Source organism: Microbacterium sp. MM2322 (assembly GCF_964186585.1).
Lineage (GTDB): Bacteria > Actinomycetota > Actinomycetes > Actinomycetales > Microbacteriaceae > Microbacterium.
Genome location: NZ_OZ075067.1, coordinates 2661818 through 2718112 on the forward strand (window position 1 = coordinate 2661818; position 56295 = coordinate 2718112).

Annotated in this window: 54 protein-coding genes, 1 pseudogene and 1 riboswitch (2 of these 56 only partly in view); of the genes and pseudogenes, 19 read left to right on the top strand and 36 right to left on the bottom strand. The window is 70.4% G+C overall.

The window, feature by feature from the left end; genetic code table 11:
* The 3 genes in view from ABQ271_RS12950 to ddaH are tightly spaced (at most 48 nt apart) and all read right to left on the bottom strand, a layout consistent with a single transcriptional unit that may run on beyond the window.
* Nucleotides 1-1588, bottom strand: partial view of a circularly permuted type 2 ATP-grasp protein gene (locus ABQ271_RS12950; protein WP_349309146.1) — the 5' portion only. Its footprint begins 98 nt before the window's first position; only the first 1588 of its 1686 coding nucleotides appear in the window; its start codon is at nt 1586-1588; its stop codon lies off the left edge, out of view.
* Nucleotides 1589-1636: 48 nt separating this feature from the next.
* A complete protein-coding gene (gene rocD / locus ABQ271_RS12955) occupies nt 1637-2857 on the bottom strand; it encodes an ornithine--oxo-acid transaminase (RefSeq protein WP_349309147.1) in 1221 nt (406 codons plus the stop codon).
* Nucleotides 2854-3720: a dimethylargininase gene (gene ddaH / locus ABQ271_RS12960; RefSeq protein WP_349309148.1), complete on the bottom strand. Its 867-nt coding sequence runs from the start codon at nt 3718-3720 to the stop codon at nt 2854-2856. The genes rocD and ddaH overlap by 4 nt, the downstream gene beginning before the upstream one ends.
* 165 nt (nt 3721-3885) lie before the next feature.
* Here ddaH and ABQ271_RS12965 point away from each other — a divergent pair, with 165 nt between their 5' ends.
* Nucleotides 3886-4635 carry a hypothetical protein gene (locus tag ABQ271_RS12965; protein ID WP_349309149.1) on the top strand — a complete coding sequence of 250 codons (750 nt, stop codon included), beginning with the start codon at nt 3886-3888 and terminating at the stop codon, nt 4633-4635.
* 193 nt (nt 4636-4828) lie between these two features.
* Here ABQ271_RS12965 and ABQ271_RS12970 read toward each other — a convergent pair whose 3' ends face one another.
* Nucleotides 4829-8548, bottom strand: coding sequence for a bifunctional proline dehydrogenase/L-glutamate gamma-semialdehyde dehydrogenase (locus tag ABQ271_RS12970; protein ID WP_349309150.1), 3720 nt, complete (start codon nt 8546-8548; stop codon nt 4829-4831).
* 43 nt (nt 8549-8591) lie between these two features.
* Entirely contained in the window at nt 8592-9152 is a 561-nt protein-coding gene (locus ABQ271_RS12975; RefSeq protein WP_349309151.1) for an acyl-CoA thioesterase, read from the bottom strand.
* A 132-nt stretch (nt 9153-9284) separates the two neighbouring features.
* On the opposite strand from ABQ271_RS12975, the gene ABQ271_RS12980 reads away from it, so the two are divergent.
* A complete protein-coding gene (locus ABQ271_RS12980) occupies nt 9285-9794 on the top strand; it encodes a GNAT family N-acetyltransferase (RefSeq protein ID WP_349309152.1) in 510 nt (169 codons plus the stop codon).
* 241 nt (nt 9795-10035) lie between these two features.
* Here ABQ271_RS12980 and ABQ271_RS12985 read toward each other — a convergent pair whose 3' ends face one another.
* The 4 genes from ABQ271_RS12985 to ABQ271_RS13000 all read right to left on the bottom strand — a co-directional run bounded on the left by ABQ271_RS12985 (nt 10036) and on the right by ABQ271_RS13000 (nt 14078).
* The gene (locus ABQ271_RS12985; RefSeq protein WP_349309153.1) at nt 10036-11592 is read right to left on the bottom strand and encodes a cytochrome b/b6 domain-containing protein; all 1557 of its coding nucleotides are present in this window, start codon (nt 11590-11592) and stop codon (nt 10036-10038) included.
* A 228-nt stretch (nt 11593-11820) separates the two neighbouring features.
* Nucleotides 11821-12810, bottom strand: coding sequence for an electron transfer flavoprotein subunit alpha/FixB family protein (locus ABQ271_RS12990; protein WP_349309154.1), 990 nt, complete (start codon nt 12808-12810; stop codon nt 11821-11823).
* A 17-nt stretch (nt 12811-12827) separates the two neighbouring features.
* Entirely contained in the window at nt 12828-13604 is a 777-nt protein-coding gene (locus ABQ271_RS12995; protein ID WP_349309155.1) for an electron transfer flavoprotein subunit beta/FixA family protein, read from the bottom strand.
* Between the two features lie 21 nt (nt 13605-13625).
* The gene (locus tag ABQ271_RS13000; protein ID WP_349309156.1) at nt 13626-14078 is read right to left on the bottom strand and encodes a hypothetical protein; all 453 of its coding nucleotides are present in this window, start codon (nt 14076-14078) and stop codon (nt 13626-13628) included.
* A gap of 154 nt (nt 14079-14232) precedes the next feature.
* Here ABQ271_RS13000 and ABQ271_RS13005 point away from each other — a divergent pair.
* Nucleotides 14233-15566: pseudogene (locus ABQ271_RS13005) on the top strand (DUF222 domain-containing protein).
* A gap of 203 nt (nt 15567-15769) precedes the next feature.
* Here ABQ271_RS13005 and ABQ271_RS13010 read toward each other — a convergent pair.
* The 3 genes from ABQ271_RS13010 to ABQ271_RS13020 are packed head-to-tail and all read right to left on the bottom strand — an operon-like array spanning nt 15770 to nt 17275.
* Nucleotides 15770-16105 (bottom strand): SH3 domain-containing protein, encoded by a 336-nt coding sequence (locus ABQ271_RS13010; RefSeq protein WP_349309157.1) that lies wholly within the window; start codon nt 16103-16105, stop codon nt 15770-15772.
* Complete coding sequence (locus ABQ271_RS13015) at nt 16098-16502, bottom strand: Rid family hydrolase (RefSeq protein WP_349309158.1); 405 nt, start codon at nt 16500-16502, stop codon at nt 16098-16100. Before ABQ271_RS13015 ends, ABQ271_RS13010 begins: the two co-directional genes overlap by 8 nt.
* Complete coding sequence (locus ABQ271_RS13020; RefSeq protein WP_349309159.1) at nt 16499-17275, bottom strand: enoyl-CoA hydratase-related protein; 777 nt, start codon at nt 17273-17275, stop codon at nt 16499-16501. Before ABQ271_RS13020 ends, ABQ271_RS13015 begins: the two co-directional genes overlap by 4 nt.
* 144 nt (nt 17276-17419) lie before the next feature.
* On the opposite strand from ABQ271_RS13020, the gene ABQ271_RS13025 reads away from it, so the two are divergent.
* Nucleotides 17420-21109, top strand: a complete 3690-nt coding sequence (locus tag ABQ271_RS13025) for a choice-of-anchor I family protein (protein WP_349309160.1) — start codon at nt 17420-17422, stop codon at nt 21107-21109.
* 67 nt (nt 21110-21176) lie between these two features.
* Here ABQ271_RS13025 and ABQ271_RS13030 read toward each other — a convergent pair whose 3' ends face one another.
* The 6 genes from ABQ271_RS13030 to ABQ271_RS13055 all read right to left on the bottom strand — a co-directional run bounded on the left by ABQ271_RS13030 (nt 21177) and on the right by ABQ271_RS13055 (nt 27336).
* On the bottom strand, nt 21177-22361 hold the full coding sequence (locus tag ABQ271_RS13030) for a thiolase family protein (RefSeq protein ID WP_349309161.1): 1185 nt from the start codon (nt 22359-22361) through the stop codon (nt 21177-21179).
* A complete protein-coding gene (locus ABQ271_RS13035; RefSeq protein WP_349309162.1) occupies nt 22358-23548 on the bottom strand; it encodes a bifunctional 2-methylcitrate synthase/citrate synthase in 1191 nt (396 codons plus the stop codon). Before ABQ271_RS13035 ends, ABQ271_RS13030 begins: the two co-directional genes overlap by 4 nt.
* Before the next feature lie 22 nt (nt 23549-23570).
* Nucleotides 23571-24470 carry a methylisocitrate lyase gene (prpB, locus tag ABQ271_RS13040; protein WP_349309163.1) on the bottom strand — a complete coding sequence of 300 codons (900 nt, stop codon included), beginning with the start codon at nt 24468-24470 and terminating at the stop codon, nt 23571-23573.
* A complete protein-coding gene (locus ABQ271_RS13045; protein WP_349309164.1) occupies nt 24470-25996 on the bottom strand; it encodes an MmgE/PrpD family protein in 1527 nt (508 codons plus the stop codon). The genes prpB and ABQ271_RS13045 overlap by 1 nt, the downstream gene beginning before the upstream one ends.
* Nucleotides 25993-26661 carry a GntR family transcriptional regulator gene (locus ABQ271_RS13050; protein WP_349309165.1) on the bottom strand — a complete coding sequence of 223 codons (669 nt, stop codon included), beginning with the start codon at nt 26659-26661 and terminating at the stop codon, nt 25993-25995. The genes ABQ271_RS13045 and ABQ271_RS13050 overlap by 4 nt, the downstream gene beginning before the upstream one ends.
* An 87-nt stretch (nt 26662-26748) precedes the next feature.
* Entirely contained in the window at nt 26749-27336 is a 588-nt protein-coding gene (locus ABQ271_RS13055; RefSeq protein WP_349309166.1) for a TetR/AcrR family transcriptional regulator, read from the bottom strand.
* 68 nt (nt 27337-27404) lie between these two features.
* Here ABQ271_RS13055 and ABQ271_RS13060 point away from each other — a divergent pair, with 68 nt between their 5' ends.
* The 3 genes from ABQ271_RS13060 (at nt 27405) to ABQ271_RS13070 (ending at nt 29795) form a co-directional block, all read left to right on the top strand.
* Nucleotides 27405-28382: a zinc-binding dehydrogenase gene (locus ABQ271_RS13060; RefSeq protein WP_349309167.1), complete on the top strand. Its 978-nt coding sequence runs from the start codon at nt 27405-27407 to the stop codon at nt 28380-28382.
* 75 nt (nt 28383-28457) lie between these two features.
* Nucleotides 28458-29252 carry a hypothetical protein gene (locus ABQ271_RS13065; RefSeq protein WP_349309168.1) on the top strand — a complete coding sequence of 265 codons (795 nt, stop codon included), beginning with the start codon at nt 28458-28460 and terminating at the stop codon, nt 29250-29252.
* Between the two features lie 9 nt (nt 29253-29261).
* Nucleotides 29262-29795: a ribonuclease H gene (locus tag ABQ271_RS13070; protein WP_349309169.1), complete on the top strand. Its 534-nt coding sequence runs from the start codon at nt 29262-29264 to the stop codon at nt 29793-29795.
* 1 nt (nt 29796) lies between these two features.
* On the opposite strand, the gene ABQ271_RS13075 is transcribed toward ABQ271_RS13070, so the two are convergent.
* Nucleotides 29797-30273, bottom strand: a complete 477-nt coding sequence (locus ABQ271_RS13075; RefSeq protein ID WP_349309170.1) for an NUDIX domain-containing protein — start codon at nt 30271-30273, stop codon at nt 29797-29799.
* A 16-nt stretch (nt 30274-30289) separates the two neighbouring features.
* Nucleotides 30290-31303 carry an aldo/keto reductase family protein gene (locus tag ABQ271_RS13080; protein ID WP_036309737.1) on the bottom strand — a complete coding sequence of 338 codons (1014 nt, stop codon included), beginning with the start codon at nt 31301-31303 and terminating at the stop codon, nt 30290-30292.
* A 157-nt stretch (nt 31304-31460) separates the two neighbouring features.
* Between ABQ271_RS13080 and ABQ271_RS13085 the strand changes: the two genes are divergently transcribed.
* Genes ABQ271_RS13085 through ABQ271_RS13095 form a run of 3 tightly spaced genes read left to right on the top strand, consistent with a single transcriptional unit; the run spans nt 31461 to nt 34311 of the window.
* On the top strand, nt 31461-32504 hold the full coding sequence (locus ABQ271_RS13085; protein WP_349309171.1) for an ABC transporter substrate-binding protein: 1044 nt from the start codon (nt 31461-31463) through the stop codon (nt 32502-32504).
* Nucleotides 32477-33553, top strand: a complete 1077-nt coding sequence (locus tag ABQ271_RS13090) for an iron chelate uptake ABC transporter family permease subunit (RefSeq protein ID WP_349310906.1) — start codon at nt 32477-32479, stop codon at nt 33551-33553. The genes ABQ271_RS13085 and ABQ271_RS13090 overlap by 28 nt, the downstream gene beginning before the upstream one ends.
* Nucleotides 33550-34311 carry an ABC transporter ATP-binding protein gene (locus ABQ271_RS13095; protein ID WP_349309172.1) on the top strand — a complete coding sequence of 254 codons (762 nt, stop codon included), beginning with the start codon at nt 33550-33552 and terminating at the stop codon, nt 34309-34311. The genes ABQ271_RS13090 and ABQ271_RS13095 overlap by 4 nt, the downstream gene beginning before the upstream one ends.
* Before the next feature lie 26 nt (nt 34312-34337).
* Here the strand turns inward: ABQ271_RS13095 and rlmN are convergent, their stop codons facing one another.
* A complete protein-coding gene (gene rlmN / locus ABQ271_RS13100) occupies nt 34338-35561 on the bottom strand; it encodes a 23S rRNA (adenine(2503)-C(2))-methyltransferase RlmN (RefSeq protein ID WP_095996060.1) in 1224 nt (407 codons plus the stop codon).
* 91 nt (nt 35562-35652) lie between these two features.
* On the opposite strand from rlmN, the gene ABQ271_RS13105 reads away from it, so the two are divergent.
* From ABQ271_RS13105 to ABQ271_RS13115, 3 genes are all read left to right on the top strand, one after another.
* Nucleotides 35653-36546, top strand: a complete 894-nt coding sequence (locus ABQ271_RS13105; RefSeq protein WP_349309173.1) for a PRD domain-containing protein — start codon at nt 35653-35655, stop codon at nt 36544-36546.
* 216 nt (nt 36547-36762) lie between these two features.
* Nucleotides 36763-38622 carry a beta-glucoside-specific PTS transporter subunit IIABC gene (locus ABQ271_RS13110; RefSeq protein WP_349309174.1) on the top strand — a complete coding sequence of 620 codons (1860 nt, stop codon included), beginning with the start codon at nt 36763-36765 and terminating at the stop codon, nt 38620-38622.
* A gap of 85 nt (nt 38623-38707) precedes the next feature.
* A complete protein-coding gene (locus tag ABQ271_RS13115; protein WP_349309175.1) occupies nt 38708-40126 on the top strand; it encodes a glycoside hydrolase family 1 protein in 1419 nt (472 codons plus the stop codon).
* A 17-nt stretch (nt 40127-40143) separates the two neighbouring features.
* Here ABQ271_RS13115 and mmuM read toward each other — a convergent pair whose 3' ends face one another.
* Nucleotides 40144-41019, bottom strand: coding sequence for a homocysteine S-methyltransferase (gene mmuM, locus ABQ271_RS13120; protein ID WP_349309176.1), 876 nt, complete (start codon nt 41017-41019; stop codon nt 40144-40146).
* 55 nt (nt 41020-41074) lie between these two features.
* On the opposite strand from mmuM, the gene ABQ271_RS13125 reads away from it, so the two are divergent.
* Together ABQ271_RS13125 and ABQ271_RS13130 are read left to right on the top strand one after the other, a co-directional pair.
* The gene (locus tag ABQ271_RS13125; RefSeq protein WP_349309177.1) at nt 41075-41542 is read left to right on the top strand and encodes a GNAT family N-acetyltransferase; all 468 of its coding nucleotides are present in this window, start codon (nt 41075-41077) and stop codon (nt 41540-41542) included.
* A 35-nt stretch (nt 41543-41577) separates the two neighbouring features.
* Nucleotides 41578-42426, top strand: coding sequence for a Cof-type HAD-IIB family hydrolase (locus tag ABQ271_RS13130; RefSeq protein ID WP_349309178.1), 849 nt, complete (start codon nt 41578-41580; stop codon nt 42424-42426).
* 120 nt (nt 42427-42546) lie between these two features.
* Here the strand turns inward: ABQ271_RS13130 and ABQ271_RS13135 are convergent, their stop codons facing one another.
* Genes ABQ271_RS13135 through ABQ271_RS13145 form a run of 3 tightly spaced genes read right to left on the bottom strand, consistent with a single transcriptional unit; the run spans nt 42547 to nt 44936 of the window.
* Entirely contained in the window at nt 42547-43377 is an 831-nt protein-coding gene (locus tag ABQ271_RS13135) for an NAD(P)-dependent oxidoreductase (RefSeq protein WP_349309179.1), read from the bottom strand.
* Between the two features lie 15 nt (nt 43378-43392).
* Complete coding sequence (locus ABQ271_RS13140) at nt 43393-44163, bottom strand: enoyl-CoA hydratase/isomerase family protein (RefSeq protein ID WP_349309180.1); 771 nt, start codon at nt 44161-44163, stop codon at nt 43393-43395.
* A gap of 11 nt (nt 44164-44174) precedes the next feature.
* Nucleotides 44175-44936: an SDR family NAD(P)-dependent oxidoreductase gene (locus ABQ271_RS13145; RefSeq protein ID WP_349309181.1), complete on the bottom strand. Its 762-nt coding sequence runs from the start codon at nt 44934-44936 to the stop codon at nt 44175-44177.
* 131 nt (nt 44937-45067) lie between these two features.
* Between ABQ271_RS13145 and ABQ271_RS13150 the strand changes: the two genes are divergently transcribed.
* Nucleotides 45068-45793 (top strand): aminoglycoside 3'-phosphotransferase, encoded by a 726-nt coding sequence (locus ABQ271_RS13150; RefSeq protein WP_349309182.1) that lies wholly within the window; start codon nt 45068-45070, stop codon nt 45791-45793.
* A 4-nt stretch (nt 45794-45797) separates the two neighbouring features.
* Here the strand turns inward: ABQ271_RS13150 and ABQ271_RS13155 are convergent, their stop codons facing one another.
* A complete protein-coding gene (locus ABQ271_RS13155) occupies nt 45798-46145 on the bottom strand; it encodes a hypothetical protein (RefSeq protein WP_349309183.1) in 348 nt (115 codons plus the stop codon).
* Between the two features lie 52 nt (nt 46146-46197).
* On the opposite strand from ABQ271_RS13155, the gene ABQ271_RS13160 reads away from it, so the two are divergent.
* Nucleotides 46198-46602 carry an MmcQ/YjbR family DNA-binding protein gene (locus tag ABQ271_RS13160; RefSeq protein ID WP_349309184.1) on the top strand — a complete coding sequence of 135 codons (405 nt, stop codon included), beginning with the start codon at nt 46198-46200 and terminating at the stop codon, nt 46600-46602.
* A 9-nt stretch (nt 46603-46611) separates the two neighbouring features.
* Nucleotides 46612-47115, top strand: coding sequence for a GNAT family N-acetyltransferase (locus ABQ271_RS13165; RefSeq protein WP_349309185.1), 504 nt, complete (start codon nt 46612-46614; stop codon nt 47113-47115).
* Between the two features lie 148 nt (nt 47116-47263).
* Here ABQ271_RS13165 and ABQ271_RS13170 read toward each other — a convergent pair whose 3' ends face one another.
* The 3 genes from ABQ271_RS13170 to ABQ271_RS13180 all read right to left on the bottom strand — a co-directional run bounded on the left by ABQ271_RS13170 (nt 47264) and on the right by ABQ271_RS13180 (nt 50153).
* Nucleotides 47264-48058 (bottom strand): energy-coupling factor transporter transmembrane component T, encoded by a 795-nt coding sequence (locus ABQ271_RS13170; protein WP_349309186.1) that lies wholly within the window; start codon nt 48056-48058, stop codon nt 47264-47266.
* Nucleotides 48055-49440, bottom strand: coding sequence for an ABC transporter ATP-binding protein (locus ABQ271_RS13175; protein WP_349309187.1), 1386 nt, complete (start codon nt 49438-49440; stop codon nt 48055-48057). The genes ABQ271_RS13170 and ABQ271_RS13175 overlap by 4 nt, the downstream gene beginning before the upstream one ends.
* 74 nt (nt 49441-49514) lie before the next feature.
* Nucleotides 49515-50153: an ECF transporter S component gene (locus ABQ271_RS13180; protein ID WP_349309188.1), complete on the bottom strand. Its 639-nt coding sequence runs from the start codon at nt 50151-50153 to the stop codon at nt 49515-49517.
* Nucleotides 50146-50255, bottom strand: a riboswitch (TPP riboswitch). It overlaps the preceding gene by 8 nt.
* A 38-nt stretch (nt 50256-50293) precedes the next feature.
* Here ABQ271_RS13180 and ABQ271_RS13185 point away from each other — a divergent pair.
* On the top strand, nt 50294-51694 hold the full coding sequence (locus ABQ271_RS13185) for a D-alanyl-D-alanine carboxypeptidase (RefSeq protein ID WP_349309189.1): 1401 nt from the start codon (nt 50294-50296) through the stop codon (nt 51692-51694).
* A 3-nt stretch (nt 51695-51697) separates the two neighbouring features.
* On the opposite strand, the gene ABQ271_RS13190 is transcribed toward ABQ271_RS13185, so the two are convergent.
* The 7 genes from ABQ271_RS13190 to ABQ271_RS13220 all read right to left on the bottom strand — a co-directional run.
* Nucleotides 51698-52630: a DnaJ domain-containing protein gene (locus ABQ271_RS13190; RefSeq protein ID WP_349309190.1), complete on the bottom strand. Its 933-nt coding sequence runs from the start codon at nt 52628-52630 to the stop codon at nt 51698-51700.
* A gap of 1 nt (nt 52631) precedes the next feature.
* Nucleotides 52632-53693 (bottom strand): enoyl-CoA hydratase/isomerase family protein, encoded by a 1062-nt coding sequence (locus ABQ271_RS13195; RefSeq protein WP_349309191.1) that lies wholly within the window; start codon nt 53691-53693, stop codon nt 52632-52634.
* A gap of 44 nt (nt 53694-53737) precedes the next feature.
* Entirely contained in the window at nt 53738-54214 is a 477-nt protein-coding gene (locus tag ABQ271_RS13200; RefSeq protein WP_349309192.1) for a hypothetical protein, read from the bottom strand.
* 70 nt (nt 54215-54284) lie between these two features.
* Complete coding sequence (locus ABQ271_RS13205; RefSeq protein ID WP_349309193.1) at nt 54285-55112, bottom strand: uroporphyrinogen-III synthase; 828 nt, start codon at nt 55110-55112, stop codon at nt 54285-54287.
* A gap of 174 nt (nt 55113-55286) precedes the next feature.
* The gene (locus ABQ271_RS13210; protein ID WP_349309194.1) at nt 55287-55553 is read right to left on the bottom strand and encodes a hypothetical protein; all 267 of its coding nucleotides are present in this window, start codon (nt 55551-55553) and stop codon (nt 55287-55289) included.
* A complete protein-coding gene (locus tag ABQ271_RS13215) occupies nt 55543-55953 on the bottom strand; it encodes a phage holin family protein (protein ID WP_349309195.1) in 411 nt (136 codons plus the stop codon). The genes ABQ271_RS13210 and ABQ271_RS13215 overlap by 11 nt, the downstream gene beginning before the upstream one ends.
* Nucleotides 55950-56295 carry the 3' portion of a hypothetical protein gene (locus ABQ271_RS13220; RefSeq protein WP_349309196.1) on the bottom strand. Its footprint extends 80 nt past the window's final position, so 346 of the gene's 426 nt are visible here — the last part of the coding sequence; its start codon lies beyond the right edge, outside the window — the gene reads right to left on this strand; the stop codon is at nt 55950-55952. Before ABQ271_RS13220 ends, ABQ271_RS13215 begins: the two co-directional genes overlap by 4 nt.

Genomic DNA, 56295 nt, shown 5'->3' on the forward strand with positions numbered 1-56295 from the left:
GCTCGTCCTGCGCGTCGTAGATGATCGGGATCGCCGAGGTGGCCGTGGCCTGCTCGGCGACGATTCCGGCAAGCGACGGGGACTGTCCGTATTCGCCGCGGTTCGGAGCGTCGCCGCCGACGATCCACGTGTCCTTCGATCCGCCGCCCTGGCTCGAGTTGACGACGAGCTGGCCTTCGGGAAGCGCGACCCGCGTCAGTCCGCCGGGGAGCACCCACACCTCGTCGCCGTTGTTGACGGCGAAGGGACGGAGATCGGCGTGGCGGGGCCGCATCCCGTCGTCGACGAGGGTCGGGATCGTGGAGAGCATGACGACGGGCTGCGCGATCCAGCCGCGCGGGTCCGCTTTCAGCTTCGTGCGGAGAGCGTCGAGTTCGGCGGGACTGGCGTCGGGCCCGACGACGAGACCCTTACCGCCCGACCCGTCGACCGGTTTCACGACGAGCTCGTCGAGTCGGTCGAGCACCTCCTCGAGCGCACCCGGGTCTTCGAGACGCCAGGTGTCGACGTTCTTGAGGATCGGCTCTTCGGCGAGGTAGTACCTGATCAGCTCGGGAACGTAGGTGTACAGCAGCTTGTCGTCGGCGACACCGTTGCCGACCGCGTTCGCGATCGTGACGTTCCCGAGCCGTGCGGCGAGCATGAGCCCGGGGGCGCCGAGCATGGAATCGGCCCGGAACTGCAGCGGGTCGAGGAAGTCGTCGTCGACGCGACGGTAGATGACGTCGACGCGGCGCGGTCCGCGCGTCGTGCGCATGAAGACGCGCCCGCCCTGACACACGAGGTCACGCCCCTCGACGAGCTCGACACCCATGAGCCGGGCGAGCAGCGTGTGCTCGAAGTAGGCGGAGTTGTAGACACCCGGCGTGAGGACGACGACGTTCGGATCGTCGATTCCCGGGGGCGCGGAGTTGCGGAGCGCCTGCAGCAGCTTGTGGGGGTAATCGCCGACCGGCTGCACGCGCATCGAGACGAAAAGCTCGGGCAGCGTCTGCGCCATGACGCGGCGGTTGGAGATCACGTAACTCACGCCCGACGGCACCCGCACGTTGTCCTCGAGGACGCGCATCTCGCCGTGCTCGTCGCGGATGAGGTCGATGCCGGACACCTGGATGCGAACTCCGTTGGCCGGGCGGATGCCGGCGGCCTGGCGGGAGAAGTACTGCGACGACGCGATCAGCTTCGCCGGCAGGACCCCGTCGCGGACGACGTGCTGGTGGCCGTAGGCGTCGTCGAGGAACGCTTCCAGTGCACGCACGCGCTGCTGGACGCCCTTCTCGATGCGCGACCACTCGTCGTAGGCGATGACGCGGGGGACGGCATCCAGGGGGAAAGGTCTCTCCTCGCCCGCGAAGTCGAACGTGACGCCCTGCGCGAGATAGGAGCTGGCGAGCGATTCGGTGCGCCCGCGCAGCTCTTCCTGGGTCATCTGCGCGAGAGCCTGGTACAGCTCCCGGTACGACGATCGCGACTGCGCCGCTTCGCCGGGATGCGCCGCTCCGGCGAACATCTCGTCGAACGCCGGGACGCCGGAGGGGGTCTTGCGCGGCGCCAGAGTGGAGCCGTATCCGTCGAAGAGATCACCCATGGGATGAGCCTAATCCGGGTGGTGTTGCCGGAGTGTTTCGCCCCGCGGTCAGTCCGCGAGGGCCAACCGCAGCTGCTCGATCGCCCAGTCGATCTCGGTGGCACGGATGATGAGCGGCGGGGCCATGCGGATGGTCTGGCCGTGGGTGTCCTTGACGAGCACACCCCGCGCGAGCAGGCGTTCCGCGACCTCGCGACCGGTCCCCACGGCCGGGTCGATGTCGACGCCCGCCCACAGTCCCGCGACGCGGATCGCGGTCACGCCGGAGCCGACGAGCGCGTCCAGCCGGGACCGCAGGTGATCGCCGAGCGCCAGGGCGCGACGCTGCAGATCGCCGGTCGCGAGCAGGTCGACGACGGCGAGTCCGACGGCTGCCGCGAGCGGGTTGCCGCCGAAGGTCGAGCCGTGTTCGCCCGGGTGGATGACGCCGAGGACGTCGCGGTCGCCGACGACGGCCGAGACGGGCAGGATGCCGCCCCCGAGCGCCTTGCCGAGGAGATACAGGTCCGGCACGACGCCCTCCCGTTCGCACGCGAACGTCGTGCCGACACGACCGAGGCCCGACTGGATCTCGTCGGCGATGAAGAGCACGTTCGCCGCTGTGCAGGCCTCGCGGACCGCGCGCAGGTAGCCGTCGGGCGGGATGACGACGCCCGCCTCACCCTGGATGGGCTCGATCAGCACCGCCGCGGTGTCGTCGTCGATCGCCGCTGCGAGAGCCGCGGCATCCCCGTAGGGAACGATCTCGAACCCGGGCGCGAAGGGACCGAAGCCGTCGCGCGCCTGCGGGTCGTCGCTGAAGCCGACGATCGTCGTCGTGCGCCCGTGGAAGTTCGCCGAGGCGACGAGGATCTTCGCCCGCCCCTCCGCGACACCCTTGACCCGGTACGCCCATGCGCGCGCCACTTTGATGCCGGTCTCGACGGCCTCGGCGCCCGTGTTCATGGGCAGCACCATGTCTTTGCCTGCGAGCCCTGCGAGTGCTTCGGCGAAGGCACCGAGGCGATCGTTGTGGAACGCACGGCTCGTCAGGGTGATGCGGCCCAGCTGCTCCGTCGCGGCCGAGACGAGTGCCGGATGCCGGTGCCCGAAGTTGAGCGCCGAATAGGCCGACAGCAGGTCGAGGTAGCGCTTGCCTTCGACGTCGGTCACCCACGACCCCTCGCCCTCCGCGACGACCACGGCGAGCGGGTGGTAATTGTGGGCGACGTGGGCCTCTTCGGCCGAGATGGCAGCCTCGGAGGAGTCGGGGAATCGGGAATCGGTCATCGCGCACCTCCGCGCAGTTCGAGCGTGCAGCATTTGATGCCCCCGCCGCCGAGCAGGAGCTCCGACAGGTCGACGGGGACGGGGACGTACCCGCGCGCCTCGAGCTGGGCGGCGAAGTCGGTCGCCCGGGGCGAGACGAAGACGTGGCGCCCGTCACTGGCGGCGTTCAGCCCGAAGACGGCACCGTCGGCATCCGTCACCTGGATCGCGTCGGGATAGCGCTCGGCGAGCACGCGGCGCGACTCCTCGTCGAACGCGGACGGCAGGTAGGCGATGTTCGCGCGCTCGACGCCGCCGACGCCCTCGACGGGGTCGAGGACGGTGATCGCGGTGTCGAGGTGGTAGAACCGCGGGTCGACGAGGCGGAGCGAGACGACCTCGCGGCCGAAGACGGCGGCGAGTTCGCGATGGCTGTCGCCGACGGAGCGGAAGCCGGTGCCGGCGAGGATCGTGTCGCCCACGAGGAGGAAGTCGCCCTCGCCCTCCTGGACCTCCACAGGCTCGACGACCTCGAATCCGTGCCCATCGAACCAGTCCATGAACGGTCGCTCCTCGCCGCGGCGCTCGTCGACGCGGAACCGCACGCCGAGCGCGCGACCATCGACGATGAAGCCGCCGTTGGCGGTGTAGACCATGTCGGGAAGGCCCGGGACGGGGTCGATCAGCTCGACCTCGTGGCCGAGCTCCACGTAGGCGTCGTGGAGCGCTTGCCACTGCCGGACAGCCTTCGCCGTGTCGGTGGGCCGCGACGGCTCCATCCACGGGTTGATGCTGTACGACACCGTGAAGTGCTCGGGACGGCACATCAGGTAGCGACGGCGCTGGGCGACGCGGGTGGTGAGGTTCTCGTGCGGCGTCGGCATTTTCGCTCCTCGTTTCCGGGGCGGCGGACGCTGTCCACAGGCCCGACGGAACTTCCAGAAGTCGTCGAATCGGGCACGCCGGCCTCCATCATGCCAGGTGGATCCGACGCTCGACCGGTGGATGTGTTCCGCGGAAGCTGGCGCACGAATGACAGGATGCTGAGCATGGCCAGACGCACGGGTGAACAAACCAGAGCGCTTCTGCTGCGCGCGGGGATGCAGTTGCTTCTCGAACGCGGAGTGAGCGCGGGCGTCCAGCACATCCGCCTTCAGGACGTGCTCCGCCGCACGGGGCTGACCACGGGAGCCGCGTACCGACTCTGGAACGATCAGGCCGACTACCACCGCGATCTCGCCGTCGCGATGGTGCGGATGCGGGTGGCCGGGCCCGCCGACACGATCCGGGCGCGCGTCGATGAGTTGATCGAGGCGGGCGCGTCGGGCGAGGACATCATCCGTGGTGCCGCCCTCGCGCACGTGCAGGCCGCGGAGCTCACCGCCGAGGATCCCACCGACCTGCTCGACGCCCAGTCGTTCCGGGTCGCGCTGGCGCTGCGGACCACCGCCGACACGTGGCCCGAACTGACCGAGGCCAGTCTCGAACGGCACAAGGAGTCGATCACCGCGTTCACGGAGCTGTATCAGCACGTCATCGACGCCTACGGCATGCGGATGCGGGAGGGCCTGACGATCGATGACTTCGCCGAGGCGATGGCAGCCTTGGCGGAGGGCTTCGCGATCCAGGCGATGGAGCGGATCCCCCACGCCACCTACCGCCTGTCAGGAGCCGACGGCACGCCGTCAGGCGACTGGACGCTCCTCGGCCTCACGGTGCGCGCGCTCGTGGACTCGTTCATGGTGCCGCGCGAGGACGCCGATCCCGACGCCTCGGTGCGCCTGCCGCGCTACGCCTGAGAAATAAGGATGCCCCGGAGCCGAGACCAGAGGATCTCGGTTCCGGGGCGACACTCCCCCCGAAGTGTTCCGTGCGCGCTTCCCCCAGAAGCGCTCGTCTATTCAAGCAATGGACGCATGGGTTCGCCAGAAAGATAAGTTGTTTTCTTCGGCGGCTCGATAAATCCAGGTGGATCGGCCTTCCAGCGCTCGGTCAGATCACGGTTTCGCTCCAGCGGTCGGGGTTCCCGAATCGGTGCGCGGTGATGGTGATCGACTGCTCACGCAGGAACGGCAGGAGTTCGATGCGGCCCGCCTGCGTCACCTCGTCGGCGTAGACAGCGAGGTCCGGGTCGCCGTCGATGGCCTCGGCGAGCGCCGCACGCACATCGCGAGCCTGGGCGGGTGGGCCCACCAACCGCACCCGATCCGCGCGAACGGGAGCGTCCTCCGCCCCCGTGCCCGACATCCGCTGGATCCACTGCTCGTCGGACTCGACGAACACCGCGACCTCGAGCGCCCCGAGCGCGTGACGCACCGTGCTGGGCAATCCCGACGGCGAACTCACCGTGAAGGTGGACCGGGCGCGCACGGCCGCGATGATGGCGCGGACCAGCGTGTGGGGCGCAGCATCCGTCGTCGCGCGGATCTCGACGCTCGCGGGACGGTAGCGGAACAGGTTGCGCTCGACGCCGAGGTGCGAGACATCGACCACCTTGCCGAACGTGCGGTCCCACGCGACGGCGTCCGACAGGGCGGCGCGGCGCAGCCACTCGAACGCCTCGTAGCCGAGGGCGGGCTGGGCGGCTTCGATGACGTCGGCGATCGACGAGTCGAGCCCCTTGAGGTGCAGGGTCGACGACGTCGCCGCGCCCGTCGTCGGACGCCACGAGCCGAGGCCGATGAGGTGGTTCGGCCCACCGGCTTTCGCTCCCCCGCCGACCGACGAGCGCTTCCAGCCGCCGAACGGCTGGCGTTGGACGATGGCGCCCGTCGTGCCGCGATTGACGTAGAGGTTTCCCGCCTCGACGCGGTCGAGCCAGAGCGCGAGGTCGTCGGGATTCTGCGTGTACAGACCCGCGGTGAGCCCGTAGTCGACCGCGTTCTGCAGCTCGATCGCGTGCTCGAGGGAGCGCGCGTGCATCACCCCGAGCACGGGGCCGAAGAACTCCTCCAGGTGCATGCGCGACCCGGGCTTCACTCCGGTGCGGATGCCGGGCGTCCAGAGGCGGCCGTCGAACCGTTCGTGCGGCAGCTCGTGAGGCTCGACCAGCCACCGCTCGTCCTCGTCGAGCGTCGTGAGCGCCCACGCGAGCTTGCCGCTCGGAGCTTCCACGAGCGGACCGACCTCGGTCAGCGGATCTTCGGGCGATCCGACGCGGAGCGAGGTGGCGGCATCCACCAGCTGCCGCGAGAACCGCTGCGAGCGGGCGACGGGGCCGACGAGGATCGCGAGGGACGCGGCGGAGCACTTCTGCCCCGCGTGCCCGAAGGCCGACCGAACCAGATCGGATGCCGCGAGGTCGAGGTCAGCGGAGGGCATGACGATCATCGCGTTCTTGCCGCTGGTCTCAGCCTGGAGGGCGAGGTCAGGACGCCAGGAGCGGAAGAGCGCCGCCGTCTCGAACGACCCCGTGAGGATCACGCGGTCGACGGCGGGGTGCGTGATGAGCTGCTTTCCGAGTCCCCCCTCGTCGAGATCGACCAGGGCGAGGATGTCGCGGCCGATGCTGGCGGCATCGAGCGCCTCCCAGATCGCCTCGGCGACGACCGCCGCGCACCGGCGGGCCTGCGGCGCCGGCTTGAAGACCACGCCGGACCCTGCGGCGAGCGCGGCGAGGGCACCGCCGGCGGGGATCGCCACGGGGAAGTTCCACGGCGGGGTCACGACCGTCAGGCGGGCGGGTACGAAGACCGCGCCGCTCACGCTGTCGAGCTCCCGGGCGGTCGCGGCGTAGTAGCGCGCGAAGTCGACCGCTTCGCTCACCTCGACGTCCGCTTCGGCGAGCGTCTTGCCCGTCTCGGATGCTGCGACCTCGATGAGCTCGCCCCGGCGGGCTTCAAGGGCACGCGCCGCGCGCAGGAGCACGTCGGCACGGTCGGCTGCGGGCAGCGAGCCCCACGCGTCGGCGGCCGATCCCACGCGGCCGAGCATCGACTCGAGCTCCGGCTCGGTGCCGATGCGGGCAGCGGCGATCGCGGCATCCCCTGCCGTCGACGAGGTGACGCGGCCGAGGATCTCCCGCGCCCACGCGCGGTTCGCGGGGAGGGCCGGGTCGGTGTCGGCGGTGTTGCGGAAGCCGGGCGCACCGGCCGAGACGACGGTCTCGCGCGACGAGAAGACGGCGGTCTCTACGAACGCGTCCCCGCCGAACAGCGCGGGACGACCCGGAACACCCGCCGGCTGGGTCTCGTCGGGGTCCGCGGGACGCGAGTCTTTCGCGGCGATCCCGAGGACGACCTGCGTGAGGCCGGCGTCGTCGAGCGTGGGAGGAGCGGCATCCGTCATCATCGGCGCGGACCCGTCGTCGGCCGTGGCGGCGCGATCCTGGTCGCGGCGAGGACCCGTCGTCAGCGTGCGTTCGGCGGCGCGGGCGACCGACGCGGTGAAGCGGTCGCGCTCGCGGACGAACATGGCACGGTCGAAGGCGAGGTCGAACGCGGCGGAGAGGAAGTTCTCGCTGGACGCGTTCTCCTCGAGGCGGCGGACGAGGTAGCTGATGGCGACGTCGAACTCGTCGGGGCGGACGACCGGGACGTACAGCAGGACGTGTCCGATCTCGCGAGCGACGGCCTGCATCTGCCCCTGCGCCATCCCGAGGAGCATCTCGACCTCGACGTCGCGCTGGACGCCGCGCTCGCGGGCGAGGAGCCACGCGTAGGCGATGTGGAAGAGGTTGTGGCCGGCGACGCCGATGCGGACCGCCTCGGTGTTCTCGGATCGGAGCGCCTCATCGAGGCAGCGGACGTAGTTCGCGTCGGTGTCGAGCTTCGTGTCGTAGGGGGCGGCCGGCCAGTCGTGCATGACGGCGTCGACGTGCTCCATCGCGAGGTTCGCGCCCTTGACGAGGCGGATCTTGATGCGGGCTCCCCCGGCCGCAACCCGCTCGCGCGCCCAGGCAGTGAGGGTCTGCAGGGCGGGAAGCGCATCGGGCAGGTAGGCCTGCAGCACGATGCCGGCTTCGAGGTCCCGCAGGCGCGGGTCGTCGAGCACGCGCATGAACACGGCCATCGTCAGGTCGAGGTCGCGGTACTCCTCCATGTCGAGGTTGAGGAACGTACCGTCCTCGGCCGCCGACAGGTAGAGCGGTCGAAGCCGCTCGACGACGCGCTCGACGATCTCGTCGAACGCCCACATCGAGAGGTGGCTGGCGATCGCCGAGACCTTCACCGAGACGTAGTCGACGTCGTCGCGTCGGACGAGCTCGTGGATACCTTCGAGGCGGCGCAGCGCCTCGGCCTCGCCGAGCACTGCTTCACCCAGCAGGTTGAGGTTGAGACGGGCGCCCGACTCGCGGAGCGTCTGGAGCGCGGGACCCAGCTTGTCGGGCCGCGCGTCGACGATGAGATGGCCGACCATCTCGCGAAGGACGCGTCGAGCGATGGGGACGACGGGCGTCGGGAGGATCGGGGCGACCACGCCGCCGGCGCGGACCGCGGCCCGCAGGTACCAGGGCAGGAAGGCCGGGGCGAGAGGAGCCACCCGCTGGAGGTTCGCGGCGGCGGCCGTGAGGGACTCCGGCCGCATGACACCGTCGACGAAGCCGAGGGTGAACGGGAGACCGTTCGGATCCTTCAGCACCCCCGCCAGACGTTCGGCGGCGGGGTCTACGGTGACCTCGGCGGATTCGGCGACCCAGCGCTCCGCGAGGGCGATGGCCCGCTCGGCGAGGTCGGAGGTAGGCGCTTGTGGCGCGACAGTGCTGTCCGACATGGGCTCAGCCTATGCGCGCGTTCAGCCCCCGGCGCGGGACACGCTAGGGCCAGATGCTCGGCGCCTCCGACCGGGTCGACGGGAGCGCGGATGCCGCGGCCCACTCCTCGATCCACTTCGGCAGCGGCGCGAGGGTGTCGGGGCGGTGGAGGGCCTCGAACAGCTCCTCGAGGGGCACGATGCCACCGCTCTTGCGGAGGAACCGGACGCGGAGAATCATCTCGGCGTAGACCTCGCCCTTGACGACCGCACGATGCATCTGGAAGACGGCCTTGTCGTCGTGGCCGATGATCCGGCTCTCGACCGTGAACCGCTGCCAGAGCTGCAGGGACTTCCGGAACGAGACGGTCTCACTGGCGACGACGCCGTACCAGCCGCGCTCGTTCATGGTCTGCCAGATGCCGGTCCGGGTCAGCAGATCGAAGCGGCCGAGGTCGAACAGCGACGCGTAGCGGCCGTTGTTCATGTGCCCGAGCAGGTCGATGTCGGTGGGGAGCGTTCGGAGGCGGATGCGGCCGACCGCGTCGGGTGGGATGGGGCCGCGACGGCGGTACTGCACTCGAGCGCGCATCAGGGTCAGAAGGGTTCGCCACCATACGTTCACGAGCGGGGAGCCTAGCCCTGGTCACGCGAACAGTGCGGCATCCGTTGTCGCTTTTCGACAGTCGAAACGCGGCATCGAGGGACCTGTCGCTGTCGATTTCACGATCCGAGAGGCCGTGCGTAGAGTCTGGCCATGGAGCCCGAACTGCAGACCGACACCGTCGTCCGTCCCGTTCGCGATGTCGATGCCGAGGCACTGGGCCGTGTGCACGCAACGTGCTGGCACGAGACCTACGACCACCTCATCAGCAAAGCCGCACTCGAGAAGGTGTCGGCCCGCCGCCTCGCCGAACTGTGGACTCACTGGGCTCAGCAGGGCCCCGACTTCCACATGGTCGCTGCTCTGGTGAACGGCGAGATCGTCGGCTTCGCCGGGTCCGGCCCGGCCCGCGATCGCGACGCACCGCGCAGCCGCGAGCTCTACTTCATCTACCTGCTCGACGCCTGGCACGGCACCGGAATCGGGCAGCGCCTGTTCGACGCCGTCGTCCCCGACGAGGGTCCCGACCTCTACCTCTGGGTCGCGGAGGACAACCCCCGCGCGCACAGGTTCTACACGCGAAACGGGTTCACCCTCGACGGCGCGACCCACACCGAACCCTTCCTCGGCGAAACGCTGACGGAAGTCCGCTTCGTGCGCTGACGCACGAGCGCGAGACTCGACGGCGCGGCTTCCCGTTTCGGATGCCGCGCCGTCGGCCTGTCTGCGGCGCGGTGCGGACGCCGGGTCGGTGCGGTGACGGATGCACGACCGGCGGGGCGCGTGTGGTCTGCGCGGGACTCCGAGGCGACACCTGCACCACGGATCGTGCAGATGTAACGGTCCGGGCGCGCGAACTCGTGCCACCGTGCGGGCGCGCCGATTCGTGCGACCCGGGGGCGCGTCAGCGGCTCTTGACCTCGCCGAACAGGCGAGCGATCGGCGCGACGACGAGCGGACGCATCGCGACGTACGCCCCGGCCGTCACCGCGATCGAGACGGCGAAGAGCCAGAACCCGGCCCAGTTGTCGGCGTAGGCATCCGGGTCGACGGAGCCGGTGGCGGCGTACATGTGGTTGAGATTGCGGAGTGCGCCCGTCGACAGCACGAGAGCGACGTGCACGATGATGAACACGACGAAGTAGAGCATCGTCGGGAAGTGCAGCTTCCGCGCCCACTCGACGGGGTACAGCTCGTTCAGCTTGGCCGCCTTCTTGGGCCACATCGCACTCATCCGGTAGCCCGTGATCGCCGCGACGGGAGCGGCGATGAAGATCGTCGTGAAGTAGGCGATCTGCTGCAGCGCGTTGTAGTTGACCCAGCCGTTCTCGGTCGGCCAGTCGAGCGAGACGTACTGCAGGGCAGCGGACAGCGCGTTGGGGAACACCTCCCACGAGGTGGGGACCACCCGCATCCACTGCCCGGTGGCGAACAGCAGGACGACGAAGATCAGCCCGTTGGCGAGCCACAGGATGTCGAGGGCCTGGTGCAGCCAGAGCGTGAGGCTCATGCGGCGCTTGCGGTCCTTCTTCGAGATCCAGAACGCCGACGGACGCTTCTCGGAGCGCACCTGCAGGCCGGTGCGGATGATCAGCACCATGAAGAACGCGTTGAGGAAGTGCGACCAGTTCAGCCACGCGGGGAGCCCGATGGGCGCACCGTCGGGCAGGTGGTACTCCCCCGGGTAGGTCGTGAGGAAGTCCTGCATCGGCTCGAGGCTGAGGATCCAGCGGATCGCGAGGACCGCCATCGCGGCGACGTACAGGACACCGGCTCCCCCGAGGACGACCACGCCTGCCCACTGGGACTTCGTGAACGGGCCGATGCGAGCGGGCTCGGGCTTGGGCGCGGGCGCGGCGCGGCGGGCGACGCCGGCGTGCGCGAGGCGACGCTCGACGAGCGGGCCGGTGGGAAGGGCGGGGGGCGGCGGGGCGGCGTGAGGCTCGGCGGGCGCGGCATGATCGCCGGGCGTCACGTTCGCTGTAGCGGGCGCCGCGTGATCGGCGGGCGTCGGGTTCGCTGCTGCGGCGGCGGATGCCGCGTGATCGGCGGGCGTCGCGTTCGCTGCGGCGGGCGCCGCGGGAGCAACGTCATCGCCGGGCGTCATGTTTGCGGCGGCGGATGCCGCGGGAGCAACCGGCGCGGTGTCGGCAGGCGGCCAGGGGTCGCCCCCGGTGGCGCGCGGCAGGCCGCGGCGGACGGCGGGCGCGGCTGCGGCTGACGCGTCCGACGCGCAGACCGGGGCATCCGACGCGGCGGTCGGCGCCGTTGCGGCCGGGTCTACCGGCTGCGCGGGCACCGTCTCACCCGGAGCGTGGGGAGTCTCGACCGCCACGGGCGTGGCGGGTCCGGCGACCGGGGGGCGACCGGCATCCGTCACGGGCGGCGGCGGCCATGCCTCGCCGCCGCGCTCGCGCGGGAGCCCCCGGCGAGCGTGCGTGGAATGTTGCGGGGACGCCACGTGTACGACTGAGGGTCCCGAAGCGACATCTGGCGTCCCCGGAGCGGCGGTGGCGGCGTCGAGGGGGACGTCATTCGCAACGGGCACCGCGGATGCGGCATCCCGCGACTGCGCGATTGCCGACGGCTCTGCGGGCTCGGGTTCCCGCCCGGCGGGTGGCCAGGGTTCGCCGCCGGGCGCGCGCGGAAGCCCCCGGCGCACGGAACGCGCGTATGTCGCCATCCGCTCCTACTTCTTTCCCGCCTCGAGCGCCGCGATCAGCTGCGGCACGACGGTGAACAGGTCTCCGACGACACCGAAATCGGCGATGTCGAAGATCGGTGCCTCTCCATCTTTGTTCACCGCGACGATCGTTTTCGCCGTCTGCATGCCCGCCTTGTGCTGGATCGCACCCGAGATACCGAGAGCGACATACAGCTGCGGCGACACCGAGACACCGGTCTGGCCGACCTGGTACGAGTAGGGGACGTAACCGGCGTCCACTGCGGCGCGCGACGCTCCGACGGCAGCACCGAGCGTGTCGGCGAGCTGCTCGACGAGGGCGAACTGGTCTGCCGAGCCGAGTCCGCGACCGCCCGAGACGACCTTCGCCGCGCCCCGGAGTTCCGGCCGACTCGACACCGCGACCGCCGCGTCGAAGCCCGTGATCGTCGCCGCGGGTGCTCCCGACGCCGCGACCTGCAGCGGCTGGCCGTTTGGCGCGTCGACAGCATCGGCGCGCGCGTCGATGGAGCCCTGGCGCACCGTCACGATCAACGGACCGAAGGTGGCTGCTGCGGTGACGTTGTACGCGCCGCCGTAGACGGAGTGGTGCGCGAGCACACCCTCCTCGTCGCGCGAGACGCCGACGGCGTCGACGCAGAGAGCGGCCGAGGTGCGGGCGGCGAGCCGACCCGCGACATCCCGCCCCTCGATGGAGTTCGAGATCAGGATGGCGTCCGGCTGCACGAGAGCGGATGCCGCGGCCACCGCGTCGACCACGGGCACGGTCAGAGCGGAGTCGGCGCCGTTGAGCCCCGCGGTGAGGACAGTCGTCGCGCCGAGCGCTCCGGCCGAAGCGGCGAGGTCGGAGTGCCGGGACTCGTCGGCAACGACGAGGACGACCGGAGTACCGATCGAGGCAGCAGCGCCGAGGAGGCCACCGGCGGAGGCGGCGAGCTCGCCGTCGGGCGTGACGTCGAGCCAGACGAGGACGGTGTCAGGGGCGAAGTCGGTCACGATGTTCTCCACGGGTCTCACGCCAGCCGGTTCTCGAGGAGGAACGCCGCGAGCTTCTCGCCGGCATCCCCCTCGTCGACGATCTTCGTGCCCGCCTGTCGGGGCGGCTTCTGCGCGACCGCGGTCATGATCGACTGCGGCGCGGATGCCGGGTCGACATCGACGTCGAGGTCGGCGAGCGACAGCACCTCGAACGGCTTCTTCTTCGCCGCCATGATGCCCTTGAAGTTGGCGAAGCGGGCGTCGGGAAGCGCCTCGGTGATGGAGATGACGGCGGGAAGCGGGGCAGTGACCGCCGCAGTTCCGAAGTCGGTCGCGCGGGTGCCGCTGACGGCCTCCGTCGTGATCTCGACTGCGGACAGGGCAGTGGCCTGCGGCACGCCCAGATGCTCGGCGAGCATGGCCGGAAGGACGCCGCCGGAACCGTCGGTCGAGAGGTTGCCGGTGATCACCAGGTCGAAGCCGGTGCGGCGGAGCGCTGCGGCGAGGACGCGCGCGGTGACGCCGAGATCTGCACCGCGAAGAGCGTCGTCGGTGATCTGCACGGCGGAGTGAGCCCCCATCGCGAGACCCTTGCGAAGGGAGGCGGTCGCGGCATCCGATGCCATCGTCATGACGACGACCTCGGTACCCTCATGTGCCTCCGAGTAGGTGAGTGCGGCATCGAGCGCGCGCTCCCCGATCTCGTCGAGGACACGCTCCGACGCGTCGCGCACGGCGAGTCCCGTCTCGAGATCGAGTGTGCGATCACCCCAGGTGTCCGGCACCTCTTTCAGCAGGACGACGATCTTCATTGACTCCTCCTCGGCATCGCCTCAGAGTCTACGGTCGGGCGCGGGGGTGCCGGTGTCGGGGATCGGAGAGCGGGGTGGGAGAAATGTCGGACGGCCGCGGATCGCGAGGGTCACGATGGTCGACCCGACGACGGCGAGGCCGATGAGGGATGCCCGCATCATCGGGTTCGGGTACGCCAAGTCGGCAATGAGAGCAAAGCCTGTGCCGAGAGCGCTGCCCACCAGGATCGCCGCGAGAGGGGCTCCCCTCGGCGCGCGATTCCCTACGAGCATCGCGACCTCGACAACGGCCCAGAGCCACGTCGCTCCCCACAGTCCACCGAAGAGGGTGAACGGCATGAACGCGATCACCAGCATCAGCGGAAACTCCCCCGGAGCCCACGCCCAGATCTCGCGCACGCCCAGGGCGACACCGGCGATGAGACCGACGAGAGGGAATGTCGCGACCCGTGCGACGAGAGCGAGTGTCTTCACCTGCCCGACGGTAGGGACGCGCGGTCGACGAGCGCGGGGTTGTGGATGATCACCCGTGGTGTCGGCTTCGGCGGTCGACTTGTGGAGGAGTCGTTGCCTCGGACGCGGGGCGACTCGGGATCTGAATGTCGGAGGTCAGTGCAAGAGTGGAAGCATGACGGAAGCGATGGAAACCCCCGATGGCGAGAACTATCTCGCCACACTTGCGGGCATCGTTTCGGACGTCTCGGATGCCGCCCGCCAGGTCGCCGCGGCGCAGATCGCCGAACTCCGGGTGCTGGCCGCCGCGGGGCGGCTCGCCGAGGAGCAGGCCGCACCGAGGAATGCGAAAGTACGGCTCCACGACATGGCGCTCCGGTCCATCGCGGCCGAGGTCGGCGGGGTTCTCCGAGCGACGGATCGGACCGTGCAACGACGGATCGGCGAGGCGCGAACGATCATCGAAGGGTTCCCTGCGGCTGTGACCGCGTGGGAAGCGGGTCGGATCGTGCGGGAGCACGTGCGGGCGATTGTGGATGCCGGGACGACACTGCCTGCAGAGATGTGGGCTGAGTTCGAAGCGATCGCGATCAGACGCTGCGAGCAGGACACCCCGAACCGGATCCGGGGCGAGCTCGAGATCCTCGCCCTGCGGATGCATCCGCGGACCTTCGCGGAGCGGCACGAAGAAGCCGCCGCGGGTCGGTGCGTGCGGCTGGTGCCCGGGCGGGACGGGATGTCGGATCTGATCGCGACCCTGCCGACCGTCATCGCCGAAGGGATTCACGACCGGCTGACACAGCAGGCACGGGCGATCGTCGACACACGCAATGAGCGCGCGATTGGCGGCGGCGAGAACGCGGCGGCCGTCGCGACCGACGCGCGCACGACCGACCAGGTGCGAGCGGACGTGTTCGCCGACCTGCTCCTCGCCGGCACCCCAGCGCTCGACGACACCCGCGACACCAGCGCGGGGCCGCTCGGCGCGATCCGCGCACGGATGCAGGTGCTCGTGCCCGCAGCGACCTTGACGGGCGACGAGGACGGGCCGTGCGACCTGTCCGGTCGCTCGCCCATCGACCCCGCATCGGCACGCACACTCGCGGGAGACACCCGCACCTGGGAACGCCTCTTCCACGACCCCACCACCGGCGTCACCATCTCAACCGACTCGTACCGCGTCCCGTCCGGCATGCGCAGGTTCCTGCAAGCCCGTGACCAGCACTGCCGGTTCCCCGGATGCCGCGTCGCCGCGATCCGGTGCGAAGTCGACCACACCCACGACCACGCCCTCGGCGGGCGCACCGAACTCTCGAACCTGGCCCACTTGTGCCAACGACACCACTCGATGAAGCAATTCACCGCCTGGCGAGTCCGACAAAACTGAAGGGTGGCGTTCTTGAATGGACTTCACCCCTCGGCAGAACCTACCGCGAAGACGCACCGACACCGGCCGTCGCGTTCAGCCCCGCCAAACCACCGGCTCCCGGAGAACCGGCGCCGTTCTGACGCGCCGAGCACACCCGACTAACGCTCACGAACATGCGTCACCGGACCCCATCCGTCCCGTCCGCAGGGCGCCGCCCGCCAGCCCTCCCGTAGGGAGTCGGCCCCCGGCCAGTTGCGCAGAGCGGCGGCCGCCCGCGGCGGCCGCCCGCGACGCCCTTAGACAGCCCACCATCACCAGCGACTCCCGCGGACCGCCGCAGCTGTCAGCCCGCGACACCCAAGGCCCGGTGCGGGATCCAGCCTTCCGCGCCACGCGCATCACGGCACCACGCCCACTCGCTCTCCGGATCGTCGACGATCACCTCGACGATGTCGCCGGCAAGGGCTCGCAGTTCGGTCGTGTCGTACGCCGTGACGACGACGCCATCTTCGATGTACCGCGCGGGAACCCACCCGGTTCCTCCGGCGGCGGTCACGAACACGAACGCAGGCCACTCGTCATCTCGCGCGCCGGCATCCACCCGGTCGCCCACCCCTACCTGCAGAGGCGGTCGCTCCGGCGGCTCGTGATCGGCGAGAAGGATCCGGCGATCACCCACGGTGCACCGCCGCGACAGCCTCGATCTCGACGAGCTGATCCGGGTACCCGAGCGCGGCCACACCGATCAGCGTGCTCGGCACGTCGTGGTCGCCGAAGGCCGCTCGTACGACATCCCACGCCGCCACCAGATCTCGCCGGTCCGAGGACGCCACCAGGACCCGCGTCGAGGCGACGTCGGCGAGCGCGGCACCGGCGGCATCCAACGCGACGAGCATCGTTTCGACGCAGCGGCGAGCCTGACCGGCAACGTCGCCGACAGCGACCGTCGAACCGTCGTCGGCCAGCGGGCACGCACCCGCGAGGAAGATCAGCTCCGTCCCCGCATCGACCCGCGATGCGTACGCGTACGGCGCCGCGGCGAGACCCTCGGAGCGCACAAGACGGACGGCGCTCATCGGTGCCGGAACTCCGGTGCGCGCTTCTCGCGGAACGCCGCCATGCCTTCCTTCTGGTCGGCGGTGTCGAACAGCCCCGCGAACGCCTGCCGCTCGAACCGCAGCCCCTCGGCGAGCGTCGACTCGACAGCGACATCGAGCGCCGCCGTCGCGGCGTACAGAGCCGGCAACGGCTTCGCGGCGATCGCCTGCGCCGTGCGCTGCGCATCGTCCAGAAGCTCCACCGCGGGGACGACGCGCGAGACCAGTCCCGCACGTTCCGCCTCATCCGCCGTCAGCTGTCGCCCGGTGAGCACCAGCTCGGCAGCCTTGAACGACCCGATCGCCCGCACCAGCCGCTGCGTGCCCCCCAGGCCCGGGATCACCCCGAGACCGATCTCGGGCTGCCCGAACCGCGCCGAGTCGGCCGCGAGGATGATGTCGCACATCATCGCCAGTTCGCACCCGCCGCCGAGCGCATACCCCGACACCGCGGCGATCGTCGGCGTCCGCACCGCGGCGAACCGCGACCACTTGCCGAAGTGGTCCGCGAGCAGCATCTCGCTCCCGCTGAGCGCCTCCATCTCTTTGATGTCGGCACCCGCCGCGAACGCCCGCTCGCTGCCGGTGAGCACGATCGCACCGATCCCGGCATCCGCGTCGAAGGCCTCCGCGGCATCCACGACATCGTGCATGACCTGTGCGTTGAGGGCGTTCAGCGCCTCGGGTCGGTTGAGGGTGATCCACCCGACGCGCCCGCGCGTCTCGGTGAGGATGGTCGCGTAATCCGTCATGCCCTCATGCTCGCAGACGGATGCCGCCACGCGCCGGACACGGTCCGTTCACCGTCCGTCCACCCTGCGGCAGGCGCCCCGGACACTCGCGCTCGATAGGACAGAGGAGCGCACCTCGCGCACGACTCCGATCACGAGGAATCCATGCCTTCGCACGCCTTCCGCAGCACCGCCCGTCGCGCCCTCGCGCTGGGCGTCGTCACCGCCGTCACCTGCACACTCGCCGTCAGCGCCGCCACCACGGCGACCGCCGCCGTGGTGCCCGACCCCATCGCCACGTCCGCGACGGACGCCCCACTCACGCTCACGCCGATCGGCTCCTACGAGACCGGCGTCTTCGACGCCTCCGCGGCCGAGATCGTCACCGCGTACAAGAACCGCCTGTTCGTCGTCAACGCCGAGGCAGGCGTCATCGACGTGCTCGACGCCTCCGACCCGACCGCTCCGACGAAGCTCTTCTCCCTCACGTCCGAGGGCGTCGCGAACTCCGTCGCCATCCGCGAGGACGGTCTCGGCATCGCTGCCATCGAGGCGCCCGACAAGACGGCCCCCGGGCGCCTCGTCTTCTTCGACGCGGATGCCGCGACCGCCGACACTGCGACGCTCGGCGCCGTGCAGGTCGGTTCCCTTCCCGACATGGTCACCGTCGCCTCCGACGGGGCGTACGCGGTCGTCGCCAACGAAGGCGAACCCGCCGACGACTTCAGCTCGGACCCCGAGGGATCGATCGGCGTGATCTCCCTTCCGACCGCCAAGAAGGCTCCTGCCCAGAGCGCTGTCCGCACCGCCGACTTCCACGCCTACGAAGCCGCAGGGGCACTCGACCCCGACGTCCGCGTCTTCGGTCCGACCCCGAACGGCGACGACCACCCGGTCAGCCGCAACCTCGAACCCGAGTACATCACCGTCGTCGGTGGCGTCGCCTACGCCACCCTGCAGGAGGCGAATGCGATCGCCACGGTGGACCTCGAGTCGGCGACGGTCACCGACATCCATGCCCTCGGGGTCAAGGATCACGGCCTCCCGGAGAACGCGCTCGACCCGAGCGACCGCGACGACAAGGTCGAGCTCCGCACCTACAACGGCCTGAAGGGCATGTACCAGCCCGACGCGATCGACTCCTACACCGCCGGCGGCACCACCTACCTCGTGACCGCGAACGAGGGCGACGCTCGGGAATGGGGTGACTACGCCGAGGTCGTGCGCGCCAAGGACCTCGGTGACGACGGCCTCGCGCCCGTCTGCGACGACAGCCCGGTCGCCGACTCCCTCGGCGACGAGGACCTCGGCCGCCTCAACGTGACCGTCGAGAACGGCCTCGACGCCGACCGCGGCTGCTACGACGAGCTCTACTCCTTCGGCGGCCGGTCGTTCGCGATCTGGACGACCAGTGGGGAACTCGTCTGGGACTCCGGGTCGAGCTTCGAAGAGGTCACCTCAGCCGCGGCGCCCGAGTTCTTCAACTCCAACCACTCCGAGTCGAACCTCGAGGGTCGCAGCGACGACAAGGGGCCCGAGCCGGAGAGCGTCACGATCGGCGAACTGAGCGGACGGACGTACGCGTTCGTCGGCTTCGAGCGCGTGGGCGGTGTCGCCGCGTACGACATCACCGATCCGGCATCCCCCGACTTCGTCACCTACGTCAACAACCGTGACTTCTCGCAGTCGGTCGAGGACGGCGGCGACCTCGCGACGGCCGGCGACCTCGGCCCCGAGAGCATCGCGTTCATTCCCGCCGACGAGTCGCCGAACGGTTCGGCGATGCTCGCCGTCGGCAACGAGGTGTCCGGCACGACGACGCTGTTCGCGATCGAGGACGCTCTCGACCCGATCGACATCGACATCCTCACGATCAACGACTTCCACGGTCGCATCGAAGCCGACGGTGCGCAGGTCGGCGCCGCCGCCCTCGCCGGCGCCGTCAATGCCGCCGAGGCCGAGAATCCGAACACGCTGTTCGTCTCGGCGGGCGACAACATCGGCGCCTCGACGTTCACCTCGTTCATCCAGGACGACGAGCCCACGATCGACGCCCTCGTCACCGCAGGCCTCGACGTCTCGGCCGTCGGCAACCACGAGTTCGATCAGGGCTTCGAGGATCTGACCGATCGCGTCATCCCGCGCTACGGCAGCGACGAGTTCGCCCTCGGCGCGAACGTCTACGAGAAGGGCACGACCACGCCCGCCCTGCGGGAGTACACCGTCAAGACCGTCGACGGAGTCCGCGTCGCGTTCATCGGCACGGTCACGACCGACACGGCCACGATGGTGAGCCCCGACGGCATCGCCGACATCGAGTTCGGTGACCAGCTCGCCGCGGCCAACCGCGTCGCGGCAGAGATCGCCGACGGCGACCTCGCCGACGTCACCGTCCTGCTGACCCACTCGGGCTCGGCGACCTCGGACGACTGCGACGTCGTGGCATCCGACCCGTCCGCCTTCGGCGACCTGGTCCGCGGGGCGTCCGACGAGATCGACGCGATCGTCTCGGCGCACACCCACCAGACCTACGCGTGCGAGGTCGCCGCCCCCGGTGGTGACACCCGGCCCGTCATCCAGGCGGCCGAGTACGGCACCGCCCTCGGCCGCCTCGAACTCGAGGTCGACCGGAGCTCCAAGGAACTCCTGTCGATCACGGGTGCCACCGAGACGCTCGCCGAGGGCGGCTACGAACCGGATGCGGAGGTCGCCGACATCGTCGCGGACGCCGCCGCCTTCGCCGAGGTCGAAGGTTCGGAGCAGGTCGGACAGATCAGCGGAGACATCCTTCGCGGCGGCACCGAAGGTTCGGACCGCGGCGTCGAGTCGTCACTCGGCAACTGGGTTGCGGACGTCTACCTCTGGGCCACCTCGAACGAGGACTACAGCGGGACGCCGGCGCAGATCGCCCTCATGAACCCGGGTGGCCTGCGCGCCGATCTACTCCGCGGCGACGACGGCATCGTCACCTATCGCGAGGCCGCCGACGTGCAGCCGTTCGCCAACACTCTCGTCACGGTGCCGCTCACGGGCGCGCAGCTCGAGGCCGTCCTCGAACAGCAGTGGAAGGCCGAGGGCGAACGCCCCAAGCTGCACCTCGGCGTCTCCGACGGGTTCTCGTACGAGTACACCGAGGCCGACCCCCTTCCGGGCGAGACCGTCGGACGCGCGGGCGACGTGACGTCGATGACCTACCAGGGCGAGGCGGTGCAGCCCGACGATGTCTTCACGGTCGTGACCAACTCGTTCCTCGCGGCCGGCGGCGACGGCTTCGCAGCCTTCGCCGACGGGACGGTCCGCACCGACACCGGGCAGATCGACCTCGCCGCGACCGTGGACTACTTCGCCTCGCGCGACGTCGTCGACCCGGCCCCCCTCGGCCGCGCCGCGAAAGTCACCGAGCCGACCGAGCCCGGCGAGCCCACCGAGCCCGGTGAGCCCGGTGAACCCACCGAACCCGGCGACTCGTCCTGGGCGACCATCGAGCTCAGCGCGACGACCGTCGTGCAGGGCGGGTCGTTGCGGGTCGACGTGTCCGGCCTCTCCCCCGACCAGCGGATCGCCGCCACGCTGTTCAGCGAGCCGCTCGTGATCTCCGGTATCCCCGCAGCGGATGCCGAGGGTCAGGTCTCCTTCACCGTCCGCGTCCCGGACGACTTCGAGACCGGCGCGCACACGCTCGCCGTCTCGACCGAGGGTGAGGAGGACATCCGCATCCCGATCACCGTCACCCTGGCGGGCGGTCTCGCCAGCACGGGCGGCGACGCGATGCCGCTCGCGGCGCTCCTCGGCGGCGCCGGCGTCCTGCTGGTGCTCGGCGCGGTGCTGGTGCGTCGACGCCGCCAGCAGGCCTGACCGGCTGACGCAGCGGTGGCCCCTCACCTCCGGGTGGGGGCCACCGTCGTTCGAACGGATGCCGCGGTCAAGCGTCCCAGCGTCGCAGCAGCGCCGCGAGCGCCTGCCCGCCCCCGATGCACATCGTGACGATCGCGAACTCGCCCCCCGTCCGCTGCAGCGTGAGGGCTGCGCGGACGGTCAGGATCGTGCCGGTCGCGCCGACGGGGTGGCCGAGCGCGATCGCGCCACCGTAGGGATTGGTCCGTTCCGGATCGAGCCCCGTGTCGCGCATCACCGCGATCACCTGCGACGCGAACGCCTCGTTGAGTTCGACCGTCGCGACATCGGCGGGGCTCAGCCCCGTCTGCGCGAACAGCTTGCGCAGCGCGAGCGTCGGCGCGTACCCCATGATCGCCGGGTCGAGCGCGGCCGTCGTGACGGCCTCGATCGTCGCGAGTGCCGGCAGTCCCTCAGCGCGCACGTCGGACTCGCGCATCAGCACGGTCGCGGCGGCGCCGTCGTTGATGCCCGACGCGTTGCCCGCCGTCACCGTGCCGTCCGCGGTGAACGCGGGGCGCAGCCGGGCGAGGGCTTCGAGCGTCGTATCGGGGCGTGGGTGCTCGTCGAGCGTCACCTCGACGGGCCGCCGGTCGGTGGTCGTCGTGGCGACGATCTCTTCCGCGAACGCGGCGCGGGCGGCATCCGTCGATGCGCGACGCTGGGACTCGACGGCGTACGCATCCTGCTCGGCGCGCGTCACCGCGAACCGCTCCGCGACGGTCTCGGCGGTCGTCCCCATGTGGCGGCCGCTGAACGGATCCGTGAGCATCGCGAGGGTGCCGTCGAGCAGCTGGCGGTGCCCCAGTGTGGCGCCCGAGCGGGCATCCATGTCGTAGAACGGCATCCGCGTCATATTCTCGGCACCGCCCGCGACGGCGACGTCGATGCCGCCCCAGCGCAGCTCCTGCGCCGCCGACCAGATCGACTGCAACCCCGACCCGCACAGCCGGTTGACCGTGAAGGCGGGGGTGTCGTCGGCGAGGCCGGCGGCGAGAGCGATGCGCCGCGCGATGTACGCGTCGCCCGCGACCTGACCGATCGTCCCGATGACCACCTCGCCGACGCGTGCGGCATCGACTCCGGAGCGCCCGAGCGCCGCCGAGACGGCCTGCGCGCCGAGTTCGTGCGCGGGAGTGCCGCGGAACGCACCGTCGAACCGGCCGACGGGGGTGCGCGCTCCGGCGACGATGACGACGCGCTCGTCGCTCATCCGGCGGCTTCCTCCGGCCGCTCCAGCGCCTCGACCTCGGCGGCATCCGGAACGTAGCCGTCGATGTGGCGTTCGTCCGAACCGCTGTACGCGGCCAGGGGGCGGATGAGGGCGTTGGATGCCTGCTGTTCCATGATGTGCGCCGTCCACCCGGTGATGCGCGCCGCGATGAACAGGGGCGTGAACGTGAGCGTGTCGAAGCCCATGAGGCTGTACGCGGGACCCGACGGGTAGTCGAGGTTCGGGTAGATGCCCTTCCGCGCCACGAACTCGGACTCGAGCTTCTCGTACAGCTCGGCGACCTCGGGGCGGTCGTAGTGCACGACGAGCGCGTCGAGCGCGGCCTTCATCGTGGGCACGCGCGAGTCGCCGCGCTTGTAGACGCGGTGACCGAACCCCATGATCTTGCGCTTCGCAGCGAGCGCTTCGTCGAGCCAGGCCACGACGGCGTCGGCCGAACCGATCTCGTCGAAGATGTGCATGACGGCCTCGTTCGCGCCGCCGTGGAGCGGTCCCTTCAGCGCGCCGATCGCACCGACGACGGACGAGTACAGGTCGCTCAGCGTCGACGCGATCACGCGGGCGGTGAACGTCGACGCGTTGAAGGAGTGCTCGGCGTAGAGGACCATCGAGCGGTTGAACGCGTCGACGACGGCCTCGTCGGGCTCCTCGCCGAACGTCATCCAGAGGAAGTTCGCGGCGTACCCGAGGTCCTCACGCGGCTCGACGATCTCCTGCCCGCGACGACGGCGCTGACCGTACGCGACGATCGCGGGGAGGATCGCGAACAGACGGATGCTGCGGTCCAGGTTCTCCGCCGGGGTGCCCGCAGCATCCAGCACGTTCGCGATACCCGCGGTCTCGAACGATCCGAGCAGGCTGACGACGCTTCGGGCCTCGTCCATCGGGTGCGCGGAGGTCGGCATCGCGTCGATGAAGGCGCGGATGTCGGCGGGCAGCGCGCGGTTCGCGCGCTCGAGCGCCTGCAGCTCGGCGAGCTGATCGGCCGTCGGCAATTCGCCGTGCCACAGCAGGTAGGCGACCGCCTCGAACGGCTGGGTCGCCGCCAGCTCCTGGACCGGGTACCCGCGGTACAGCAGCGAGTTCGTCTCGGGGTTGACCTTGCTGATCGCCGTCGTGTCGGCGTAGACGCCGGCCAGGCCCTTCTTGATGTCGGGGTCGCTCATGCTCGCTCCTGTTCGTCGGCCGTCATCGGTCGATCCGGAAAGTGAAGACGTTGGTGTCGAAGTGGTTGTACGACTCGTAGTCGATGAGGTCGTACAGATCGGCGCGGTGTTGCATCTCGCCGAGACGGGACGTGAGGTGTCCCTCGTCGATCAGCGTATCGAGCGCACGCTCGGCCGCGCCCATCGCGATCCGCAGGAGCGACACCGGCCAGATGACGATGTTCACCCCGACATCCCGGAGCTGGTCGACCGAGAACAGGTCGCTCTTGCCGAACTCGGTCATGTTGGCGAGGATCGGCACGTCGACCGCGGCACGGATTGCCGCGAACTCCTCGAGGCTCCGCATCGCCTCGGGGAAAATCGCATCAGCCCCGGCATCCACCAGCTTGCGCGCGCGGTCGGTCGCGGCATCCAGTCCGTCGACGGCGCGGATGTCGGTGCGCGCCATCACGAGGAAGTTCGGGTCGCGACGCGCGTCGACGGCGGCACGGATGCGCTTGAGCGCCGTGTCTTCGTCGACGACCGCCTTGCCGTCGAGGTGGCCGCAGCGCTTCGGGTTGACCTGATCCTCGATGTGCGCACCGGCGATGCCGGCGTCCTCGAGGGTCTGGATCGTCCGCGCGACGTTCATCGGCTCGCCGAAGCCGGTGTCGGCGTCGATGATCGCCGGCAGTTCGGTGGTGCGGGCGATCTGCTGACCGCGCGCGGCGACCTCGGTGAGGGTCGTCAGCCCGATGTCGGGCAGGCCCAGGTCGGCCGAGAGGACGGCGCCCGAGATGTAGACGCCCTCGAACCCCTTCCGCTCGATGAGGCGTGCCGACAGCGGGTTGAACGCGCCGGGGAAGCGGAGGAGCTCGCCCGTTGCGAGCCGCTCGCGGAACAGGCGGCGCTTCTCGTGCGCCGGGGTCTGCGCGTAGAGCATCAGAACAGTCCCTTCGGAGCGGGTGCGGCCTCGAGCACGCCGGGAGCCGCAACGACGTCGAGCTGCCGCACCTCGTCGGCGGTCAGCTCGGGCAGGCGCTCGGCCAGCGTGAGGAAGCGCTCGATCTCGGCGGGCTCGAGCACGGGCTCTGCCAGCAGGCGGAACTTGCGGACGTAATCCGCCCGCGCGAACGGGCGGGCGCCGAGCGGGTGGGCGTCGGCGACGGCGATCTCATCCACGACGGTCGAGCCGTCGGTGAGGGTGATCTCGACTCGACCGCCGAACGCCTTCTCGTCGGGGTCCTCCGAGTGGTAGCGGCGCGTCCACTCGGCATCCTCGGCGGTCGTCACCTTGTGCCACAGCTCGACCGTGTCGGCCCGGCCGGCGCGCTCGGGAGCGTAGGAGTCGACGTGGTGCCACCCGCCGTCCTGCAGCGCGACCGCGAAGATGTACGGGATCGAGTGGTCGAGGGTTTCGCGGGATGCCGTCGGGTCGTACTTCTGCGGGTCGCCGGCGCCCGAGCCGATCACGTAGTGCGTGTGGTGGCTCGTGTGCAGCACGATCGAGGCGATGTTGGCCGGGTCGCGGAGTTCGGGCCGCTCGGTGCCGAGCTTGCGGGCGAGGTCGATCCAGGCCTGCGCCTGATACTCGGCCGAGTGCTCCTTCGTGTACGTGTCGAGGATGCCGCGCTTCGGCTCCCCTGCTGCCGGGAGCGGCACGTCGTACGCGGCGTCCTTGCCGTCGAGGAGCCACGCGATGACGCCGTCCTCCCCCTCGTAGATGGGGGACGGCGAGGTCTCGCCGCGCATCGCACGGTCGACCGCTTCGACGGCCATCTTGCCGGCGAAGGCGGGGGCGTGCGCCTTCCACGTCGAGATCTCGCCCTTCCGCGACTGACGGGTCGCGGTCGTGGTGTGGAGGGCCTGTCCAACGGCCTGGTAGATCGTGTCGACGTCGAGCCCCAGCAGCGTGCCGATCCCGGCCGCGGCCGAGGGGCCGAGGTGGGCGACGTGGTCGATCTTGTGCTTGTGCAGGCTGATCGCGCGCACGAGGTCGACCTGGATCTCGTAGCCCGTCGCGAGCCCGCGGACGAGCGCCGCACCGTCGGCGCCGACGTGCTGCGCGACCGCGAGGATCGCGGGGATGTTGTCACCCGGGTGCGAGTATTCCGCTGCGAGGAAGGTGTCGTGGTAGTCGAGCTCACGGACGGCGACGCCGTTCGCCCACGCCGCCCACTCGGGGCTCGTGCGGGTCTCGTTCGCCACGCCGAAGACCGTCCCGCCGTGGCCGTTCGCCGACACCGGGTGCGAGAGCGCCTGCGAGCGTGCGGCACTGACGGGGCGACGGGTGAGGGATGCCGCGGCCACCGCCGCGTTGTCGATGATGCGGTTCACGATCATGTCGACGACGTCGGCCTCGACGGCGACGGGATCGACGGCGACCTGCGCGATCTTGTACGCGAGCTGCTCTTCGCGGGGCAGCGGCTCGTCGCTGCGGTACACGCGGACGTGGTGGGTGACGGTCATGTCGGTTCCTCCGGGGAGTCGGTGGTCAACGAATCGAGAATCGAGGTCAGGGCGTTGTGCAGGTGGACGTGTGTGGCGTGGGCGGCGAGGTCCCCGTCGCCCGCCGCGATCGCACGGGCGATGAGCTGGTGCTCGGCGACGGAGGCGATCAACCGCTCGGGCTTGTCGCGGGCGAGGCGACGGACGCGCACGAGGTGCGTACGGACGGTCCGGAGCGCCGAGGTGAGGTAGTCGTTGTCGACCGCGGCATCCAACTCGGCGTCGAACCGACCGATCAGGCGGTAGTAGGCGTCGGCGTCGGACGCCGGTCCGCCGGATGTCTGCGTCGCGGCGAAGTCCTCGGCGAGCGCGTCGAAGATGGACCGGTCGGCGGTTCGCGCTGCGAGCCTCGCGGCGGTCTCCTCAAGCGCGCGGCGCACGTCGAAGATGGCGCGGATGTCGTCGGCGTCGATGCCGCTGACCGTCGTCACGCGAGGCGACACCTGGGTGACCAGCCCGTGGGAGGCGAGCCGGGCGATCGCTTCGCGGAGCGGGGTCCGGCTCACACCGAGACGTGCCGCCTGCTCCGCCTCACCGAGGACGGTGCCCGGAGCGAGCGCGCCGGACTGGATCTCGTCGAGGAGAGTCGCGTAGGCGCGATCGCTGGCGCGCTTCCCGTGACTCACCCCTTCAGTGTATGCATTGATGCCGATGAAGGAGACTCGAGAGAACGATCAGCGTGATTCGGTATACACAGAAAAGCAACGGCGAGCTCAGCCGCGCCATCCCGCCACCAGCGGGCCGACCGCGTCGAGGCCTCGGGTCGCGGCATCCGCATCGGTTCGCGCGAGGGCGAGCGCGGCGATGACGAGGGATGCCGTGGCCTCGGCGAGCGGGGCGGTCGACGCCGCCGTCAGGTCGGGACGGGCGGCCGCCACCCCTGTCGCGACGGCGCCGCGCACGTCGTCGAGGTAGGCGTTGACCAGCTGACGGACCTCGGGTTCATCGTCGACGAGGGGTCCGCAGGCGGCGTTGATGAGGAGGCATCCCGACCGAGCGCGCGAGGACCCGTCGGCGATCGCGGCGCGCATGCCGGCGATGTACTCGCCGAGCGCCTCGGGACCGGGGGCGGACTCTCGGAGCGGCTCGAGTCGCACGCGGACGACCTCATCGAGGTAGCGCGCGACGACGGCCTCGAAGAGCCCCTTCTTGCTCCCGAACGCGTGGTAGATGCTCGATCGCTTGAGTCCGGTCGCCTGTTCGAGCTCGCCGATGCCGGTCTCGGCGTAGCCGCGCGCCCAGAAGACGTCGCGCGCGGCGCGGACGACGTCGTCGCGGTCGTATGCGCTGGTGCGGCCCATGGTGGATCCTCTCGGTTACTCGTAGTATATTGTACCGATCGTTACAAAATGACGCTATGGAGGAAAACATGCGCGCAGTCACCCACCCCGTTTTCGGCGAACCGGCCGACGTCCTCGAGACGACCGACGTCTTCGACCCGACGCCCGGTGCCGGCGAGGTCCGCGTACGTCTCCTCGCCTCGCCCATCCACAACCACGACCTGTGGACGATCCGCGGCACCTACGGCTTCAAGCCCGAACTGCCCGCCCGCTCCGGCACCGAGGCCGTCGGCGTGATCGAAGAGCTCGGCGAGGGTGTCGAGAACCTCCAGGTCGGCCAGCGCGTCGCCACCGGCGGCACCTTCGGCGTCTGGGCCGAGCAGTTCGTCGCTCGCGCGGCAGGCCTCATCCCCGTCCCCGAGGGCCTCCCCGACGAGCAGGCCGCTCAGCTGGTCTCGATGCCGTTCAGCGCCATCAGCCTCATCGACTTCCTCGACCTGAAGCCCGGCGATTGGATCGTCCAGAACGCCGCCAACGGCGCGGTCGGCCGCATGGTCGCCCAGATCGGTCGCGCCCGCGGCCTCAACGTCGTCGGCCTCGTTCGTCGCAGCGCCGCCGTCGCGGAGCTCGCCGAGCAGGGCATCGACCGCATCGTCGCCGTCGACACCGACGACTGGCAGGACAAGGTCGCCGAGATCACCGGCGGCGCCTCGATCATCGCCGGCGTCGACTCGGTCGGCGGCGAGTCGAGCGGCCATGTCCTCTCGCTCCTCGGCGAGAACGCCACCCTCGTCGTCTTCGGCGCGATGGACGCACCCGTAATGCAGCTCGCCTCGGGACCGGTCATCTTCCGCCACATCACGATCAAGGGCTTCTGGGGCAGCAAGGTCAGCACCGAGATGGATGCCGCCAAGCGCGGCCAGCTGTTCGGTGAACTCGCCCAGCACCTCTCGTCCGGCGTCCTGACCCTTCCGGTCTCGGCGACCTTCCCGCTCGAGCAGGCGCGCGACGCCGCCCGTGCCAGCCTCACCGCCGGCCGCGTCGGCAAGGTGCTGCTCCGCCCGTGACCTGAGCCGGGGCCTCGCACCCGCGAGGCCCCGGTCCCCTATGCTCGGCGCAAGCGACGACGGCGGGGGGCCGAAGTGGATGCCGACGACACGCAGGCGCCGTGGTCGGCCCGGCGCCTGCTCTTCACGAGCGCCGCCGCCGGCAGCGTCGCGTTCGTCGCCGGGTCACTCCTGTATCTGAGCCTGCTGGGGTCGGACTCGAGCGCCGCGACCCTGTGGAGCCTGCTCCCTGCCCCGGCCATCTGGACGGCACTCATTGCCGTCGTCGCTCTCGCCGCCGCGCGGGTGCGGGTCGACGTCGCGCCCGCGATCGCGTTCGCCCTGGCTCCCATCGCCTCGATCCTGACTTCCGTCTGGGAGGACGGGGGCGCCCTGTTCATGGGCGATCTCGTCACCACGGCCATCCTGATGGGCCGGACGGTCGGGTTCACCGCCTCCGCCGCCGTGGGCATCGCCGTCGCCCGAGGGTTCGCCCGCCACCTCGACCACCGGGTGTGGTTCGGCACCCTGTCGCTCGTTGCGATTCTGGTCGCGATGGTCGCGCTGTTCGCCCTCCCGTTGCAGTTCCTCCTCGTCTACTTCTCTCTGGGTGGCACGACCCCGCAGGCCCCGCCCGAGGCGGGCACCCGCTACGTCGTCACAGTGACGGTGGGCGCGGCGGCTGTCCTCGTGGCAATCGCCTGCGCTGCGGTCGCGCGTCGACCCGCACTGATCTGGTGGGCGGCGGTCACCGTCCTCCTAGGACTGTGCGTGGCCGCCGCGCTGCCCGTGCCGCGAGATCGGTTCGAGCAGCAACCCGCGCCGGAGCCGCGTCCGTCATGGACGTACGTCCCCTGCTACGGCGAAGGCCGGGGATGTGAGGGCGGGTAGCGTGGAGCGGTGACCGAAACCTCCCGCTATGTCGTGGCCACCGACGGCGCCTGCAAGGGCAACCCCGGACCGACGGGCTGGGCCTGGGTCGGCGAAGACGGCCACTGGGCGGCCGGGTCGGTCGTGCAGGGCACGAACAACATCGGCGAACTCCTCGGCCTGCTGAAGGCGATCGAAGACCACGCCGACATCAGCGAGCTCGTCGTGCAAGCCGACTCGAAGTACGCCATCGACACCTATGAGAAGTGGATGGACGGACACCGCCGCCGCGGCTGGAAGACCTCCACCGGCGCCCCGACGAAGAACGTCGACCTGCTCGAACAGCTGATCGTGGCACGCGACGCTCGCCGCGCCGCGGGTCTTCCCGACGTCGTCCTCGAGCACGTCCGCGGTCACCGCGGCCATGTCCTCAACGAGTGGGCCGACGAGCGCGCCGTGCGCGGGGCGGAACACGCGGCATCCGGGAAAGAGTCGGCCTGGTCCTCGCTCGGCGGCCGTCACGACAAGCTCGACGTGTCCGAGGCACCCAAGAAGAAGCGCTGACTCAGGCAGCGTCTCCGAGAAGCTCGGCGAGTCGGTCCAACGCGGGCCGCTGGCCCTTCACCACTCGCTCCCGGGCGCGGTCCACCGGCATCCATTCCGCGCGGTCGACCTCGGGGAACGACGCGGTCTTCCCCGACCGCGGCGGCCACTCCATCTCGAACTCGCCGAAGACGAAGTCGGATGCCTCGAAGCCTGATCCGTCCGCGACGAAGACCGTCACCCGCTTACCGGACGAGTACGCGAACGTGCCGAGTTCGGCGTAGTCCGTCTCGGGCGGCTCGACGCCGAGCTCCTCACGGAACTCGCGCTTCGCGGCATCCATCGCGTCCTCACCCTCGGCGAGCTCGCCCTTCGGGATCGACCACGCACCCTCGTCCTTCGACGCCCAGAACGGCCCACCCATGTGAGCGACGAGCGCCGACACCCCGCCCGTCCCGTCGAGACGGTAGAGCAGGATGCCGGCGCTGTGCGTGACCACGGACGGGCGGCGCTCGTCAGATCAGGCGCGACTTCGGCGAGACGGAGTACGTCTCCTCCGGGTCGGTGACCGCGACGGGTGCGAGCGCGTCGTTGATCGCCGCGTACGTGTCGTCGTCGAGTTCGATACCCGAGGCCTTGACGGTGTCCTCGAGCTGCTCGGGACGCGACGCCCCGATGATCGCCGCGGCGATGTTCGGGTTGTGCAGCACCCAGGCGAGGGCGAGCTGCGGCATCGTGATGCCTGCCCCCTCGGCGATCGGCTGCAGCTTCTGCACGGCAGTCAGGGTCTCGTCCTTCATGAAGCGCTTGATCATGTCGGATCCGCCCTTCTCATCCGTCGCGCGCGAGCCTTCGGGCAGCGGCTGACCGGGCTGGTACTTGCCGGTCAGCACGCCCTGCGCCAGGGGCGACCAGACGATCTGCGAGATGCCGAGCTCTTCGGAGGTGGGGACGACCTTGCCCTCGATGACCCGCCACAGCGCGGAGTACTGCGGCTGGTTCGAGACGAGCTGGAAGCCCAGCTCCTTCGACAGCGCGTGGCCGGCGCGGAGCTGCTCGGCGGTCCACTCGCTGACGCCGATGTAGAGCGCCTTGCCCTGGCGGACGATGTCGGCGAAGGCCTGCATCGTCTCCTCGAGCGGGGTCTCGTAGTCGTAGCGGTGCGCCTGGTACAGGTCGACGTAGTCGGTGTTCAGTCGTTTGAGCGAGCCGTTGATGCCCTCGAGGAGGTGCTTGCGCGAGAGGCCGTGGTCGTTCGGACCCTTCGGGCCGGTCGGCCAGTAGACCTTCGTGAAGATCTCGAGCGACTCGCGACGCTGGCCCTTCAGCGCGTCGGCGAGGACGGACTCGGCCGCCGTGTTCGCGTAGGCGTCAGCCGTGTCGAACGAGCTGATGCCGAGATCGAGGGCCTTGTGAACCGTCGCGATCGCCGCGTCGTTCTCGACCTGCGATCCGTGGGTGAGCCAGTTGCCATAGGTGAGTTCCGTGACCTTGAGGCCGCTGTTGCCGAGGAATCGATAGTTGACCATTCTTCGACGCTACTCCCGCCGCCGACGGGTCAGGCGCGGCCTTGACACGGTCACGCCGACAGCGAAAGCGAACGGGGCGACTCCCGTCGGCGGAAAGGTAAGGCTTACCTTGCTACGATCGATCATCGACGTCCCCGCCCCCGACGAGAGACCTTCGATGCCCTTCCCCCGCCGTTCCGCCCTGCTCGCCACCTTCACCGCCCTCGCCCTGGCCCTGTCCGGGTGCGGCGCGTCTGAGGTCGTCACCGAGAAGGCGGCCGCGACCGGCGAGCGCTCGACCGACTACCCCGTGACGATCGAGAACTGCGGGCGGACCGTCGAGGTGGATGAGGCGCCGCAGCGCGTCGTCTCGCTCGACCAGAACTCCACCGAGATCCTGCTGTCGCTCGGCCTCGCCGACCGCCTCGTCGGGACGGCGTCGTGGACCGACCCCGTCCTCCCCTCGCTCGCCGACGAGAACGCGAAGGTCCCGCGACTGGCCGACAACGCACCGACGTACGAGGTCCTGCTCGGCGCCGACCCCGACTTCGTGACCGCCTCGTTCGGGCGTCACTACGCCGAGGGCGGCGTCGTCACGCGCGACCGCCTCGACGAGACCGGGATCGGGTCCTACCTCTCCCCCACCGACTGCTCCGACGACCGGAGCGTCAACGGGGGCGGCACGCGGACCACGCCGCTCACGGTCGACGATCTGTACACGGAGATCCGCGAACTCGCGACCATCTTCGACGTCCCCTCCCGCGGCGACGCCCTCATCGCCTCGCTGAAGAAGCGCGCCGCCGCGGCCGTGGAGGGTGTCGACTTCGGCGGCGAGAAGGTCGTCTTCTGGTTCGCCGACACCCGCACTCCCTACGTGGCCGGCGGCCGCGGAGCGCCCGCGATCCTCGCGGAGAAGACGGGGATGACGGGAGCGTTCCCCGATCAGACCGACGACTGGCCGGCCGTGTCGTGGGAGGCCGTCGTCGACGCCGACCCCGACGTCATCGTCCTCGGCGACCTGCAGCGGGATCGCTTCCCCGGCGACCGCCTCGACGACAAGATCGCCTTCCTCGAGAACGACCCCGTGACCCGCACCCTCACCGCTGTGAAGGAGAAGCGGTTCATCGCCCTCCACGGCGCCGAGATGAACCCCTCCATCCGCTACGTCGACGGGCTCGAGAAGATCCGCACGTGGTGGGACGAAAACGAGGCAGGACGCTGACTTCCGCCGCCGTCCTGCCGCAGCGCAGGACCCGCCGCATCCCGATCGTCATCCTCACGACGGTCGCGTCGCTCGGCGTCATCATCCTCACGATCGCCGTCGCGCTGACGTTCGGGCCGGCGAACGTGTCCCTCGTCAACGTCCGCGACGTCATCACGAACCACCTCGGCGTCACCGACATCCCGGTGCGCGTCGCAGCCGATGCGATCGTGTGGCAGGAGCGGCTGCCGAGGGCGCTCGTGGCCGCCGCGTGCGGCGCAGGCCTCGGCCTCTGCGGCGTCATCCTGCAATCGCTGCTCCGAAACCCGCTCGCCGACCCGTTCGTCCTCGGCGTCTCATCGGGTGCGTCGACGGGCGCCGTGCTGTTCGGCGTGTTCGGTCTCGGCGGCGGCGTCCTCACCCTGTCGGGCGGCGCGTTCGCGGGAGCGCTCGTCGCGTTCGCCCTCGTCCTCGTCATCGCGCGTTTCACCGGCGGCGGCACCGCCTCCTTCGTCCTCGCGGGGATCGCGGCGACGCAGTTCTTCTCCGCGCTCACCTCGCTGGCCGTCTTCGCGTTCGCCGACTCCGACGAAACCCGCGGCGTCATGTTCTGGCTGCTCGGCTCGCTCGAGGGCGTCCGGTGGGATGACGTCGTCCTCTGCGCCGCCGTGGTCCTCCTCGGCGCGATCGTCGCGTTCGCCTCGGTGCGCCCGCTCGACGCGTTCGCGTTCGGCGACGACGTCGCGGCATCCCTCGGCATCCACGTCGCACGCACCCGGATGCTGCTGCTCGTCCTCACCGCATTGATCGCCGCGACCCTCGTCAGCGTCGCCGGCGCGATCGGGTTCGTCGGGCTCGTCCTCCCGCACGCCGCACGGCTGCTGGTCGGATCGCGTCACGCCCGCGTCATCCCGGTGACGATCGCCCTCGGCATGGTCTTCATGATCACCGTGGATGCCGTCTCCCGGGTCGCGTTCGCACCGGTCCCGCTCCCGGTGGGCGTCGGCACCGCCCTCATCGGGGTACCGGTCTTCGTCGCCCTCCTCGTTCGGCGGAGGAGGCGCGCATGAGTCTCGTCGCAGAACACGTGTCGTGGCGTCGCGGCGGCACGCTCGTCGTCGACGACGTCTCGCTCGCGCCGAGGCCCGGATCAGTCGTGGGCCTTCTCGGCCCCAACGGGTCGGGCAAGTCCTCGCTCCTCCGCGTCCTGCAGGGCATCTCCCACCCGGACGCCGGCCGCGTGCTCCTCGACGGGTCCGACATCCGTCACCAGCGCCGCCGCGACGTCGCTCGCAGCGTCGCCGCCGTCACTCAGCACGCCACGACCGAGGTCGACCTGACGGTGCGCGACGTCGTGCGGCTCGGCCGCACCCCGCATGCCTCGCTCTGGGGTTCGAACGGCGCCCGCGACGACGCGATCGTCGACGCCGCCCTCGCGCAGGCGGGTCTGACCGCGAAGTCGGATGCCCGATGGCACACGCTCTCGGGCGGGGAGCAGCAGCGAGCCCACATCGCACGGGCCCTCGCGCAGGAACCCCGCGAGCTGCTGCTCGACGAGCCGACGAATCACCTCGACATCCGCCACCAGCTCGAGCTGCTCACCCTCGTCCGGAGCCTCCCGGTGACGGTCGTCGTCGCCCTGCACGACCTGAACCTCGCCGCGATGTTCTGCGACGAGGTGCTCGTCATGGCCGTCGGCCGGGCGGTGGTCGCGGGCCCGCCCGCCGAGGTACTGACGGAAGCGCTCATCGAGGAGGTCTACGGCGTGAGGTGCCGCGTCACGATCGACGGCGATCGGCCGACGATCGCGTTCACCCCGCCGCAGTGAGAGCGATCAGGCCGGTGTGATCCGGATCAGACGGATGCCGCCGCGACCTGGTCCTCTTCGGTCGCAACGAGCTGGCCGCACGCACCGTCGATCTCCTTGCCACGGGTGTCGCGGAGGGTCGTCGGGATGCCGGCCTCGTTGAGGCGTCGGACGAACTCGTTCTGCACGTCGACATCGGACGACGTCCAGATCGATCCGGGCGTCGGGTTCAGCGGGATCGGGTTGACGTGCACCCAGCCGCGACCGCGCGCGTTGAGCTTGTCGGCCAGCAGATCGGCGCGCCAGGCGTGATCGTTCATGTCCTTGATGAGCGCGTATTCGATCGACACGCGGCGTCCGGTCTTCTCGAAGTACTCGCGTGCGGCATCGAGCGCCTCGTCGACCTTCCAGCGCGAGTTCACCGGGATCAGCTCGTCGCGCAGGAGGTCGTCGGGAGCGTGCAGCGACAGCGCGAAGGTGACGGGGATCTCCTCGTTGCTCAGCTTTCGGATCGCGGGCACGAGGCCGACGGTCGAGATCGTGATGCCGCGGGCGCTCATGCCGAGGCCGTGCTTCTTGTCGACCATCGTGCGGACGGCCGTCATGACGCGGGCGTAGTTGGCGAGGGGCTCGCCCATCCCCATGAAGACGATGTTCGTGACGCGCTCGTCCTTGTGTCCCACCTTGCGGGGGTCGCCGAGGCCGCCGTCGGCGATGAGGCGGTTGGCGCGCACGACCTGGTCGACGATCTCGGCCGCCGACATGTTGCGGGTGAGCCCCGCCTGGCCGGTGGCGCAGAACGGGCAGTTCATGCCGCATCCGGCCTGACTCGACACGCACAGCGTGATGCGGCCGGTGTAGCGCATGAGGACCGACTCGACGAGGGCGCCGTCGTGCAGCCGCCACAGGAACTTGATCGTGTCGCCGCCGTCGGTCTCGAGCCGGCGCACCTCGGTCATGAGGTTCGGCATCAGACCCGTGACCAGCTCGTCGCGGTTGCCCGCGGGCAGGTCGGTCATGTGCGCGGGGTCGGAGGTGTAGTGCTGGAAGTAGTGCTTCTCGAGCTGACCGGCGCGGAAGCCCGGCATCCCGAGCTCCTTCAGCTTCTCGACCCGCTGGTCGTGGGTGAGGTCGGCGAGGTGCACCGGCGGCTTGCCGCGCTTCGGGCTCGCGAACTGCAGGAGCGGGCGACCCTCGGCATCCTTCGCCTGGGTCCACCCCTCGGTCGTGGGACGCACCTGCTTGGGCGTCGTCGTGCGCACGGCGGACATGCCCTCAGGGCGCGCGGGAGTGGACTCGGTCATAGGTTCCAGGCTACCGGGACGGGCTGGGCGGATGCCGGGCGGCCCTAGACTCGTCGCCATGACGGCAGGTGCTCCGCAGCGACGCGGAACGATTGTGCACAAGGTGCTCAACAACAACGTCGTCATCTCCCTCGACGAACAGGGCCGGGAACGGGTCCTCATGGGCCGCGGGCTCGGATTCCAGCTCAAGGCGTCGGACACCCTCGACCCCACCAAAGTCGAGAAGACCTTCATCCTCGACACCGGCGCGGACGGCGAGCGCGAACGGCGGATGCTGACAGACACCCCGTATCCGATCGTCGAGGCGGTCACGCGGGCCGTCGACCAGGCCGAGCGGGCGCTCGGCCATCAGCTCGGCCGGCCCCTGACGATCGCGGTGATCGATCACGTGCAGTTCGTCCTCGAGCGACTGGCGAAGGGCATCCGGATCCCCGCGGCGAACATGCCCGAACTGCGCGTGCTACATCCGGCGGAGTTCGCGGCCGCGCAGAGCATGGCCGCATCGATCTCGGCGGCGCTCGAGACCGAGCTGCCGGCGGAGGAAGCCGTCTTCCTGACGATGCACGTGCTCAACGCGACGCGAGACGAACCGAACGGCACGGCGGCGCTGTTGTTCCGCCGCGTGCAGCACGTCGTGATGACCGTCGAGAACGGACTCGGGGTGACGCTCGACGTCGAGAGCCCCGATTACGCGCGCTTCGTGCTGCACATCCAGTTCCTGCTGCAGCGTCTCGTGTCGCGGACGATGCTCCGCAGCGGCGACAGCTCGTTCTTCGAGTTCGCGAAGCACAGCTACCCGCGCTCGTTCGAGATCGCCCAGGAGGTGAAGGCGTACGTGAAGGCGGCGACGGAGTCCGAGTTGACGGATGAGGAGCTGCTGTACGTCATCGTCCACGTCGAACGACTGGCCACTCAGGTCGGTGCGCACCCCGCCGCCACGACCGAGAGCTGACCCTCGCATCCCATTCGGATGCATGCTAACGTGACCTCTCGCAGGGCGGTGTCGCCCTGCACGCGACGGATTGTTACTGCGGCAGCAGGCAAAACCTGAACTCACATCGCTTTCGAGCGATGAACGAGTTCAGGTTTTTTTGTTGCCCGGAAACAGCGCCGACGCGTGTGCCACCCGAGACTGCCGCGCCGATGCGGCAAGGAAGAGCGTGTCCCCATGGACTACTCGAAGACCGCGGCCGGCGTCCTCCAGGGCGTCGGCGGAGAAGAGAACGTCAGTTCTCTCGTGCACTGCGCAACACGTCTGCGCTTCGTGCTGAAGGACGAATCGAAGGCCGACACCGCCGCCGTCAAGGCGACTCCCGGTGTCGTGACCGTGGCACAGGCCGGCGGCCAGTACCAGGTCGTCATCGGCAACGACGTCCCCGACGTCTACGCCGAGATCGGAAAGATCTCGAAGCTCGGCTCGGCCTCGGCCGACGGAGCCGTCAGCGACGCCCCGAAGGGCAACCTGTTCAACCGCTTCATCTCGATGATCTCGTCGATCTTCACGCCCGTCCTCTGGGCGCTCGCCGGGACCGGCCTGCTGAAGGCGTTCCTCGCCGCGGCGGTCACGTTCGGTTGGATCACGACCGACACCTCGACCTACGCGGTCCTGAACGCCCTCTCCGACGCGTTCATCAACTTCCTCCCGATCGCCCTGTCGATCACGGCGGCCCGCTATTTCAAGGCGAACGAATGGACCTCGCTCGCCATCGCCGGCGCGCTCGTCTACCCGACGATGGCCGGGCTGGTCGGTCAGCCGGGCCTCACGTTCTTCGGCATCCCGTTCACCATGGTCAGCTACGTCTCGAGCGTCATCCCGATCATCGTGATCGTGTGGCTGCAGAGCTACGCGGAGAAGTTCCTCTACGCCAAGCTCCCCGGAGCGGTGAAGCGCTTCATGACCCCGATGATCGTCGTCCTGCTCGCTGTCCCCCTCGTCTTCGTCGTGATCGGCCCGATCTCGGACCTGCTCGGCGGCGGGCTCGGCAAGGGCATCGGCTGGGTCTTCGACAACGCCCCGTGGGCCGGCGGCGCCATCATGGGTGGCCTGTGGCAGGTCTTCGTGATCTTCGGCCTGCACTGGGGACTCGTCCCGCTGTTCACCCTCGAGTTCCAGACCACGGGTCAGATCCTCCTGGTCGGACCGGTCTTCGCCGCCGTCCTGGCGCAGGCCGCAGCCGTCGCCGGCGTCTGGGTGCGTGCGCGCAACAAGAACCTCAAGTCGCTGGCCGCTCCCGCGACCCTCTCCGGCTTCCTCGCCGGCATCACCGAGCCCGCGATCTACGGCATCAACCTCCCGCTCAAGCGTCCCTTCGCCTTCGGTATCGTGGGCGGCGCGATCGGTGGTGCCATCATCGGCATCGGCGGCGTCTTCGCGAAGGCGTTCGTGGTCCCGTCCGGCCTCGCCCTCCCGGCACTGTTCGGCAACGGCAACATGCTCATGCTCGTCATCGGTCTCGGTGTCGCCATCCTCGTGCCGTTCCTGTTGACCGTGATCGTCGGTTTCGTCGAGCCGACCGAGGACGCCGCGCCCGCTCCGGCGTCGGCTGAGAACGACCTCGTCGTCCTCAGCCCGCTCGACGGTACCGTCGTCGCGCTGTCGGAGACTCCGGATGCCGCGTTCGCCGAAGGCGCGCTCGGCGACGGCGTCGCGATCCTCCCCCGCAGCGGCGCGCTCTACGCGCCGTTCGACGCCACCGTCGCGGCGGCGTTCCCGACCGGTCACGCGATCGGCCTGCGTCACGCGGACGGTGCCGAAGTGCTCATCCACATCGGCATCGACACCGTGAAGCTCGGCGGACAGCACTTCGACGTCAAGGCCACGACGGGCCAGCAGGTGAAGGCGGGCGATCTGCTCGTCGAGTTCGACGGCGACGCGATCGAGAAGGCCGGGTACGACCTGACCACCCCGATCGTCGTCACCAACGGCGAGCTCTACCCGTCGATCGCCGACCGCGCCGCGGGCCCCATCGCCCACGGTGAGCCGCTCTTCACGGCTGTCTCGGTCGAATCCGCGGCCGTCTCGGCCTGACGCCGACCGGATGCCGGGCGTCCCCGCCCGAGGGACGCCCGGCATCCCTCCACATCTGACACACGACACGAAACGAAAGCGACTCATGAGCACCATCTCGTTCCCCGACGGCTTCCTCTGGGGCGGCGCGACCGCCGCCAACCAGCTCGAGGGCGCGTACCTCGAAGACGGCAAAGGCCTCTCGATCCAGGACGTGATGCCGAAGGGCATCATGACCCCCCGCGCCGAGGGACCCACCGACGACAACCTCAAGCAGGTCGGCATCGACTTCTACCACCGCTACGCGGAGGACATCGCCCTCTTCGCCGAGATGGGCTTCACGACCTTCCGCTTCTCGATCGCCTGGAGCCGCATCTTCCCGAAGGGCGACGAGACCGAGCCCAACGAGGCCGGCCTCGCGTTCTACGACCGGGTCCTCGACGAGCTCGAGCGCCACGGCATCGAGCCGCTCGTCACCATCTCGCACTACGAGACGCCGCTGCACCTCGCCGAGACCTACGACGGCTGGGTCAACCGCGACATGATCGGGTTCTACGAGCGCTACGTCCGGACGCTCTTCACCCGCTACGGCGCTCGCGTGAAGTACTGGCTGACATTCAACGAGATCAACTCGATCGTGCACGCGCCGTTCATGTCGGGTGGCATCAACACCCCCAAGGACCAGCTGTCGCCGAGCGACCTGTACCAGGCGATCCACCACGAGCTCGTGGCCTCGGCCCTCGCGACCAAGGCCGCCCGCGAGCTGGCCCCGAACGCGCAGATCGGCTGCATGGTCCTGTCGATGCCGGTCTACCCGCTCACGCCGAACCCCGACGACGTGTTCGCCGCCCTCACCACCGAGCGGGTGAACCTGGCCTTCGGCGACATCCACGTGCGCGGCGAGTACCCCGGGTACTACCTGCGGAGCCTCCGCGAACAGGGCGTCGAGCTGAACATCACCGACGAGGACCGGACGCTCCTCAAGGAGAACACGGTCGACTTCGTGTCGTTCAGCTACTACTCCTCGATCTGCGAGACGACGGACGAGTCGAAGCGCGTCATGGGTGAGGGCAACCTCTTCGGTGGCGTCAAGAACCCGACGCTGAAGGAGTCGGAGTGGGGGTGGCAGATCGACCCCGTGGGCCTCCGCCTCGTCCTCAACCAGTTCTGGGACCGGTGGCAGAAGCCGCTGTTCATCGTCGAGAACGGTCTCGGCGCGAAGGACCAGCTGGTCGAGGTCGACGGTGTGAAAACCGTCGTCGACGACTACCGCATCGCCTACCTGCAGGCGCACCTCGAGGCGGTCGGCGAGGCCGTCGCCGACGGCGTCGACCTCATGGGCTACACGACCTGGGGCTGCATCGACCTCGTGTCGGCCTCGACGGCGCAGCTCAGCAAGCGCTACGGCTTCATCTACGTCGACCGAAACGACGACGGCTCCGGCTCGCTCGATCGCTACAAGAAGAAGTCGTTCGACTGGTACGCCGAGGTCATCCGCACGAACGGCGCCTCGCTCAGCAGCTGACCGATCGGCCTCGCGCGTCAGCTCCCCAGCTGGTGCGCGAGGCCGGCGATGTCGGCGGGCGTCGTCCGGCAACAGCCGCCGATGAGGCGGGCACCGGCATCCACCCACGCGTCGGCATCGGCGAAGGTCGCTCCCGCATCGCCGTGCCAGGTCCGGGATGCCGCGTCCCACGTCTCGCCGCTGTTGGGGTACGCGACGGCCGCCACTCCCGCGGGCACCCGGTCGAGCACCGCGGAGATCAGCGACGGCGGGCAGCAGTTCGCGCCGACGGCGATCACATCCGGGGCGGAAGCGGCCACGGCGAGCGCGGAGGCGTACCCGGCGTCGTCGAAGGCCGTACTCGCGGCGGACAGCGCGATCCACGCCGGCACGCCGACGCCCTCGAGCGCCGCAACCACCGCCTCGACCTCGGCGGGCGACGCGATCGTCTCGATCGCGAGGAGGTCGGGGGCGGCGTCGGCGAGCACCTGGACCCGGCGCCGATGCCACCGGGTGAGCTCGACGACCGTCATCCCGTACGCCCCCGTGTATTCGCTGCCGTCGGCGCGCACCGCTCCGAACGGACCGACGGATGCCGCGACCCACGCCCGCCCTTCCGCCGCCTCACGGGCGAGCCGGACAGAGGCTGCGAGGAGCGCGTCGACGGCGGCCTCGTCGTGGCCGGCCGCCGCGAGGTTGTCGTAGCCGAGCTGATACGACGCGGTCGTGACGACGTCGGCGCCCGCCCCGACGAAATCGGCGTGCACGGCGCGGATGTCGTCGGGCGACTCGAGGAGCACACCCGCCGACCAGAGCGAGCCGGTGAGGTCGTGCCCGCGGGCTTCGAGCATCGTGCCGAGTCCGCCGTCGAGGACGAGCGGACGGTCGGGGAGGGCGGCGCGGACATCGAGCATGCGGTCACTCTAGGCTCGCGGAGCTCGCACCCAGGCGCCGCATTACGCTGAATGAGTGACGACTCCCCGCATCCGACCGATCTCCACCGACGATGCAGGGGAGGTCCTCACCCTGCAGCGCGCGGCCTTCGTGCAGGAGGCCCTCATCTACGACGCCGTCGACATGCCGCCGCTCACGCAGACCCTCGACGAGGTGCGCGCGGAGCTGGAGGAGAACCTCGGATGCGTCGCCCTCGAGGGCGAGCGCATCGTCGGGTGCGTGCGCGCCCGCGTCGACGGCGACCTGCTGCTCATCGGCCGCATCGCCATCGCCCCGGACCAGCAGGGATCCGGGCTCGGCACGACCCTGCTGAACGCCGTGGAAGAGCGCGGCCGTGAGGCCGGCGCGACGACCGCGGAACTGTTCACCGGCTCGCTCAGCGAGGCGAACATCCGCCTCTACGAGCGCGAAGGCTACGCCGAGAGCGAGCGGGTCCCCGGCGACGGCGGCACCGAACAGGTCTTCCTGCGCAAGCAGCTCTGAACCGGACGCCTCTCTCGGTCCGGGAGAATGGACGTATGACGCGCATCGCCTTCCTTGACGTAGACGGAACCATCCTGGAGCACGGGACGGCGATCGCCGACTCGACCGTCACGGCGATCCGGACGGCGCGCGAGAACGGCCACCTCGTGTATCTCTGCACCGGCCGCGCGGCCGGCGACGTCCACCAGAAGGTCCGCGACATCGGGTACGACGGCGCGATCACGAACGGCGGCGCCTACGCCGTCCGCGGCGACGAGCTGCTGTTCGCCGAGCCGATGCCCCGCGAGGACACCGACCGCCTGATCTCCTACTTCGAGTCGGAGGACATCGACTACTTCCTGCAGTCGAACGAGGCGGTGTACGCGAGCGACGGCGTCGGCGGGATGCTGGACGCCTACTTCGCCGAGCGGCGCAAGCGCCACCTCGAGGATGCGCGCCGCCTCGGTCAGACGGATGCCGTCGAGCCGAAGCCCATCGTGACCTACCGCCCGATCAGCGAAGCCGATCTGAACGGGATCGCGAAGACGACCTTCATCAGCAAGCGCTCCGACAGCGTCGACAGGGCGCAAGCCGACCTCGGCGAACGCTTCCACGTCATCCCCGGCAGCATCCCGCTCCCCGGCGGTTCGAACGGCGAGATCGGTCTGGCGGGAACGAACAAGGGGACGGCGATCCTGCGCGTGCTCGACATCCTCGGTCTCGACGCCGCCGACGCGGTCGGCATCGGCGACAGCTGGAACGACGCCGAGATGTTCGACGTCGTCGGCTCGCCCGTCGCGATGGGCAACGCCGACCCCGCTCTCAAGGAGCGCGCCGGGAACGTCACCACCGACGTGCTCGACGACGGCGTCTGGAACGCGTTCGTGAAGCTCGGCCTGGTCTGACGCCGCGGCCGCGCCGTGCGCGCGGATGCAAGGGATCGTGCGCGACGCCCCGGCATCCGCTCGTGTTCTGCGGGGTGTCGGCGCGGATCCCTTGCATCCGCGAACGGGTGCCGGCAGACGTCAGTCGAGGAAGATGTCGGGGAACAGCTCGGTGTCGGGCGTGCCCGGCGTCGCCGCGTAGCGCGAGAAGTCGCTCACACCGGCATCCCGCAGCACGTCCTCGACGATGAGGGTCTGTCCCGTGTACTCGCGGGCCGGCTTGCAGAGCACCTCGTAGGCGGCGTCTGCGTAGACCTCGGGCGTGCGGCTGACCTTCATCATCCGGTCGCCGCCGAGGGCGAACTGCACGGCGGCGGTCGCGATCGTCGTCTGCGGCCAGAGCGTGTTCGCGGCGACGCCGTCCTTCGCGAACTCCGCGGCCATGCCGAGGGTCGCCATCGTCATGCCGTACTTCGCGAGCGTGTAGCCGGTGTGGGCGCCGAGCCACTTCGGCGACAGGTTGAGGGGCGGCGACAGCGAGAGGATGTGGGGGTTCGCGGCATCCTTCAGGATCGGGAGCGCCGCGCGCGACAGCATGAACGTGCCGCGCACGTTGACGTCCTGCATGAGGTCGTACTTCTTCGTCGCGAGGTCGAGCGAGCCCGAGAGGTCGATGACCGAGGCGTTGTTGACGACGATGTCGATGCCGCCGAACTCGCCCTGCGTCTTCATGACGGCCTCGGTGATGTCGCCGTCGTCGCGGACGTCGCCGACGATCGGCAGCGCGTTGCCGCCGGCCGCACGGATCTGCTCCGCGGCGGAGTGCACGGTGCCCTCGAGCTTCGGGTGAGGCGTGTCGGTCTTGGCGAGCAGGGCGATGTTCGCGCCGTCGCGGGCCGCACGAAGGGCGATCGCGAGGCCGATGCCGCGGCTGCCGCCCGACATGAGGATGGTCTTTCCGGCGAGGGTCATGGGTTCTCCAGGGGGTCAGGCGCGACGCGAACGGGATGCCGCGGCGAAAGCGGCGACGCGGGCTTTCGAGTCGGCGGTGTCGAACGCGGCGCCGATCGTGCGGGCCTCGTCGTCGAGGTTGTCGGCGAACGGGCGGTGGGTACCGGTGCGGACGAGGCGCTTCGCCTGGCCGAACGCGGCCGTTGCACCCTCGAGCCACGATCGGGCGATCTCGTCGGCCCGGTCGCCGGGTTGATCGACGACCTCGGCGACGAGGCCCCACTCGAGCGCGGTCGGCGCATCGATCGTCGTGTCGGTGAGCAGCAACTGCAGCGCGCGACGCTGGCCGACCGCGGCGGGCAACAGCGTCGAGACGCCGAGGTCGGGGGTCAGCCCGATGTTCGCGTACTTGCTGACGAACACCGCGCGGGGCGCTGCGACGATGTAGTCGGCCGTCAGCATGAGGCCGAGGCCGCCGCCGGCGACCGCGCCCTGCACGGAGGCCACGATCGGAATGGACGACTCCACGAACGTCCGGATGCCGTCGTGGATGACCCCGGCCATGTCGGTGATCGTGCTGCCGCTGCCGCCCGAGGTGGCCATCTGCACGACGTCGCCGCCGGCGCAGAAGGCCGGGCCGGCGGCATCCAGCACGATCGCACCAACCGTGTCATCGGCCGTCAGGTCGTGTGCGAGATCGCGCCAGCGGGTGCCCATCTCGAAGTCCATCGCGTTGAGAGATGCCGGGCGGTTGAAGGTCAGCCGCGCGAGTGCACCGTCGCGCTGCAGCAGGATCGTGTCGCTCATCTGTTCTCCAGTCACTTGGGGGCCATGCGGATCGAGCCGTCGAGGCGGATCGTCTCGCCGTTGAGGTACCCGTTCTCCACGATGTGCTGCACGAGCGCCGCGTACTCGTCGGGCCGGCCGAGACGCGCGGGGTACGGCACCTGCTGCCCGAGGGACTCCTGCGCCGCCTCGGGCAGACCCGCGAGCATCGGCGTCTCCATGATCCCCGGCGCGATCGTGCAGACGCGGATGCCGGAGCGCGCCAGCTCTCGCGCGATCGGCAGGGTCATCGCGTGCACGCCGCCCTTGCTCGCCGAGTACGCGGGCTGGCCGATCTGGCCGTCGAACGCAGCGACGGACGCGGTGTTCACGATGACGCCGCGGTCTCCGGATGCCGTCGGCTCGGTCGCGGCCATCGCCGCGGCCGCGTGCGCGATGACGGTGTAGGTGCCGATGAGGTTGATACGGACGATCCGCTCGAAGTCGGCGATCGGGTTGGGTGATCCGTCGCGGGCGAGAACTTTCGCAGGCGGCGCGATCCCGGCGCAGTTGACGGCGATGCGGAGCGGGGCGACGGCGGATGCGGCGGCCACCGCCGCCTCGACCTGGGCGGCATCCGTCACATCGGCGGCGGCGAACGTGCCGCCGAACTCGGCCGCGACGTCGGCGCCGGCGGACGAGGGCAGATCGACGATGACGACGTGCGCGCCCTGCGCGGCGAGCCGGCGGGCGGTCGCGAGGCCGAGGCCGCTCGCGCCGCCGGTGACGAGGGCGGATGCTCCGGCGATGTCCATGCGCTCTCCTTCGAACGGGATCGGGTTCCACACGCGGCGCGACTGGGTGCCACGGCGACGGGATGCCTCCAGGCTAGCTGTCCGAGCCCGCCGGCACGACAGGACGATGCCGACGACGGCAGGATGAGGGGATGTCGATCCCCCTGCCCGACTCCCCCGTCTCGCCGCTGGTCCGCCGGCTCGCGCGTGGCGCACAGGTGCGTCCGGTCTGGCAGAACAACCTCGGTGGGATGACGTTTCGCACCGACGACGAGCGGTACATCAAGGTCGGTCCCGTGCATCTCGAGACGTCGATGGCCGACGAGGCGGAGCGGATGTCGTGGGCCGCCCCCTTCATCCGCGTGCCGACCGTCGTCGAGCAGGGCGACGACGGCGAGACCGAGTGGCTCGTCACCCGGTCGATCACCGGCCTGTCGGCGGTACATCCGCAGTGGGTCGCGCAGCCGGAGACGGCGGTCCGAGCGATCGGTGAGGGCCTTCGCGCTCTGCACGAGAGGCTGCCGGTGGCATCCTGCCCCTTCGATTGGACCGTGCCGTCGCGGATCAGCAACGCGGCGGAGCGCGGCGTCATCGTTCCCGAGGGTCTGCGTGCGGCCCCGCCGATCGACGTGCTGGTGGTCTGCCACGGCGACGCCTGCGCCCCGAACACGCTCGTCAGCGAGGACGGCCGATGGAGCGGGCACGTCGACATGGGCCAGCTCGGCCTCGGTGACCGATGGGGCGACATCGCCGTCGCCGCGATGAGCACCGGCTGGAACTACGGCCCCGGCTGGGGCGGTCTGCTGCTGGAGGCCTACGGCGTGGAGCCTGACGAGGAACGCCTGGCTTACTACCGCGACCTCTGGAACGCGACGTGACGCGTCAGCGCATCGCGTTGTCGAAGAGAGCGACTGCCGCGAGGTAGCCGGCGACGACGAGTGCGGTCGAGACGAGCGGCACCCACGCGAGGTCCCGCCCCGACCGCCAGGCGACCACGGCCGCCGCGCCGGTGATCGCGAAGCTCGCGCCGATCACCACCACGAAGAGCATTCCCGCAGCATCCGCCGTCGCCCCGTCGCACGCGGGCGAACACGCACCGCCCGCGAAGACGGTGTGGAAGAACCAGAGCGCTCCGGTCACCACGACTGCGACCACCTGCAGGACTGCGACCGCGATGACCGCGCCCGCCCCGCTGCGGTGGAGGCGAGGCGGGGAGGTACCTGCGGTCATGTCGCGGACGTTACCAGTCGCGGCGCGAAAGAGGCAGCGCCATGATGGAGCCGTGGCCGAGCACCCCCGCATGTTCCGTGACGACGATCCCCAGCTGGCCGTGGTCCGCAGACACGCCCTCGCGCTGCCGGATGCTCAGGAGAAGGTGAGCCACGGCCGCCCGGCCTTCTTCACGACGAAGGTGTTCGCCTACTTCGGCGGATCGGTGCGGCTCGCGCCGGGAGAGTTCGAGCAGCACGACGCGGCGGTGATGGTCCTGCCGGATGCCGCCGACGAACCCGCCCTCCAGCAGGACCCGCGCTTCTGGTCGCCCGCGTACCTCGGCCCGTCCGGATGGCTCGGGATCGACCTCGCCGACCTCGACGAACCGGAACTCGCCGAACTCCTCGACGCGTCCTACCGACGCACCGCGCCCGCTCGCCTGGTCCGCCGCCTCGACGACCCGGAGGACGCATAGGCTCGTCCGGTGAACGAACGGACGAGCACCGGGTCCCGCATCCTCGAGGTCGCATGGGACGACCCGCGCGCGAAGACGCTACGCCAAGAGTTGGATGCCGACCTCGGCGCCCGCTACGACGGATTCCACGGCGACGAGCCGGCCGAACGCCGCGCCGCGCGCTCGCGGGCGCTGGCGATGCATCCCGACGAGATCGTCGCGACGCTGATCTCGGTCGATGCCGACGGCACCCCGACCGGCCACGTGATCCTCCGCCGCCTCGGCGAGGAGTGGGAGATCAAGCGACTCGTCGTCACCGCGGCAGCCCGGGGCCGCGGGCTCGCGCGCGCCCTCATGACGGCAGCCCTCGACCGTGCCCGCACGGACGGCGCCGAGCGGGTCATCCTGCAGACCGGCATCCCGCAACCGGAATCGGTCGCCCTCTACGAATCGCTCGGGTTCACCCGCATCCCCGTCTACGAGCCGTACGCCGAGACGATGCCGCGCTCGATCTGCTTCGCGTACGCGTTCTGACGCGCGTCGGGCCGCGCCTTCGGTGACGTCTGCACGATCGGTGGTGCAGGAGTGTGTTCGGCGAGCGCCGGAGGCAACTCCCGCCCCACCGGTCGTGCATCCGTCACCGCGCCGCAACGCACCGCACCGCACCGCACCGCACCGGCCGTCACATCCACACGAAGCGGAACGATCCGACCGACACTGCCACCCCGATCGACACGGCCATGATCAGCAGCGCCCCGATGACCGCGACACCGTCGCGGCGCGACAGCCGCGAGGTCCGGGCCCACGTCCGCTCGACCGGCGCACCGAACCCGCGCGCCTCCATGGCCGTCGCCAGCCGCGTGCCGCGCCGCACGGCGAACACGAGCAGCACGAACGCCATCGAGAAGAACCGGCGGATCGCGTTTCGGTCCCCCACGCCGCGCGCCCGCCGCGCCAGGCGCATCGCCCGCCAGTCGTCGACGAACAGGCCGAGCGTGCGCGTGCCGGCGAGCACGCCGAGCACGAGTCGCGCCGGCAGCCGCACGACCTGGGCGAGCGCCGCCGCCAGCTCGATCGGGTCGACCCGGCTGAACAACAGGATCGTGGGCAGCGCGAGCGCGATGACGCGGATGCCGACCGCCACCGCGAACGCGATGGAATCGTCGCTGATCGTCGCGTACCAGAACGACGCGTACACGCGTCCGCCCGGTTCCGCGTAGAGGAGCATGCTGAGCCCTGCGACCGGCATGAGCAGGAGGACCGGCGCCATCCGTCGGAGGACCGTGCCGAACCCGATGCCGGTCAGGGGGACGCAGAGCACCATCAGCGCGACCGCGACACCGGCGCTGACGGCGTCGATCGTCGTCATGAGCGGAATCGACAGGACGAACGCGAGCAGGATGCGGACCGCCGGGTTCACCCCGTCGAGCCACGCGCTCCGCTCCGCCGTCGCGGCTTCCACCCGGGCGACGGTCATGCGCGCACCGCCCCGAGATCGACTCGGCGCCCGCCGAGCAGACGCACGACGTCGTCGTCGTGCGTGACCGCGACCACCGCACGGCCGTCGGCGATCTGCGCCTGCAGGAGCGAGACGATGCTCGCCCACCCGCGCCGGTCCTGCCCGAAGGTGGGCTCGTCGAGGACGATGACCTCGGGCGATGTGGCCAGCACGGTCGCGACCGACAGCCGCCGCTTCTGACCGCCCGACAGCGTGAACGGGTTCGCCCGAGCGAGCGCCGCGAGTCCGAGCCGCTCGAGCAGGCCGTCGACGATGCCGTCGATCTCCCGCGGCGCCAGCTTCAGCGCGCGCGGACCCACCTCGAGCTCGGCGCGGACCGTCGACGCGAGGAACTGGTGCTCGGGATCCTGGAAGACGGTGCCGATGCGGGTGAGCAGTTCCCGCGACGTCCACCGCGACGGTCGCGCACCCGTCCGCCCGGCCGGGATGACGCCGGCCTCGACGGTCCCGGCGTACTCGGGCAGCAGCCCGGCAAGGGTCAGGGCGAGGGTCGACTTGCCGACGCCGTTGGGTCCTGTGATGACGGATGCCGCCCCTGCCGCGACGTCGAGGTCGATCCCCTCGCGCACCGGGGTCTTCCCGTCGCGCGAGACGCTGAGCCTCCGCGCACGGAGGGCTGCCGGGGCGTCGGCCGCGGCGGCGGGCAACTCGGGCAGGTCGACGGGATGCCCCGGCAGCCACACCCCGGCCGCGAGGAGCGTGTCGGCGTGCCGGGTGAAGACCTCGGCCGGCGACCCGTCGGCGAGGAGTCCCCCCTCGGCGTCGAGGACGATCACCCGTGTCATCAGGTCGACCCAGACGTCCGTGCGGTGTTCGATCACGACGAGCGTGGCGCCCGTGGCATCCACCGCCCGCCCCACCGCCGCACGGACTTCTCGCACCCCGTCGGGGTCGAGGTTCGCGGTCGGCTCGTCGAGGAGGAGCAGCCCAGGGTCCATGGCCAGGACGCCCGCGATCGCGAGGCGCTGCTTCTGACCACCCGAGAGCCGTGCGGTCTCGCGGTCGAGCGGCACGTCGAGGCCGACGGCATCGAGCGACGCGCGCACCCGGCCGGGGATGAGCTCCGGGCGCACCCCGAGGTTCTCGCAGCCGAAGGCGACGTCGTCGCCGACGCGTGAGAGCACGACTCCCGCATCGGGATCCTGCAGGACGAGACCGACGCGCCCTCGCTGGGTGGCCGGGTCGGCGTCGTCGACGGTCATCCCACCGAACGATTGCCCGTCCTCGTCGCCGCCGAGAAGGCCGGCCATGCCCGCCAACAGCGTCGACTTGCCGGCGCCCGAGGCTCCGAGGAGAAGGACCCGCTCGCCGGGCGCGATGTCGAGATCGACGTCCTGCACGGCGGGGAGGCGGCGACCGGCGTAGCGCCACCCCCAGCCGCGCGCGCGGAGGCCTGCCGGCCGGGACTCGGCGGTCAGACCTCGTCCGCCTGTTCTCGACCCGCGGCGAACCGGCTCAGCGCCCCGGTCTTGGCGAGCGCACGGACGAGCAGCCATCCGACCACGCCCGCGAGAGCGATGCCCGACGCGATGATCGTGCCGAGGTAGATGAGGTTGAACTCGAGCGTCTTCGCGATGTTGGGCGATGTGCCGAAGAAGAACTCGAAGATCCACGCGGCGACGCCCGCGCCGACGCCGGCGAGCGCGGCCACCCCGATGCCGAAGCGACGGTAGAGGAACACGGCGAAGATGAGCTCCGCACCGAGGCCCTGGACCACCCCCGACAGCAGCGTCGCGGGACCCCAGATGTTACCGATCGTCGCCGAAACGGCAGCAGCGACGACCTCCACCAGCAGCGCCGCACCGGGCTTGCGGATCACGAGTCCGCCGATGACGCCGCCGATGAGCCAGATGCCGACGGCGAAGCCGCCGAGGCCGGGGGTCGCGGCATCCATCACCTCGAACCAGCCGTAGCCGACTCCGTTCCAGAACCAGAACAGGAGCCCCACCGCGACGCCGAGGACGGCGGCGACGACGATGTCGACGACCCGCCAGCGGTAGCGGTTCGGTGACGAGGTCGTCGGGGTGTCGGTTGCGGACGCGACAGCGTGCATTTTCTCTCCTCCCTGCGCCGGCATGATCCGGATCAGGTTCGACGGTCGAAGCGTGGATCGCTTCCTCTCAGCCCGGCTCACCGGACTCCCGTGGTTGTGCGTCGAGTATAGCCACAGGCTCGGCGCGCTACCGTTGTCCGGTGACCGTGGACGACGCCGCTACCCGCACGCGCCGCGCTCGGCGCGACCGGGCCTCCGATTCCGCCGACCTCTCCGCCGAGAGCCGGGTGGCCCTCACCTGGGTCGACGACGAGGGACGCCCGACCACCGCGCCACCCGCGTCGCCCGGGACCGCGAGCTTCGAGCTGCTGCCGCCGATGCGACGACGTCGGCAGATCCGGGGCCGCGTGATCGGGATCCCCGCGCTGGCGATCCTCGCCCTGGTGACGATGTACACGTCCGCCATGCTGCTGTGGCCCCTCTCCTCCACGACTCCGACGGCCAAGACCACCGATACCGAGCCGCTCACCGGCGCGGCCAGCGCGATCGCGTGGCCCGCCGACGGTGAAGCGGCCGTCGGCATCGACGGGTTCGCGTCGGCGACCTCGTCTGCCGATCCCGCTCAGATGGCGAGCACCGCCAAGCTGGTCACCGCGCTCATGATCCTCGACGCAGCACCGCTCGCGGCGGGCGAACAGGGCCCGGCCTACGAGTTCACCTTCGCCGACCGTCAGGAGTACTGGCGCTACGTCGCCGAGAACCAGTCGGCGCTGAACGTCCCCGACGACGGCTCGCTGACGGAGTACCAGATGCTCCAGGGCATGCTCATCGCCTCGGCCAGCAACTACGCGGACCGCCTCGCGACCGACGCGTTCGGCTCGATCGACGAGTACGCCACCGCCGCCAATGCCTGGCTCGCGAAGAACGGCATCGACGGGATCACGGTGACGGATGCCTCCGGCTACAGCCGCGACAACGTCGCCACCCCGGCGGCCATGATCGCCCTGGCAGAGAAGGCCCTCGAGAATCCGGTGATCGCCGAGATCGTGAAGACCGAGTCCGTGGAGCTCCCCGGGGCCGGAACGTTCGAGAACACGAACGCGCTCCTCGGCACCGACGGCGTCGTGGGCCTCAAGACCGGCAGCTACGCCGGCTACTACAACCTCCTCGCCGCGCGGACGGTCGACCTCGCGGGCACCCCCACGACCGTCTTCGCGTCGGTCGCCGGCCAGCCGACCGACAGCGACCGCGCCGACGAGGCCGAACGCCTCCTGGGCGCCGTCGCCGCCGAAGCCGCCACGCCGTCGACCCTCGCCGCGGGCACCGTGGTCGGCGAGGTCACGACGCCGTGGGGCGCCTCGAGCCGGATCGTCACCGAGAAGGAAGCCTCGCTCCTCCTGTGGAACGGCGCGAGCGCCGAGCCCTCGGCATCCTTCGACGTCGACAGCGATGCGACAGCGGGAACGGATGCCGGAACGCTCACCCTGACGGGACCTGCCGCGAAGGTCGAGGTCCCCCTCGGCCTCGAGAAGACCCTCCCCGGCCCCGACGCCTGGTGGCGACTCACCCATCCGCTCGAGCTGGTGGGCGCTACCGACTGACGTTCAGGCGAATCGGACGGTCTGCTGCAGACGCGTCCGCACGTCGAACAGCTCGTTGCCGCCGATCTCGCGGGCACCGCTGACGCCGCGGCGGAGCACCGTCGCGAGCGCACTGCGGGCGACGACGGCGACGGGCAGCCCCTTCACCTTGCCGAGCTCCTCGATCGCCGAGACGACGTCGTCGTCAGGGAGGACGACGAGCGCCGCGCTGAACTTCACCTTCGCCGAGCGACCGAGGGCGCGGGCGGCGAGCACGAGCTGCGCCACGGGGGATCCGACGACGGCGTCTCCCTCGAGTTCACCGCGGCGGATGCCGACGGGGGCACCGAAGTCCTCCGAGAGCACCGCGTACAGTCCGCTGGGCCCGAGCACGATGTGGTCGAGCTTGACGTCGTGGTCGCGCCGGTCCGCGGCGACGTCATGCCACACGGTGTAGCCCATGCCGAGCTCGGCGACGATCCGGGCGGTCGCCTCCTCGGCGAGCGCGTCGGCGAGGAGGCGCCGCACCTCGTGAGGCGCGCTGCGGACGAGCGCGGGATCGTACGGGTCGGGAAGGTCCACGCCACGCCCCGCCCACTCGCGGATCAAATCGAGGTATCGCTCCCGGCGCCAGCCGCCCGGCTGTCCGAACGACCGGGCGCGCGGCCGGGTGTCGGCCTGTCGGGCGTGGGGGCGCCACACCGGCGCTCCCGCATCCGGGGCGTACGACACCGTCTCGCCGAACCCGTGACCCCGGTCGTACGACGCCCGGGCTTCCGCGGTGCCGACGAGCTCCCACGCGCGCTGCACCTGCACGAACTGCGCGGCGTCACCGCCGGTGTCGGGATGCGTCTGGCGCAGCCGCAGGCGATAGGCCTTGCGCAGGTCGTCGTCGCTGGCGTCGACCGCGACACCGAGCACGTCGTAGGCCGAAGCGGAGAGGGGACTGTCGAACACGTCAGCTCCAGAGGGGGGCGGTCGGGGTGAACGACAGCGCACGATCTGCGGTGTCGGCGGGCACCTCGGCCAGGGTCGCCGGCTGCCAGCGGGGCGAGCGGTCCTTGTCGACGAGCTGCGCGCGGATGCCTTCGACGAGGTCGGGCTGGGTGCGACCGAACCATTCGACGAGCCCGTACTCCTGCGCGAGCGCCGCTCGCAGCCCCGAGAGCCCTCGGGCGGAACGCACGGCCGCGAGCGTCACGGTCAGAGCCGTCGGCGCCTGCGTCTCGAGCATGTCGGCCGTGGCCGCGGCATCCGCTTCGGGACGGTCCCGCAGCCTGGCGATGATCTCTGCGACGGTGTCGGCGGCGAACGCCTCGTCGATCCACGCGCGCGCGGAGATCAGGCGGGAGGGCTCCGGCGTCTCGTCGAACAGCATCGCGATCTCGGTCGGGGTGTCGGGGTCGGCGCGTGTCACGAGAGCGTGACGCACGTCGTCGAGGCGATCGGCGGGCACGAAGTGGTCGGCGAACCCGGCGTAGATCGCGTCGGCGGCATCCATCGTCCCGCCGGTGAGCGCGAGGTACTCGCCGAGGCGGCCGGGGGCGTGCGCGAGGAGCCATGATCCGCCGACGTCGGGCGTGAAGCCGATGCGGGTCTCGGGCATCGCGAGACGCGAGCGCTCCGTGACGATCCGCACCGAGGCGTGGCCGGCCAGGCCGATGCCGCCGCCCATCGTGACGCCGTCGGCGAAGACCACGATCTGCTTCGGGTACTCGGCGATGCGGGCGTTGAGCGCGTACTCGTCGCGGAAGAAGCCCATTGCCGCCTCGGCATCCCCTGCCAGGATCTGCTCGCGGAGCGTCCGGACGTCGCCGCCCGCGCAGAAGCCGCGCTCCCCCGCGCCGTCGAGCAGGATGAGGCGGATGTCGGGATGATGCTCCCAGCGGTCCAGCGCCTCGGCGATCCCACGGATCATGCCGTGGTCGACGGCGTTGATCGCTTCGGGGCGGTCGAGGGTGATGCGACCGACGCTCCCCTCCGCACGGACGAGCAGACGGGATGCCGCGGGTTCACTCACTCGCGCAACGTTACCGGCCCGCCGCTCGGCGTCAGCCGTGCGGGTCAGGCCTGCGCCGGTCGCGGCGCGCGCCGGCGCGACGGGCGGCCGGCTGCGGGGGTCGCGGCATCCGGCCGCTGCACCGGGATCTCTGTGGTCACGAGCTCGACGACGTCGATGGGCTCGTCCTCGACATCGAGGCGGAGCGCCTGCACGAGCGCGAGACCGTGGCGGGTGGTGAGCACGAGCCGCTGGAACTCGGGATCGCCCTCGAGGTCGATCACGACCGACGCGCGCCGACGCCGAACGAGAACGAAATCGTCGCCGCCCGCGGAGCGCCAGCTGCCCATCGCGATCGTCCGCGGGACGACCGTGCCGGGGCTCGGGACGCCGCGCAGCCACGACCACGGGTCGTCGACGAGCTGCACCTTGGTGATGTGCGCGCGCTCGACGCGGACGGCATCCTTCCGAAACGCCAGCACGCGCTCCGTGGCGGAGAGCGCGACCTCCAGTCGCGACGAATCGAGCAGCAGCGTCACCATGAGATCAGTCTGCCAAACCCGCCCGCAGTGACGGATGCCGGGCCGCAACGATCCGGTCTCGACCTCGGCGTCACCCCTGGATGCGGGGGAAAGAACCGGTGGGCGGGGCGAGTTCGTCGATCGCGTGAGGCAACGGGAACTGTCCGACCGCGGAGATGAGGCCCGCGACCGTCTGCTCCTTCGCGGTGACGCTCACCCCGAGACCCGCGCGGCGGGCGTCCTTCGCCGTGCGAGGACCGATCGCGGCGATGACGGTCGACTCCGGAATGTCGGAGAACTGCTCGTGGACCTGCTCGGCGACCGATCCGCTGGTCACGAGGATCGCGTTGATGCGACCCGAGCGCACATCGGCCGCCACCTTGTCGGTCACGGGAACGCCGATCGTGCGATAGGCGACCACGCTCCGGACGTCGTGACCGGCTTCTTCGAGGAGGCGGGTCAGTACCGGCTTGGCGAGTTCGCTGCGGAGCGTCAGAACCCGCATGGGCTTCGGCTCGAGTGCGATGAGCTGACCGGCCATACCGGCCGCGGAGTTGTCCTCCTCGGGGACGAGGTCGACGCGATAGCCGACCGCTCCGAGGGCTGCCGCCGTCGTCTCGCCCACGGCGGCGACCTTCGTCGAGTGGGGGATCACGGCGCGATAGGCGTGGAGCACGTCGACCGTCGTAGAGCTCGTGAGCGTCACCCAGTCGAACACCCCCGCCGCGAGGTCGCGGAGGGCGGACTCGAGGTCGGTCGGATCCTCGGACGGCGCGAAGTTGATGAGCGGAGCGATGACAGGGGTCGCACCCTGCGCGCGGAGAGCAGCGGCCACGCTGTCTCCCCACGGACCTCCGCGCGGAACGAGCACACGCCAGCCCTTGAGGGGCTTCGGTGCTGCCGCAGCGGATGTGTTCATGGTTCGGACTCTCGTGTAGGCGGTGGCCGCCCCTGAGCGTGGCGGCCGACGCTCAGCAGAAGAATGAGCGCTGGTGCGCACGTTCGGGACCGTGTCGTCGGCAGCAATCGCGCCATCGCCGCTGCCTGATCCGAGCATACCCCCGGCATCGGCGACGACGATGCGGCGCGAACGTCAGCGTGTGTAGAGGCGGACGGCGCCCCAGACGAGCAGCCCCACGGCAACCGCGGCGCCGACAGCGGCGATCGCGGCACCCGACGGGTTGCGGTCGGCGAACTCGCGGGCCGAGACCTGCGCACGGCGGGTGGCGCGCGCGGTGCGCTTCGGGATGTTCGCCTTCTCTTCGATTGCGGCGAGCGCCGCTTTCAGCTCGGCACGGGCACGTTCCACCGGGTCGGTGATCCCGAGCGGGACGGCGGTGCGGGGGAGATCAGAACTCATCGGCCACTTCCTTCACGATTCGGGCGTCGGTCGACAGGGCCTTCGCGGGGTTCTCACGGTTCTTCATGCGCCGGACCCGGAGGAGTCCGAGGAGCGCGGTGATGACCACGAGGAGGAGTCCGAGCACGACGAGGATCAGGGCCGCAAGCCACGGCGCCATCCACGACGAGAGCCCGATGACGGTGAACGCGCCGATCGCCGGCAGCGTCCAGAACAGGAAGAACAACGCCAGGACGAACCAGAGGCCGACGACGCCGGCATCCTTACCGGTGCGCGCCGCCCACGTCTTGGCCGCGTTGATCTCGGCGACGATGAGGTTCTTGACGAGCTCGGGCAGGTCGCCGACGAGGCCGAGGAGGCTGTCGTCACCCCGGTCCCGGAATCCGCGAGGCGTGCTCATGAGGCGGAGGACGGCTTCTTGGTCGCGGCGCTCGACGAAGTCGAGGTGCGCGTCGACGACGCGCGGCCGGTCGACTTCTTCGCCGTGCTCGAGACCGCTCCGGCCGTGGTCTTGGCGGCGTCCTTCACGTCGTCAGCGGCGTCCTCGGAGGCGTCCAGGGCTGCGTCGAGCTTCTGGCCGGGAGTGCCGGAGGTCGTGGCGGCGCGGGTGATCTTGACGGCGCCGTTCCACAGGACGCTCGGAAGAGCGAAAGCGGCGGACTTGCCGAACTCGCCGACCTTGTCGACCTGCTTCTGGACGGCCGGCGTGTTGTACACGCGCAGGTAGGCGTCCTTGATCTGC

What these genes read in the sequence shown, in the direction of transcription:
- mmuM (WP_349309176.1), bottom strand. Translation starts at nt 41,019, where the DNA reads ATGCTCGATGTCCGCGCCGCCCTCCCCGACCGTCCGCTCGTCCTCGAC.
- ABQ271_RS13025 (WP_349309160.1), top strand. Translation starts at nt 17,420, where the DNA reads ATGCCTTCGCACGCCTTCCGCAGCACCGCCCGTCGCGCCCTCGCGCTG.
- ABQ271_RS13095 (WP_349309172.1), top strand. Translation starts at nt 33,550, where the DNA reads ATGAGTCTCGTCGCAGAACACGTGTCGTGGCGTCGCGGCGGCACGCTC.
- ABQ271_RS13060 (WP_349309167.1), top strand. Translation starts at nt 27,405, where the DNA reads ATGCGCGCAGTCACCCACCCCGTTTTCGGCGAACCGGCCGACGTCCTC.
- ABQ271_RS13140 (WP_349309180.1), bottom strand. Translation starts at nt 44,163, where the DNA reads ATGAGCGACACGATCCTGCTGCAGCGCGACGGTGCACTCGCGCGGCTG.
- ABQ271_RS13115 (WP_349309175.1), top strand. Translation starts at nt 38,708, where the DNA reads ATGAGCACCATCTCGTTCCCCGACGGCTTCCTCTGGGGCGGCGCGACC.
- ABQ271_RS13130 (WP_349309178.1), top strand. Translation starts at nt 41,578, where the DNA reads ATGACGCGCATCGCCTTCCTTGACGTAGACGGAACCATCCTGGAGCAC.
- ABQ271_RS13015 (WP_349309158.1), bottom strand. Translation starts at nt 16,502, where the DNA reads ATGAGCGCCGTCCGTCTTGTGCGCTCCGAGGGTCTCGCCGCGGCGCCG.
- ABQ271_RS13080 (WP_036309737.1), bottom strand. Translation starts at nt 31,303, where the DNA reads ATGGTCAACTATCGATTCCTCGGCAACAGCGGCCTCAAGGTCACGGAA.
- prpB (WP_349309163.1), bottom strand. Translation starts at nt 24,470, where the DNA reads ATGCTCTACGCGCAGACCCCGGCGCACGAGAAGCGCCGCCTGTTCCGC.
- ABQ271_RS12980 (WP_349309152.1), top strand. Translation starts at nt 9,285, where the DNA reads ATGGAGCCCGAACTGCAGACCGACACCGTCGTCCGTCCCGTTCGCGAT.
- ABQ271_RS13085 (WP_349309171.1), top strand. Translation starts at nt 31,461, where the DNA reads ATGCCCTTCCCCCGCCGTTCCGCCCTGCTCGCCACCTTCACCGCCCTC.
- ABQ271_RS13205 (WP_349309193.1), bottom strand. Translation starts at nt 55,112, where the DNA reads ATGAACACATCCGCTGCGGCAGCACCGAAGCCCCTCAAGGGCTGGCGT.
- ABQ271_RS13210 (WP_349309194.1), bottom strand. Translation starts at nt 55,553, where the DNA reads ATGAGTTCTGATCTCCCCCGCACCGCCGTCCCGCTCGGGATCACCGAC.
- rlmN (WP_095996060.1), bottom strand. Translation starts at nt 35,561, where the DNA reads ATGTCCGCCGTGCGCACGACGACGCCCAAGCAGGTGCGTCCCACGACC.
- ABQ271_RS13110 (WP_349309174.1), top strand. Translation starts at nt 36,763, where the DNA reads ATGGACTACTCGAAGACCGCGGCCGGCGTCCTCCAGGGCGTCGGCGGA.
- ABQ271_RS13135 (WP_349309179.1), bottom strand. Translation starts at nt 43,377, where the DNA reads ATGACCCTCGCCGGAAAGACCATCCTCATGTCGGGCGGCAGCCGCGGC.
- ABQ271_RS13020 (WP_349309159.1), bottom strand. Translation starts at nt 17,275, where the DNA reads ATGACGGATTACGCGACCATCCTCACCGAGACGCGCGGGCGCGTCGGG.
- ABQ271_RS13030 (WP_349309161.1), bottom strand. Translation starts at nt 22,361, where the DNA reads ATGAGCGACGAGCGCGTCGTCATCGTCGCCGGAGCGCGCACCCCCGTC.
- ABQ271_RS12965 (WP_349309149.1), top strand. Translation starts at nt 3,886, where the DNA reads ATGGCCAGACGCACGGGTGAACAAACCAGAGCGCTTCTGCTGCGCGCG.
- ABQ271_RS13035 (WP_349309162.1), bottom strand. Translation starts at nt 23,548, where the DNA reads ATGAGCGACCCCGACATCAAGAAGGGCCTGGCCGGCGTCTACGCCGAC.
- ABQ271_RS13170 (WP_349309186.1), bottom strand. Translation starts at nt 48,058, where the DNA reads ATGACCGTCGCCCGGGTGGAAGCCGCGACGGCGGAGCGGAGCGCGTGG.
- ABQ271_RS13155 (WP_349309183.1), bottom strand. Translation starts at nt 46,145, where the DNA reads ATGACCGCAGGTACCTCCCCGCCTCGCCTCCACCGCAGCGGGGCGGGC.
- ABQ271_RS13215 (WP_349309195.1), bottom strand. Translation starts at nt 55,953, where the DNA reads ATGAGCACGCCTCGCGGATTCCGGGACCGGGGTGACGACAGCCTCCTC.
- rocD (WP_349309147.1), bottom strand. Translation starts at nt 2,857, where the DNA reads ATGACCGATTCCCGATTCCCCGACTCCTCCGAGGCTGCCATCTCGGCC.
- ABQ271_RS13145 (WP_349309181.1), bottom strand. Translation starts at nt 44,936, where the DNA reads ATGGACATCGCCGGAGCATCCGCCCTCGTCACCGGCGGCGCGAGCGGC.
- ABQ271_RS13105 (WP_349309173.1), top strand. Translation starts at nt 35,653, where the DNA reads ATGACGGCAGGTGCTCCGCAGCGACGCGGAACGATTGTGCACAAGGTG.
- ABQ271_RS13200 (WP_349309192.1), bottom strand. Translation starts at nt 54,214, where the DNA reads ATGGTGACGCTGCTGCTCGATTCGTCGCGACTGGAGGTCGCGCTCTCC.
- ABQ271_RS13055 (WP_349309166.1), bottom strand. Translation starts at nt 27,336, where the DNA reads ATGGGCCGCACCAGCGCATACGACCGCGACGACGTCGTCCGCGCCGCG.
- ABQ271_RS12995 (WP_349309155.1), bottom strand. Translation starts at nt 13,604, where the DNA reads ATGAAGATCGTCGTCCTGCTGAAAGAGGTGCCGGACACCTGGGGTGAT.
- ddaH (WP_349309148.1), bottom strand. Translation starts at nt 3,720, where the DNA reads ATGCCGACGCCGCACGAGAACCTCACCACCCGCGTCGCCCAGCGCCGT.
- ABQ271_RS13180 (WP_349309188.1), bottom strand. Translation starts at nt 50,153, where the DNA reads ATGCACGCTGTCGCGTCCGCAACCGACACCCCGACGACCTCGTCACCG.
- ABQ271_RS12970 (WP_349309150.1), bottom strand. Translation starts at nt 8,548, where the DNA reads ATGTCGGACAGCACTGTCGCGCCACAAGCGCCTACCTCCGACCTCGCC.
- ABQ271_RS13150 (WP_349309182.1), top strand. Translation starts at nt 45,068, where the DNA reads ATGTCGATCCCCCTGCCCGACTCCCCCGTCTCGCCGCTGGTCCGCCGG.
- ABQ271_RS13045 (WP_349309164.1), bottom strand. Translation starts at nt 25,996, where the DNA reads ATGACCGTCACCCACCACGTCCGCGTGTACCGCAGCGACGAGCCGCTG.